The 54,794-nt window shown below is 66.2% G+C and carries 58 protein-coding genes and 1 pseudogene (1 of these 59 only partly in view); 26 read left to right on the top strand and 33 right to left on the bottom strand.

All coding sequences use genetic code 11. The annotated features are described in order from the left end of the window. The 13 genes and pseudogenes from scpB to ACEN9H_RS23945 all read left to right on the top strand — a co-directional run. Positions 1-235: pseudogene (gene scpB / locus ACEN9H_RS24005) on the top strand (SMC-Scp complex subunit ScpB) (its annotated part extends 377 nt beyond the left edge of the window); the annotation flags it as partial. A gap of 93 nt (positions 236-328) precedes the next feature. Beyond that, on the top strand, positions 329-2,359 hold the full coding sequence (gene rluB / locus ACEN9H_RS24000; RefSeq protein ID WP_413675627.1) for a 23S rRNA pseudouridine(2605) synthase RluB: 2,031 nt from the start codon (positions 329-331) through the stop codon (positions 2,357-2,359). Positions 2,360-2,640: 281 nt separating this feature from the next. Next, positions 2,641-3,129 carry a ribosome maturation factor RimP gene (gene rimP / locus ACEN9H_RS23995; RefSeq protein WP_413672342.1) on the top strand — a complete coding sequence of 163 codons (489 nt, stop codon included), beginning with the start codon at positions 2,641-2,643 and terminating at the stop codon, positions 3,127-3,129. Next, the gene (nusA, locus tag ACEN9H_RS23990; RefSeq protein WP_056123311.1) at positions 3,126-4,691 is read left to right on the top strand and encodes a transcription termination factor NusA; all 1,566 of its coding nucleotides are present in this window, start codon (positions 3,126-3,128) and stop codon (positions 4,689-4,691) included. Before rimP ends, nusA begins: the two co-directional genes overlap by 4 nt. A 101-nt stretch (positions 4,692-4,792) precedes the next feature. Next, positions 4,793-7,681: a translation initiation factor IF-2 gene (gene infB, locus ACEN9H_RS23985; RefSeq protein WP_056123314.1), complete on the top strand. Its 2,889-nt coding sequence runs from the start codon at positions 4,793-4,795 to the stop codon at positions 7,679-7,681. Positions 7,682-7,934: 253 nt separating this feature from the next. Beyond that, positions 7,935-8,336 (top strand): 30S ribosome-binding factor RbfA, encoded by a 402-nt coding sequence (gene rbfA / locus ACEN9H_RS23980; RefSeq protein ID WP_160409569.1) that lies wholly within the window; start codon positions 7,935-7,937, stop codon positions 8,334-8,336. Further along, positions 8,333-9,256, top strand: a complete 924-nt coding sequence (truB, locus tag ACEN9H_RS23975; RefSeq protein ID WP_413672341.1) for a tRNA pseudouridine(55) synthase TruB — start codon at positions 8,333-8,335, stop codon at positions 9,254-9,256. Before rbfA ends, truB begins: the two co-directional genes overlap by 4 nt. A 39-nt stretch (positions 9,257-9,295) precedes the next feature. Beyond that, entirely contained in the window at positions 9,296-9,844 is a 549-nt protein-coding gene (locus ACEN9H_RS23970) for a hypothetical protein (protein WP_413672340.1), read from the top strand. A gap of 154 nt (positions 9,845-9,998) precedes the next feature. Then, complete coding sequence (gene typA / locus ACEN9H_RS23965) at positions 9,999-11,837, top strand: translational GTPase TypA (protein WP_056123327.1); 1,839 nt, start codon at positions 9,999-10,001, stop codon at positions 11,835-11,837. Between the two features lie 269 nt (positions 11,838-12,106). After that, complete coding sequence (locus ACEN9H_RS23960) at positions 12,107-12,616, top strand: DUF6160 family protein (protein WP_056123329.1); 510 nt, start codon at positions 12,107-12,109, stop codon at positions 12,614-12,616. A gap of 80 nt (positions 12,617-12,696) precedes the next feature. Further along, the gene (locus ACEN9H_RS23955) at positions 12,697-13,470 is read left to right on the top strand and encodes a hypothetical protein (RefSeq protein ID WP_413672339.1); all 774 of its coding nucleotides are present in this window, start codon (positions 12,697-12,699) and stop codon (positions 13,468-13,470) included. Beyond that, positions 13,470-14,312: a hypothetical protein gene (locus ACEN9H_RS23950; protein ID WP_413672338.1), complete on the top strand. Its 843-nt coding sequence runs from the start codon at positions 13,470-13,472 to the stop codon at positions 14,310-14,312. The genes ACEN9H_RS23955 and ACEN9H_RS23950 overlap by 1 nt, the downstream gene beginning before the upstream one ends. Beyond that, positions 14,309-14,767: a hypothetical protein gene (locus ACEN9H_RS23945; protein WP_413672337.1), complete on the top strand. Its 459-nt coding sequence runs from the start codon at positions 14,309-14,311 to the stop codon at positions 14,765-14,767. The genes ACEN9H_RS23950 and ACEN9H_RS23945 overlap by 4 nt, the downstream gene beginning before the upstream one ends. Here the strand turns inward: ACEN9H_RS23945 and ACEN9H_RS23940 are convergent. Then, positions 14,712-15,869, bottom strand: a complete 1,158-nt coding sequence (locus ACEN9H_RS23940) for an AraC family transcriptional regulator (RefSeq protein ID WP_413672336.1) — start codon at positions 15,867-15,869, stop codon at positions 14,712-14,714. The two genes, ACEN9H_RS23945 and ACEN9H_RS23940, sit on opposite strands and share 56 nt — an antisense overlap. Positions 15,870-16,035: 166 nt before the next feature. Beyond that, positions 16,036-16,887 carry a helix-turn-helix domain-containing protein gene (locus ACEN9H_RS23935; protein ID WP_156403644.1) on the bottom strand — a complete coding sequence of 284 codons (852 nt, stop codon included), beginning with the start codon at positions 16,885-16,887 and terminating at the stop codon, positions 16,036-16,038. Between the two features lie 208 nt (positions 16,888-17,095). Between ACEN9H_RS23935 and ACEN9H_RS23930 the strand changes: the two genes are divergently transcribed. The 5 genes from ACEN9H_RS23930 to ACEN9H_RS23910 are packed head-to-tail and all read left to right on the top strand — an operon-like array spanning position 17,096 to position 21,898. Beyond that, positions 17,096-17,857: a C39 family peptidase gene (locus ACEN9H_RS23930; protein ID WP_413672335.1), complete on the top strand. Its 762-nt coding sequence runs from the start codon at positions 17,096-17,098 to the stop codon at positions 17,855-17,857. Between the two features lie 20 nt (positions 17,858-17,877). After that, entirely contained in the window at positions 17,878-18,894 is a 1,017-nt protein-coding gene (locus ACEN9H_RS23925) for a transporter (RefSeq protein ID WP_413672334.1), read from the top strand. Between the two features lie 10 nt (positions 18,895-18,904). Further along, positions 18,905-20,518: an OmpP1/FadL family transporter gene (locus tag ACEN9H_RS23920; protein WP_056123354.1), complete on the top strand. Its 1,614-nt coding sequence runs from the start codon at positions 18,905-18,907 to the stop codon at positions 20,516-20,518. Between the two features lie 12 nt (positions 20,519-20,530). Then, positions 20,531-21,085 (top strand): DUF2059 domain-containing protein, encoded by a 555-nt coding sequence (locus ACEN9H_RS23915; RefSeq protein ID WP_156403643.1) that lies wholly within the window; start codon positions 20,531-20,533, stop codon positions 21,083-21,085. 36 nt (positions 21,086-21,121) lie between these two features. Further along, positions 21,122-21,898, top strand: coding sequence for a hypothetical protein (locus tag ACEN9H_RS23910; RefSeq protein WP_413672333.1), 777 nt, complete (start codon positions 21,122-21,124; stop codon positions 21,896-21,898). Positions 21,899-21,940: 42 nt separating this feature from the next. On the opposite strand, the gene ACEN9H_RS23905 is transcribed toward ACEN9H_RS23910, so the two are convergent. The 12 genes from ACEN9H_RS23905 to flgB are packed head-to-tail and all read right to left on the bottom strand — an operon-like array spanning position 21,941 to position 31,732. Then, entirely contained in the window at positions 21,941-22,981 is a 1,041-nt protein-coding gene (locus tag ACEN9H_RS23905) for a hypothetical protein (RefSeq protein ID WP_413672332.1), read from the bottom strand. Between the two features lie 5 nt (positions 22,982-22,986). Continuing rightward, complete coding sequence (flgL, locus tag ACEN9H_RS23900; protein WP_413672331.1) at positions 22,987-23,898, bottom strand: flagellar hook-associated protein FlgL; 912 nt, start codon at positions 23,896-23,898, stop codon at positions 22,987-22,989. An 11-nt stretch (positions 23,899-23,909) separates the two neighbouring features. Next, positions 23,910-25,280: a flagellar hook-associated protein FlgK gene (gene flgK / locus ACEN9H_RS23895; RefSeq protein ID WP_413672330.1), complete on the bottom strand. Its 1,371-nt coding sequence runs from the start codon at positions 25,278-25,280 to the stop codon at positions 23,910-23,912. Positions 25,281-25,325: 45 nt separating this feature from the next. Continuing rightward, positions 25,326-25,667: a rod-binding protein gene (locus ACEN9H_RS23890; RefSeq protein ID WP_056123371.1), complete on the bottom strand. Its 342-nt coding sequence runs from the start codon at positions 25,665-25,667 to the stop codon at positions 25,326-25,328. Then, on the bottom strand, positions 25,667-26,824 hold the full coding sequence (locus ACEN9H_RS23885) for a flagellar basal body P-ring protein FlgI (RefSeq protein ID WP_413672329.1): 1,158 nt from the start codon (positions 26,822-26,824) through the stop codon (positions 25,667-25,669). The genes ACEN9H_RS23890 and ACEN9H_RS23885 overlap by 1 nt, the downstream gene beginning before the upstream one ends. 7 nt (positions 26,825-26,831) lie before the next feature. After that, positions 26,832-27,500: a flagellar basal body L-ring protein FlgH gene (gene flgH, locus ACEN9H_RS23880; RefSeq protein WP_413672328.1), complete on the bottom strand. Its 669-nt coding sequence runs from the start codon at positions 27,498-27,500 to the stop codon at positions 26,832-26,834. Between the two features lie 2 nt (positions 27,501-27,502). Next, positions 27,503-28,288 (bottom strand): flagellar basal-body rod protein FlgG, encoded by a 786-nt coding sequence (gene flgG, locus ACEN9H_RS23875; RefSeq protein WP_200948751.1) that lies wholly within the window; start codon positions 28,286-28,288, stop codon positions 27,503-27,505. Between the two features lie 37 nt (positions 28,289-28,325). After that, on the bottom strand, positions 28,326-29,051 hold the full coding sequence (locus ACEN9H_RS23870; RefSeq protein ID WP_413672327.1) for a flagellar basal body rod protein FlgF: 726 nt from the start codon (positions 29,049-29,051) through the stop codon (positions 28,326-28,328). Between the two features lie 12 nt (positions 29,052-29,063). Next, positions 29,064-30,248: a flagellar hook protein FlgE gene (locus ACEN9H_RS23865; RefSeq protein WP_413672326.1), complete on the bottom strand. Its 1,185-nt coding sequence runs from the start codon at positions 30,246-30,248 to the stop codon at positions 29,064-29,066. Between the two features lie 41 nt (positions 30,249-30,289). Continuing rightward, a complete protein-coding gene (locus ACEN9H_RS23860; RefSeq protein ID WP_371768559.1) occupies positions 30,290-30,955 on the bottom strand; it encodes a flagellar hook capping FlgD N-terminal domain-containing protein in 666 nt (221 codons plus the stop codon). Between the two features lie 2 nt (positions 30,956-30,957). Continuing rightward, complete coding sequence (flgC, locus tag ACEN9H_RS23855; protein WP_036235094.1) at positions 30,958-31,362, bottom strand: flagellar basal body rod protein FlgC; 405 nt, start codon at positions 31,360-31,362, stop codon at positions 30,958-30,960. Between the two features lie 10 nt (positions 31,363-31,372). Beyond that, the gene (gene flgB, locus ACEN9H_RS23850) at positions 31,373-31,732 is read right to left on the bottom strand and encodes a flagellar basal body rod protein FlgB (RefSeq protein WP_056123393.1); all 360 of its coding nucleotides are present in this window, start codon (positions 31,730-31,732) and stop codon (positions 31,373-31,375) included. 73 nt (positions 31,733-31,805) lie between these two features. Between flgB and flgA the strand changes: the two genes are divergently transcribed. Next, complete coding sequence (flgA, locus tag ACEN9H_RS23845) at positions 31,806-32,519, top strand: flagellar basal body P-ring formation chaperone FlgA (protein WP_413672325.1); 714 nt, start codon at positions 31,806-31,808, stop codon at positions 32,517-32,519. Here flgA and ACEN9H_RS23840 read toward each other — a convergent pair. Genes ACEN9H_RS23840 through ACEN9H_RS23760 form a run of 17 tightly spaced genes read right to left on the bottom strand, consistent with a single transcriptional unit; the run spans position 32,509 to position 46,066 of the window. Then, on the bottom strand, positions 32,509-33,231 hold the full coding sequence (locus tag ACEN9H_RS23840; protein WP_371763702.1) for a glycoside hydrolase family 73 protein: 723 nt from the start codon (positions 33,229-33,231) through the stop codon (positions 32,509-32,511). The genes flgA and ACEN9H_RS23840 overlap by 11 nt on opposite strands. Then, positions 33,218-33,646 carry a flagellar export chaperone FlgN gene (gene flgN, locus ACEN9H_RS23835; protein WP_056123397.1) on the bottom strand — a complete coding sequence of 143 codons (429 nt, stop codon included), beginning with the start codon at positions 33,644-33,646 and terminating at the stop codon, positions 33,218-33,220. The genes ACEN9H_RS23840 and flgN overlap by 14 nt, the downstream gene beginning before the upstream one ends. 4 nt (positions 33,647-33,650) lie before the next feature. After that, on the bottom strand, positions 33,651-33,929 hold the full coding sequence (gene flgM / locus ACEN9H_RS23830; RefSeq protein ID WP_413672324.1) for a flagellar biosynthesis anti-sigma factor FlgM: 279 nt from the start codon (positions 33,927-33,929) through the stop codon (positions 33,651-33,653). Positions 33,930-33,958: 29 nt separating this feature from the next. Next, the gene (locus ACEN9H_RS23825) at positions 33,959-34,927 is read right to left on the bottom strand and encodes a flagellar motor protein MotB (protein ID WP_371768556.1); all 969 of its coding nucleotides are present in this window, start codon (positions 34,925-34,927) and stop codon (positions 33,959-33,961) included. Between the two features lie 13 nt (positions 34,928-34,940). After that, complete coding sequence (gene motA / locus ACEN9H_RS23820; protein WP_413675626.1) at positions 34,941-35,831, bottom strand: flagellar motor stator protein MotA; 891 nt, start codon at positions 35,829-35,831, stop codon at positions 34,941-34,943. A gap of 25 nt (positions 35,832-35,856) precedes the next feature. Further along, positions 35,857-36,588, bottom strand: a complete 732-nt coding sequence (locus ACEN9H_RS23815; protein WP_056123408.1) for a FliA/WhiG family RNA polymerase sigma factor — start codon at positions 36,586-36,588, stop codon at positions 35,857-35,859. 23 nt (positions 36,589-36,611) lie between these two features. Further along, positions 36,612-37,073, bottom strand: a complete 462-nt coding sequence (fliL, locus tag ACEN9H_RS23810; RefSeq protein ID WP_371763705.1) for a flagellar basal body-associated protein FliL — start codon at positions 37,071-37,073, stop codon at positions 36,612-36,614. Between the two features lie 51 nt (positions 37,074-37,124). Continuing rightward, positions 37,125-38,291: a flagellar hook-length control protein FliK gene (locus ACEN9H_RS23805; protein WP_413672323.1), complete on the bottom strand. Its 1,167-nt coding sequence runs from the start codon at positions 38,289-38,291 to the stop codon at positions 37,125-37,127. A gap of 2 nt (positions 38,292-38,293) precedes the next feature. Further along, entirely contained in the window at positions 38,294-38,623 is a 330-nt protein-coding gene (locus tag ACEN9H_RS23800) for a hypothetical protein (protein WP_413672322.1), read from the bottom strand. Beyond that, on the bottom strand, positions 38,616-39,005 hold the full coding sequence (fliS, locus tag ACEN9H_RS23795; protein ID WP_056123420.1) for a flagellar export chaperone FliS: 390 nt from the start codon (positions 39,003-39,005) through the stop codon (positions 38,616-38,618). The genes ACEN9H_RS23800 and fliS overlap by 8 nt, the downstream gene beginning before the upstream one ends. Positions 39,006-39,015: 10 nt before the next feature. Next, complete coding sequence (fliD, locus tag ACEN9H_RS23790) at positions 39,016-40,473, bottom strand: flagellar filament capping protein FliD (protein WP_413672321.1); 1,458 nt, start codon at positions 40,471-40,473, stop codon at positions 39,016-39,018. Positions 40,474-40,487: 14 nt separating this feature from the next. Then, positions 40,488-40,940, bottom strand: coding sequence for a flagellar export protein FliJ (locus ACEN9H_RS23785; protein WP_056123425.1), 453 nt, complete (start codon positions 40,938-40,940; stop codon positions 40,488-40,490). After that, positions 40,937-42,253 carry a flagellar protein export ATPase FliI gene (fliI, locus tag ACEN9H_RS23780; RefSeq protein WP_056123428.1) on the bottom strand — a complete coding sequence of 439 codons (1,317 nt, stop codon included), beginning with the start codon at positions 42,251-42,253 and terminating at the stop codon, positions 40,937-40,939. The genes ACEN9H_RS23785 and fliI overlap by 4 nt, the downstream gene beginning before the upstream one ends. Beyond that, positions 42,250-42,942, bottom strand: a complete 693-nt coding sequence (fliH, locus tag ACEN9H_RS23775; RefSeq protein ID WP_056123431.1) for a flagellar assembly protein FliH — start codon at positions 42,940-42,942, stop codon at positions 42,250-42,252. The genes fliI and fliH overlap by 4 nt, the downstream gene beginning before the upstream one ends. After that, on the bottom strand, positions 42,939-43,961 hold the full coding sequence (locus ACEN9H_RS23770; protein ID WP_056123433.1) for a flagellar motor switch protein FliG: 1,023 nt from the start codon (positions 43,959-43,961) through the stop codon (positions 42,939-42,941). The genes fliH and ACEN9H_RS23770 overlap by 4 nt, the downstream gene beginning before the upstream one ends. Then, positions 43,942-45,702, bottom strand: coding sequence for a flagellar basal-body MS-ring/collar protein FliF (gene fliF / locus ACEN9H_RS23765; RefSeq protein WP_413672320.1), 1,761 nt, complete (start codon positions 45,700-45,702; stop codon positions 43,942-43,944). Before fliF ends, ACEN9H_RS23770 begins: the two co-directional genes overlap by 20 nt. A gap of 16 nt (positions 45,703-45,718) precedes the next feature. Continuing rightward, positions 45,719-46,066 (bottom strand): flagellar hook-basal body complex protein FliE, encoded by a 348-nt coding sequence (locus ACEN9H_RS23760; RefSeq protein ID WP_056123639.1) that lies wholly within the window; start codon positions 46,064-46,066, stop codon positions 45,719-45,721. A 350-nt stretch (positions 46,067-46,416) separates the two neighbouring features. On the opposite strand from ACEN9H_RS23760, the gene ACEN9H_RS23755 reads away from it, so the two are divergent. Genes ACEN9H_RS23755 through ACEN9H_RS23725 form a run of 7 tightly spaced genes read left to right on the top strand, consistent with a single transcriptional unit; the run spans position 46,417 to position 52,703 of the window. Further along, entirely contained in the window at positions 46,417-47,271 is an 855-nt protein-coding gene (locus tag ACEN9H_RS23755) for a FliM/FliN family flagellar motor switch protein (RefSeq protein ID WP_160409558.1), read from the top strand. A 5-nt stretch (positions 47,272-47,276) separates the two neighbouring features. Beyond that, positions 47,277-47,642 (top strand): FliM/FliN family flagellar motor switch protein, encoded by a 366-nt coding sequence (locus ACEN9H_RS23750; RefSeq protein ID WP_371763713.1) that lies wholly within the window; start codon positions 47,277-47,279, stop codon positions 47,640-47,642. Further along, positions 47,639-48,418: a flagellar type III secretion system pore protein FliP gene (fliP, locus tag ACEN9H_RS23745; protein WP_056123445.1), complete on the top strand. Its 780-nt coding sequence runs from the start codon at positions 47,639-47,641 to the stop codon at positions 48,416-48,418. The genes ACEN9H_RS23750 and fliP overlap by 4 nt, the downstream gene beginning before the upstream one ends. Positions 48,419-48,429: 11 nt before the next feature. After that, on the top strand, positions 48,430-48,699 hold the full coding sequence (fliQ, locus tag ACEN9H_RS23740; protein ID WP_036235061.1) for a flagellar biosynthesis protein FliQ: 270 nt from the start codon (positions 48,430-48,432) through the stop codon (positions 48,697-48,699). After that, positions 48,699-49,478, top strand: a complete 780-nt coding sequence (gene fliR / locus ACEN9H_RS23735) for a flagellar biosynthetic protein FliR (protein ID WP_056123448.1) — start codon at positions 48,699-48,701, stop codon at positions 49,476-49,478. The genes fliQ and fliR overlap by 1 nt, the downstream gene beginning before the upstream one ends. Further along, the gene (gene flhB / locus ACEN9H_RS23730) at positions 49,471-50,610 is read left to right on the top strand and encodes a flagellar type III secretion system protein FlhB (RefSeq protein ID WP_413672319.1); all 1,140 of its coding nucleotides are present in this window, start codon (positions 49,471-49,473) and stop codon (positions 50,608-50,610) included. Before fliR ends, flhB begins: the two co-directional genes overlap by 8 nt. After that, positions 50,607-52,703, top strand: a complete 2,097-nt coding sequence (locus ACEN9H_RS23725; RefSeq protein ID WP_413672318.1) for a flagellar biosynthesis protein FlhA — start codon at positions 50,607-50,609, stop codon at positions 52,701-52,703. The genes flhB and ACEN9H_RS23725 overlap by 4 nt, the downstream gene beginning before the upstream one ends. On the opposite strand, the gene ACEN9H_RS23720 is transcribed toward ACEN9H_RS23725, so the two are convergent. Together ACEN9H_RS23720 and ACEN9H_RS23715 are read right to left on the bottom strand one after the other, a co-directional pair. Next, positions 52,704-53,564, bottom strand: a complete 861-nt coding sequence (locus ACEN9H_RS23720) for a hypothetical protein (protein WP_056123456.1) — start codon at positions 53,562-53,564, stop codon at positions 52,704-52,706. A gap of 95 nt (positions 53,565-53,659) precedes the next feature. Beyond that, positions 53,660-54,559, bottom strand: coding sequence for a flagellin (locus ACEN9H_RS23715; RefSeq protein ID WP_413672317.1), 900 nt, complete (start codon positions 54,557-54,559; stop codon positions 53,660-53,662). Positions 54,560-54,794: the final 235 nt, after the last annotated feature.

The raw sequence follows: 54,794 nt of genomic DNA, 5'->3' as shown, positions 1-54,794 counted from the left end.
CCGCGGCGTGGCGGTGAATTCGCAGACGATCAAGATGCTGGAAGACCGCGGCTGGATCGACGTGGTGGGCCACCGCGAAGTGCCCGGGCGCCCCGCGCTGCTGGGAACGACGAAGCAGTTTCTCGACGATCTGGGGCTCGCCGCGCTGTCCCAGTTGCCGCCGCTGCAGCAGGTGGCCGACGTCGGCGCCGGGCGCAGCCTGGAAGCACTGGAAGCGGCCCTGCAACAATTTGACGACACTTCACCCGTTGAAGTCCCGATACACGACCAAGCGCTCGCGTCCAACGACTGATCGTCGCGCCAGGTCAGCAAAACCAAGAAACGAATGATGAATCCAACTGACATGAACGAGACGACCCCTGCCGAGGCAGGACAGGAGACGGCCGCCAAGCCGAAGCGTCGCACCAAGCCGAAGGCGGAGGCCGCACCCGCGCCCGCACCCGCACCGGAAGGCGCGCAGCCGGACGCCGTGGAAAAACCGAAACGCACGCGCAAGACCGCGGCCCAGAAGGCGGCCGAGGCAGCGGAAGGTGCGGCGCCGGCCGCCGCCGCACCGGCCGCCGAACCGGCGCCGCGCAAGCCGCGTACCCGTAAGGTGGTCGAGGCTGCGCCCGCCGTGGCCGAGCCCGCGCCTGTTGCTGCTGCACCCGCACCCGCACCCGCACCTGCCGTAGCCGCTCCGGCGGACGAGGCTGCAAGCCAGCGCAAGCCGCGCGGCCCGCGCCAGATGCGCGAGCAGCGCCAGCAGCGCGAACCGCGCGAACCGCGCCAGCCGCGCGTCGAGTCGGAAGCGCCCGCGGTGGAAGCCGTTGCCGCCGAGGCAGCGCCGGTCGAAGCCGGTCGCAGCGAGCAGCGCCGCGACCAGCGCGGCGGCAAGCAGCAGAAGAAAGGCCAGCAAGGCCAGCAGCGCGGCCAGCAGGCGCAGAACGCCCAGGGCGCCCAGGGCGGCCAGAACGCTCAACCGCAGGGCCAGAACCAGAAACAGCAGGGCAAGGGCAAGAACGCCAGGCCGGGCAACAAGCCGGCCAAGGGCGGCAAGGGCAACGATGCCGACGCCGTGTTCTCGTTCGTCACGTCGGACGCGTTCGACGCCAACGAGGGCGGCCGCGGCCAGTCGCAGCCGACCAAGGCGCGCCGCGACCTGACGGCCGAGGACGACGCACCGAAGCTGCATAAGGTGCTGGCGGAAGCAGGCCTCGGTTCGCGCCGCGACATGGAAGAACTGATCATCGCCGGCCGCGTGTCGGTGAATGGCGAGCCGGCCCACATCGGCCAGCGCATCCTGCCGACGGACGCCGTGCGCATCAACGGCAAGCTGCTGCAGCGCCGCGTGAACAACAACAAGCCGCCGCGCGTGCTGGTGTACCACAAGCCGGCCGGCGAAATCGTCAGTGCGGACGATCCGGAAGGCCGTCCGTCCGTGTTCGACCGCCTGCCGACCATGAAGAGCGGCAAATGGCTGGCCGTGGGCCGCCTCGACTTCAACACCGAGGGCCTGCTGCTGTTCACGAATTCCGGCGATCTGGCGAACCGCCTGATGCACCCGCGCTACAACATCGACCGCGAATATGCCGTGCGTACGCTGGGCGAGCTGGAAGAGGGCATGCGCCAGAAACTGCTGGCCGGCGTCGAGCTCGACGACGGCACGGCCTCGTTCACCAAGATCGCCGATGGCGGCGGCGAAGGCGTCAACCGCTGGTACCGCGTGGTGATCGGCGAAGGTCGCAACCGCGAGGTGCGCCGCATGTTCGAGGCGGTTGGCCTGACCGTCTCGCGCCTGATCCGTACGCGCTACGGCGCCATGACCCTGCCGTCGGGCCTCAAGCGCGGCCGCTGGGAAGAGCTGGAAGAAAACGACGTCCGCAACTTCCTCGACGCCTTCGGCATCGAGAAGAAGGGCGGCGGACAGAACAACAAGGGCGCTGCCGGCGGCAAGGGGCTGGGCAAGGGGCAGGGTGGTCCCAAGGGCCGCGGCAACGACGATCACCGCTCGAACGGCAACCGCATCGACCGCGCCGACGCCAACCGCAACGTGGATCCGTTCGGCCCGCCGGTGGCGCGTGTCGGCTCGGGGCGCGAAGAGGGCGGCATCCTGGGCGGCCGCGGCGGTCAGGGTCAGGGTCAGGGCCAGGGTGGACGCGGCTTCGGCGGTGGCCAGGCACGCGGCAGCAACCAGCCGCGTGGCAACAACCAGCCGCGTGGTAGTGGCGGCGGCGGCGGTGGCGGTGGCGGCAAGGGCCCGCGCCAGCCGGATCCGCTGCAGACGACGTTCGGTTTTGCCGGCGCTGGCCAGAACCGCCGCAGCCAGGGTCCGCGCGTGAGCGACCACGGCATGCCGCGCCGCGGTCGCCGCGGTTAATTCGTCAAATCGCGCGGGCATGATTTGGGTCATGCCGCGCGAAAATGAATCGCTTGCAGCGCCGTATTCTTCAAACGTGTAAACTGTTGCACAGCTGTTCATTTTGCAGTGCGGCGATTGCGGCCGACCCTGTATCGGGTTATAATGCGTGTCTAACCCGAGTGCTTCCCAATATTGTTTTGGCGAACAAGCTCCAGTTGGGAATACAAAAGATGGGCAGTTGCCCATTTTTTTTTTGTTGAATCGTTTTAAGGGTCCGGCACCGGACCGTGGAGAAACCTGTGCAGTTGTTTGATTTGATTGCCACGACAGTCAGTGGACTGGGCTACGACCTCGTCGATATCGAACGGGGCGAGCGAGGCATCCTGCGCGTGTTTATCGACTTCCCGGCGGCAGTGGCGGACGAAAAGGGACCGATCTCGGTCGAGGATTGCGCCACGGTGAGCCACCAGCTGTCGCACGTGCTGATGGTCGAAAACGTCGACTACGAGCGCCTGGAAGTGTCGTCGCCCGGACTGGACCGTCCGGTGCGCACCCTGGCCGACTTCGAACGCTTTGCCGGCAGCGAATGCACCGTCAAGCTGCGCGTCGCGATGCCCGGCACCGCGAACCGCAAGACCTGGACGGGCATCCTGCATGCGCCGGAGGGCGACAAGATCGGGTTGGAATTTGAAAGCAAGGATGGGCCGGCGTTGCTCGAATTTACGCTGGCCGAACTGGACAAGGCACGCCTGGTGCCGAAGGTGGATTTTAGGAGTCGCAAAGCATGAGTCGCGAAATTTTGTTACTGGTTGATGCGCTCGCGCGCGAAAAGAACGTCGATAAGGAAGTGGTCTTCGGGGCGCTCGAGTTCGCCCTGGCGCAAGCTACCAAAAAGCGCTATGAAGGCGAGGTCGACATTCGCGTGTCCATCGACCGCGACACGGGCGAATTCGAAACCTTCCGCCGCTGGCACGTCGTGCCCGACGAGGCCGGCCTGCAGCTGCCTGACCAGGAAATCCTGCACTTCGAAGCCAAGGAACAGATTCCGGACATCGAAGTCGACGAATACATCGAAGAGCCGATCGAGTCGGTCGAGTTCGGCCGCCGCTTCGCCCAGGACACGAAACAGGTCGTGCTGCAGCGCGTCCGCGACGCCGAGCGCGAGCAGATCCTGCAGGACTTCCTGGAGCGCGGCGACGCGCTGGTCACCGGCACCATCAAGCGCATGGAGCGCGGCGATGCGATCGTCGAATCGGGCAAGATCGAGGCGCGCTTGCCGCGCGATCAGATGATCCCGAAGGAAAACCTGCGCATCGGCGACCGCGTGCGTGCCTACATCCTGCGCGTGGACCGCAACATGCGCGGCCCGCAGGTGATCCTGTCGCGCACGGCACCGGAATTCATCATGAAACTGTTCGAACTCGAAGTGCCCGAGATCGAGCAGGGTCTGCTGCAGATCAAGTCGGCCGCCCGCGACCCGGGCGTCCGTGCGAAGATCGCTGTCTTTACCGCGGACAAGCGCATCGACCCGATCGGTACCTGCGTCGGCATGCGCGGTTCGCGCGTGCAGGCCGTGACCGGCGAACTGGGCGGCGAGCGCGTGGACATCGTGCTGTGGTCGGAAGATCCGGCCCAGTTCGTGATCGGCGCGCTGGCTCCGGCCAACGTGTCGTCGATCATGGTGGATGAAGAGAAGCACGCGATGGACGTCGTCGTCGACGAGGAAAACCTCGCAATCGCGATCGGCCGTTCGGGCCAGAACGTACGCCTGGCGTCCGAGCTGACCGGCTGGAAGATCAACATCATGACCGCCGAAGAGTCGGCCAACAAGGCTGCCCAGGAAACCGCTGCCGTGCGTACGCTGTTCATGGCAAAGCTGGACGTGGACGAGGAAGTGGCGAACATCCTGGTCGAGGAAGGCTTCTCGAGCCTTGAAGAAGTCGCATACGTGCCCATCTCCGAAATGCTGGAGATCGAATCGTTCGACGAGGACACCGTCAACGAACTGCGCACCCGCGCACGCGACGCGCTGGTGACCGAGGCGATTGCTTCGGAAGAAGGTCTCGAGGGTATGGAAGAGGCGCTGGCCAACCTGGAAGGGATGGACCGCACCACCGCCGGCAAGCTGGGTCTGGCCGGTATCAAGACCCTGGAGCAATTCGCGGGTCTGGCCTACGACGAGTTCAGCGCCATCCTGGCGCTCCCGACCGATCGTGCCCGTGAACTGATCAAGAATGAATTTAATGATGTGACCGACGATGAGATGAAACTGGTCGACGCCAAGTACGACGACCGGGCCAAGGCCCTCCAGGCAAAAGCCTGGAGCCAGGTCGAAACGGCCAAGGCATAAATGAGACGCGACAGACCGGAGCACATTGCTTTCCGGTCTTCGCGCTTTATTAAGCTAGCAAATTTCTTTATCATCTCGCGACACATAGAAAAGAGGACTGAATGGCGAGTAACAACGTAGCCCAATTTGCCACCGAACTGAAGATGCCTGCAGATTTGCTGCTGACGCAGCTGCGTTCTGCCGGCGTCGAGAAAAGTTCGACGTCAGATCCCTTGTCCAAGGATGATAAGGATAAGCTGCTGAACCATCTGCGCCGTACCCACGGTGCCGCCGAATCCGGCGAAAAGAAGAAGATCACGGTGACCCGCAAGGAAACCTCCGAGATCAAGCAGGCTGACGCGAGCGGCAAGTCGCGCACGATCCAGGTCGAAGTGCGCAAGAAACGCACCTTCGTGCAACGTGACGATCTCGTCACGCCGAAAGCGGCTGCCCAGCAGTCGCCGGTCGTCGACGCCGCCGAGCAGGCGCGTCGCGATGAAGAAGCGCGCCGTCAGGCAGAGCTGATCGCGCGTCAGGAAGCGGAACTGCGCGAGAAGCAGGAACGCCTGGCCAAGCTCGAATCCGAAAAGGCCGAGCAGGCCAAGGCGGCCGAAGAGCAGGCCAAGCGCGACGCGGAAGAGCGCGCCAAGCGCGAAGCCGCGGAAGCCGAGGCAGCTCGTGCCAACGAGGCGCAGAAAGCATCCCAGGCGTCGGCAGGTGCTGCGAACGCCGCCGAGGAAGCGAAGCGCGCCGCCGCCGAGGAAGCCAAGAAAGCGGCTGCCGAGGAAGCCAAGCGCAAGGCCGAAGAGGCCGCGAAGGAAGCCGCCGAGCGCGCTGCCGCCACCGAGCGTGCACGCAAGGCCGTGGCCGATGAAGTCGCCCAGATCAAGGCGATGATGGCCCAGCCGCGCCGCGTGATCAAGGCGCCGGAAGTGGTGCCGGCTGCGAAACCGAAGGCGGCCGAACCGAGCACCCTGCACAAGCCGGCGACGGCTGCGAAACCGGCCGAAGCCAAGCCGGCCGACGGTGCGGGCGCCCGTGCCAAGCCGGGCGACAAGAAATCGATCAAGTCGGCCAACGTGGCCTCGACCTGGTCGGACGACAAGAAGCGCGGCGGTCCGAGCAGCGGTACGAAGGGTCGCGGCAACGCGGCGCCGACCGGCCGTGACGGCTGGCGCGCAGGTGGTGGCCGCGGCGGCCGTCGTGGCGGCCACGACGATCGCGAATCGAACTTCCAGGCCCCGACCGAAGCCATCGTCAAGGATGTCTACGTGCCGGAGACCATCACCGTCGCCGAACTGGCGCACAAGATGGCCGTCAAGGCATCGGAAGTCATCAAGCAGCTGATGAAGCTGGGCCAGATGTGCACCATCAACCAGGTGCTGGACCAGGAAACCGCGATGATTGTGGTGGAAGAGATGGGCCACAAGGCCTTCGCCGCCGCCGAGGACGATCCGGAAGCGCTGCTGGCCGACCACGGCGAGCATGCCGATTTCGAGTTGAAGCCGCGTGCGCCGGTGGTGACCGTCATGGGCCACGTCGACCACGGCAAGACCTCGCTGCTGGACTACATCCGCCGCGCCAAGGTGGCGGCGGGCGAAGCCGGCGGCATTACCCAGCACATCGGTGCTTACCACGTGGACACCCCGCGCGGCATGGTCACCTTCCTGGATACCCCGGGCCACGAGGCGTTCACCGCCATGCGTGCCCGTGGTGCCAAGGCGACCGACATCGTCATCCTCGTGGTGGCGGCCGACGACGGCGTGATGCCGCAGACCAAGGAAGCAATCGCTCACGCGAAAGCGGCCGGCGTTCCCCTCGTCGTGGCGATCAACAAGATCGACAAGCAGGGCGCGAATCCAGACCGCGTGACCCAGGAACTGGTGGCTGAAGGCGTCGTGCCGGAAGAATACGGTGGCGAATCGCCGTTCGTCCAGGTGTCGGCGAAAACCGGCCAGGGCATCGACGACCTGCTGGAAAACGTGCTCCTGCAGGCTGAAGTGCTGGAACTGAAGGCGCCGGTGGAATCGCTGGCCCGTGGCCTGGTGGTCGAAGCCCGCCTGGACAAGGGCCGCGGCCCGGTCGCCACCATTCTGGTGCAGTCGGGTACGCTGAAGCGCGGCGACGTCGTGCTGGCGGGATCGTCCTTCGGCCGCGTCCGTGCGATGCTGGACGAAAATGGCAAGTCGGTGACCGAAGCCGGTCCGTCGTTCCCGGTCGAGATCCAGGGCCTGACGGAAGTCCCGAGCGCGGGCGAGGAAGTCATGGTCATGGCCGATGAACGCAAGGCGCGCGAAATCGCACTGTTCCGTCAAGGTAAATTCCGCGACGTGAAACTGGCCAAGCAGCAGGCAGCGAAGCTGGAGAACATTCTCGACCAGATGGGCGAAGGCGAAGTCAAGAACCTGCCGCTCATCGTCAAGACCGACGTCCAGGGTTCGCAGGAAGCGCTGGTCGGCTCGCTGCAGAAGCTGTCGACGTCGGAAGTGCGCGTGCAGATCGTGCACGCGGCCGTCGGCGGCATTACCGAGTCGGACGTCAACCTGGCAACGGCGTCGAAGGCAGTCATCATCGGCTTCAACGCCCGTGCCGACGCCCAGGCGCGCAAGCTGGCGGAAACGAACGGCGTCGACATCCGTTACTACAGCATCATTTACGATGCGATCGACGAGATCAAGACGGCACTGTCGGGCATGCTGGCACCGGAGAAGCGCGAGCACGTCACTGGCCAGGTGGAAATCCGCCAGGTCATCCTCGTGTCGAAAGTCGGCGCGATCGCGGGCTGCCTGGTCACGGACGGCGTCGTCAAGCGTACCTCGTCGGTCCGCCTGCTGCGCAACAACATCGTCGTGTGGACCGGCGAGATCGAGTCGCTCAAGCGCTTCAAGGACGACGTCAAGGAAGTGCGCGCCGGTCTGGAGTGCGGTCTGTCGCTGAAGAACTACAACGACATCCAGGTGGGCGATACCCTGGAAGTGTTCGAAGTTCAGGAAGTGGCGCGTACGCTGTAATCACGGCCTTTGCCGATCGGAGTACCATTTGGGGCCAGGAGCTCGCGCCTTGCGGCGCGGGGCGACTGGCCCCAAATCATTTTTCGTCGTTCCCGCGCACGCGGGAATCCATGCTGAGCATATCGGGTCGCGCTGATGGCTCGATCGATACGGTGATCGAAGTCGATTGTTTTTCGATTTCTGAACGTCAGCATGGGTTCCCGCTTTCGCGGGAATGACGGGTGATAACAAGAATACACGGCAGTAAACGAACATGGCAAAACACAGCAAAAGCATTCCCCAGCGCGGCTTGCGCGTGGCCGACCAGATCCAGAAGGACCTGTCGGAACTGATCGCCTTCGAACTGAAGGATCCGCGCGTCGGCATGGTTACCATCAGCGAGGTCAAGCTGACCCCGGACTACGCGCACGCGAAGATCTATTTCACGCTGCTCAAGGACAGCCCGGAAGAGATCAAGCAGACGCTCGAAGGCCTGACCAAGGCGTCCGGCTACCTGCGCAACCTGCTCGGCAAGCGCCTGCACATCCATACGCTGCCGCAGCTCCACTTCGTGCACGACACGTCGACGAGCCGCGGACTCGCGATGTCGGCGCTGATCGACCAGGCGAACGCGACGAGAGCAAAAGACGACGACGAAGATTCGGATTCCGAGTGAACGCACGTCCCCCGAAAAAGCCCCGCGACCTCGTCGACGGGGTGCTCCTCATCGACAAGCCGGTCGGCCTGTCGTCCAACGATGCGCTGATCAAGGCGAAGCGCGTCGTCAACGCGAAGAAGGCCGGCCACACCGGCACGCTGGACCCGTTCGCCACCGGCCTGCTGCCGCTGTGCTTCGGCGAGGCGACCAAGTTCTCGCAAGACCTGCTGGAAGCGGACAAGACGTATGACGCCGTCGTCCACCTGGGCATCACGACGACCACGGGCGATACCGAAGGCGAGGCCGTCGAGACCCGTCCCGTGAACGTCACGGTCGAGCAGATCGACGCGGCGCTGGCGAAGTTCCGCGGCCCCATCCTGCAGGTCCCGCCGATGTATTCGGCCCTGAAGCGCGACGGCAAGGCGTTGTACGAGTACGCGCGCGAAGGGATCACGCTGGAACGCGACGCCCGTCCCGTCACGATCCACAAGCTCGAGATGCTGGCGTACGACGCCCCGATGCTGACGATCCGCGTCACGTGCAGCAAGGGCACGTACGTGCGCGTGCTGGGCGAGGACATCGGTGCCGAACTCGGCTGCGGCGCGCACCTGAACGCGCTGCGCCGCATCCAGGTGGGCAGCCTGACGGTCGACGGCATGGTCACGCTGGAGCAGTTGCAGGCGCACGACAATCCGCTGTCGCTGCTGGCCCCCGTCGATGCGCTGCTGTCGAGCTTCCCGCGCGTCGAGCTCACGCCGGAACTGGCCGCGCGCTTCCTCAACGGCCAGCGTCTCGCGCTGAACCGCGAGCCGGTGACGCTGCCGGAGACGCCCGGCAGGGTGCGCGTCTACCACGACGATAAACTGCTGGGCACCGCGATCCTGCAGGACTGGGGCGTGCTGGCGCCGGAACGGCTGATCGCGCGGCCGCAGGGTTAACCGCTTGCTCTGGCGTCAACATTGCGCCAGAATCAAGTGATGCAAGCGACCGACTCCCTCCGCACCGAAGCGCAACTGGCCGGCCGGGCCACCGGCGCCATGTTCTTTTTCGTGTTCGGCGCCGTCTGGCTGGAAGGCTGGGCGACGCAGGCTCACGAGGGCGCCGCGGCATGTGCCGGCATCGCGCTGGTGGCGCTGGCCCTGCTGGCCGTCGCGTGGCGCCGTTACCGCCGCTACGCGCCCGCGCTGGCGCACGGGCAGGACACGCCGGAGCGGCGCCGCATGAAGCGCGTCTTCAACATCGTGAACGCGGCACAATGGACCGCCATCTTCGTCCTCGCGCAGGTGCTGGTCAATCTCGGCAAGGGCGCGTGGATCATCCCGATGGCCATCGCCATCATCGGCCTGCACTTCCTGCCGCTGGCCCATGTGTTCAAGAATCCACCGCACTACGTGACGGGCCTGGCGATGGTCGCGTTCGCCGCGCTGTATCCGCTGCTGGCCAGCGGCGGCCCGACGGCGCCGGTGGGCTTCCTCGGTGCCGGACTCATCCTGTGGCTCAGCGCCGCCTGGGCACTGCGCGCCTGACGTCATCGTCGTTCAACATTTCGGCGTTATTCTGGCGATGCAGGCCGTTGCGGCGCAGCAGAGGCCTGTAAGCATGCTATACTAGTGGGTTCCGGAAGTCGAAAGTCTCGAGCTCTTCCGCCCATCACGCAACATTTCACTGTTGAAAACGCATATGTCAGACACCAAACGCGCGATTCGTAATATCGCAATCATCGCCCACGTTGACCACGGCAAGACCACCCTGGTGGACCAGCTGCTGCGCCAATCCGGCACTTTCCGTGAAAACCAGGCGGTCGACACCCGCGTGATGGACTCGAACGACCTCGAGAAAGAACGCGGCATTACGATTCTGTCGAAGAACTGCGCGGTCGAGTACGAAGGTACCCACATCAACATCGTCGACACCCCGGGCCACGCCGACTTCGGCGGCGAGGTCGAGCGCGTGCTGTCGATGGTTGACTCGGTGCTGCTGCTGGTCGACGCCCAGGAAGGCCCGATGCCGCAGACCCGCTTCGTGACCCGCAAGGCACTGGCGCTGGGCCTGAAGCCGATCGTCGTCGTCAACAAGATCGACCGTCCGGGCGCGCGCGCCGACTGGGCGATCAACCAGACGTTCGAACTGTTCGACAAGCTGGGCGCCAACGACGAGCAGCTGGACTTCCCGATCGTCTACGCCTCGGGCCTGAACGGCTACGCCGGCATGGACGAAAGCGTGCGCGGCGGCGACATGAAGCCGCTGTTCGACGCCATCCTGAAATACGTGCCGGTGCGTGACGACAATCCGGACGGTCCGCTGCAGATGCAGATCACGTCGCTCGACTACTCGTCGTACGTCGGCAAGATCGGTATCGGCCGCGTCAACCGCGGTCGCGTCAAGCCGGGCATGGACGTGCTGGTCGTGAACGGCCAGGACGACAAGAATCCGATCAAGGGCCGCATCAACCAGGTGCTGAACTTCAAGGGCCTGGAGCGCGTGCTGGTCGATGAAGCCGTCGCCGGCGACATCGTGCTGATCAACGGTATCGAAGACATCGGCATCGGCGTGACCGTGACCGCGGTGGATACGCCGGAAGCGCTGCCGATGCTGACCGTCGACGAGCCTACCCTGACGATGAACTTCATGGTCAACAACTCGCCGCTGGCCGGCCGCGAAGGCAAGTTCGTCACCAGCCGCCAGCTGCGCGACCGCCTGGACCGCGAACTGAAGTCGAACGTGGCGCTGCGCGTGCTGCCGACCCCGGACGACACCGTGTTCGAAGTGTCGGGCCGCGGCGAGCTGCACCTGACCATCCTGCTGGAAAACATGCGCCGTGAAGGCTTCGAGCTGGCCGTGTCGCGTCCGCGCGTCGTCTTCAAGGAGATCGACGGCGTCAAGTGCGAGCCGTACGAAAACCTGACCGTCGACGTCGAAGAAGTCAACCAGGGCGGCGTGATGGAAGAACTGGGCCGCCGTCGTGGCGACCTGCAGAACATGGAATCGGACGGCAAAGGCCGCGTCCGTCTGGAATACCGCATCCCGGCCCGTGGCCTGATCGGCTTCCAGGGCGACTTCATGACCCTGACCCGCGGCACCGGCCTGATGAGCCACGTGTTCGACGCGTACTCCCCGGTCGACAACGGCAAGGGCGAACTGGCCGGCCGCCGCAACGGCGTGCTGATCTCGCAGGATGACGGCCAGGCCGTCGCCTACGCACTGTGGAAGCTGCAGGACCGCGGCCGCATGTTCGTCGAGCACAACACCCCGGTGTACGAAGGCATGATCATCGGCATCCACTCGCGCGACAACGACCTGGTCGTCAACCCGATCAAGGGCAAGCAGCTGACCAACGTGCGCGCGTCGGGTACCGACGAAGCCGTCCGCCTGGTGCCGCCGATCCAGATGTCGCTGGAATACGCCGTCGAGTTCATCGAGGACGACGAACTGGTCGAGATCACGCCGAAGAGCATCCGCCTGCGCAAGCGCCACCTGAAAGAGCACGAGCGCAAGAAGGCCAGCCGCGAAGCCGCATAAGCTTCACCGGTTCCAACGAAAAACCCGCTGTTCGCAGCGGGTTTTTTTATGGCTCGGGAATCCATCGATTTGGCTTCCCGGGCAAGGACAAAACGATGTGGTTATTGCATTGGAAGGAATAACATTATTTTCACTTAATTGACTTCCAATTAAGGCAAAAGCGGTCCCGACGCAGCCGTCCCGATTGGCCACAAGCCGCAGAGGAACCGATGCGGACGCGCGGGTAAGCCCGAAGAGATTCCGTCGATCACAATAACACTGGAGATACCATGAAACTGCTGAAACAACTGACCGTCGTTGCCGCCCTGTCCTCGATCGCTTCGTACGCATCGGCTCTGACCCCGATCGCCGATGCCGAACTGTCCAAGGTCTCGGGCCGTGACGGTGTGTCGATCGCCGCTGACCTGCATGTGAACATCGGTTCGTTCGTCTACACGGATACCGATACCGCAGGCGGCTCGGTGAGCTTCAACAACATCAAGATCGCCGGTGCCATCGCTGCAACCATCGACATCATCAACAACGCCACGTTCCAGGCCGACGCCAGCGCGGCATCGGGCGCATCGAGCGTCCTGGGCGTGACCGGCGGTGCCGGCCTGGCCGCCTTCATGCCGGCTGGCGACGTCGTCAAGATCGCCATCCCGCTGATCGACACCAACAAGAACCTGAGCATGTCGGTCGACTCGATCAAGATGGGCAACTCGACCGCTTCCTACGGTTCGTTCGCCGCCAACGACATCAAGCTGCAAGGCACCACCGTCTACATCTGGGCGCACTGAGCGGCCCGGGTTGGGTGATGGACGGCCCGCGGGCTTGCCCCGGGCCGTTTTTTCGAGCTCGTTTTCCCTCTGGTTCGACCATGCGCACCTTGCTCACCGCATCCATCGTCGCACTCTTGCTGTTGCCTTACGCGGCATGGGCCCAGATGCGCCCGATGTCCGACACCGAACTGTCCACAGTCAGCGGCCAGGGCCTGTTCGCGGTCAGTAACTCCAGCTACAGCGGTTTCGATTTCACGCGCATCAGCCTCGACGCCGACGTCACGCTGAACGCCAACCTCGCCAACATGCGCCTGGGTGAGTACACGTACGCGCCGCGCAACGGGTCCGGCGCCGACCTCGACATCGGCGCGCTGCAATTCGGCCGCACCGACGCGTCGGCGGCACAGCGGCTCGTGCAGATCACGAATCCCTATTTCGAATTCGTCTACAAAAACACCGCCGCGGGCAGCGGCAGCCAGCGCGAGATCGTCGGCATGCGCCTCGGCTTCGACGGCATCTCCGGCGACATCGGCATGAAGATCGCCACGCTGTCCGGCGCCATGCGCATCGACGCGGGCGCCGCCGGCATCGTCGACAGCATGAACGACGCCGGCGGCGGCAAGCGCTGGGACGGCACGTGCGCGGGCTGCACACCGCTCGCCAACGTGGGCGGCGTCACGGCGGGCGATGCGAACGGTCCGAGCCGCGATTTCTGGATCGCGATCCTCAAGCAGCCCGTGACATTCCAGGCCGCGGCCGGCATGCCCGCGCTGACCGAGGCGCAGGCCGGCATCTGGTTGAACTGGCGCGACAAGCTGACCGCGCTGAACCTCACCGGCACCGTGCCGGTCAATAACGCGGCGGGGCATTGATGCGCGCCGTCGCCGCCGCCATCCTGTTGTCCGCGCCGGCGCTGGCCGCCGCGCTCGAACCGCTGCCGGACAGCGCGCTCGCCAAGGTGGCGGGGCGCGACGGCATGAGTTTCAACCTCTCGAATTTCGCCATGAGCGGCAACGCCGAGCTGCGCTACTACGCGCCCGGCGGCGGCAGCCTCGGCGTCGGCAACCTGGCCGCATCGCGTTCCGACAACACGGACGCGCCGTTCGCCGATCCGTACCGCCTCGACATCAGCGCGGCCGGCCAGGGCCGCGCCGACATCATCAACATCGCCTTTCCCGAGAACGCGGCCGGCCGCGAAGTCTGGCAGGTCGCCTACGACTTCGGCGTGAACGCCGGCGGCTTCGACGTCAGGAACGGCAGCGTGATCCTCAAGGATCTCGTGTTCTACGGCGGCGGCCTGCAGTGGTCGACGCCGGCCGTGGGCGACGGCCTCGCGTTCGGCCTCGCCACGCGCATCGAGCTCGGGAGCCTGACGCTCGCGCCGAATGGCCGCGCGGCGACGGGCGAGGCGATGGTGCTGTCGAACGTGAAGATCGGCGCGGCGACGGCGGACGGCTCCGCGCCCACGTCGCCGTGGCGCATCGCCGACGTGACGAGCCAGGCCGGCATCTTCAACGCGCGCACGGATGCGGCAGGTAATTCGAGCCTGCACATCGGCGTCAACTGGCCCGATGCGGGGCAGGCGGCACCGAGCGGCACGCTGCAGATCGGGAACATCGGCTTCCGCAGCGACGCGGGGGCGAACATGGACCTGGGCAGCTCGCGCATCGGCGCGATCCAGTTGCAGTACCTCGACGTCAAGTTCCGCCAGTGAGCGCGCGCCTTCTCGCCCTCCTGTTGCTCCTTGTGGCGCGGTGTGCGCTGGCAGGGCCGCAGCCGCTGGCGGATGAAGAATTGGCGCAGGTACGCGGCGCCGACGGCGTCAGCTTCGCGGTGCGTTTGCAACTGAACCGACCGGGCGACGGTACGACGGGCGACAGCCGTCTCACCATCGGCCAGACGGTCGACGGCCGCACGACGTACACGGTCCTGAAAAACATCGGCGGCGTGATCCAGATGGTGGGGCTGAACATCAGCCCGCAGGCGGCCGCGGACGGCACGAACTACCTGGCAATCACGCTGCCGGCGTGGACGAAGTTCACGGACACCGGCTTCGATTCGCTCAGCGTGCAGGCCGACCCGCGCGGGCCCGTCACGCAGAGCCTGGGGCAGGTCACCCTGAACGGCGAACTGCAGATGCAGGGCCAGCTGCGCCTGTGGTCCCATTGACGGCCGCTTGTCCGTGGGCGTTCAGCCGGTCCTGCTGGAACTCGCCGGGCGCCTTGCCGAACCAGCGCAGGCAGGCGCGGTGGAAGGCGCTGGGGTCGGCGAAGCCCAGCTTGTAGCTGAGGTTCTTGACGCTGATGCGGTCGCTGCCCAGGTATTGTTGCGCGATCGTGCGGCGCACCTCGTCGACGAGCGTGGAAAAGTCGGTGCCTTCGTCCGCAAGACGGCGCTGCAGGGTGCGCTCGCTGATCGCGAGGCGCCGCGCGACGGCATCGCGCAATGCGCCGCCCTGGTCGATCATCGCCGGCAGCAACTCGCGCACGCGCGCGGACACGCTCGTGCGCTCGGCCTGCGCGAGGCGTTCGTCGAGCAGGCGGAACAGGCCTTCCGCCGCGAGCGGGTTCGCGGTCGGAATGGGCGCCGTGATGTCGGCATTGGCGAATTCGAGCGCGTTGGCGGGCGCGCCGAAACGCACGGGGCAGCCGAACTGGCGCATGTATGGCGCCGTGTCGAGCGGGGCCGGATACGCGTATTCGACGAGGGCCGGCTTCAGGTCCGGCCGTGCACCGACGAAGCGCAACGTCGCCAGCAGCAGGTTCCAGGTGAAGTCGTAGCGCGCCTGCGGCACGGCGCGCGCGCCGCCGACGAGGTTCAGGCCCACGCGCACGCGGTCCGCCTTCGGCTCGATGGTGGCGCGCACGACGGGCGACACGAGCGGCATGTAGCGCGTCAGGCTGTCCGCGGCCTGGCGCAGGGTGGGCGAGGCGAGCATTAAATGGCCCAGTACGCCGAGCCAGCTGAGCGGGTCGGGGGCGAACACGCGAAAGCCGACGAGGGCATCGCCGCTGGCCGCCGCGAGGCTTTCCCACAGAATGCTGAACTGGTCGGACAACGCGAGCAGGTCGGCCGCGCGCTGTCCCTGCGCGCCGTGCTCGAACCATTCGAGGCCGGCCCTGGCGAACAGGGCGTCGACGTCGATGCCCTCGGCGCCGAGGCAGGCCTTGATGCGTTGTACCACGTCCGTGGCGGACAGGTACTTCACGCTGGCGACCGCGTACGTGCGGACGCGTCCTGCGCTGGTCTCATGCTTGGTCTCCTGACTCATTGATTGAGTGGCCACGGGTTCTTGTGCCCGGGTGTGTTTTTTATTATGTGTGCATGCGAAATCGCAACGCTTCGGAAAATGATCCCGTCTTTATCAAAAAACGATCATTTTCGACAGGCAAGATTTTCAATTTGATGCAACGCAAACCTGGCGTTGCCGGCGCGGGTCAGGACCGTGCCTGCTGGCGTGCCCGAGCGGGCGTGATGCCATACGCGGCCGCGAAACAGGCCGTCATGTGACTCTGGCTGTTGAACCCGCATTGCGCCGCAACACGGGCGATCGAGAAGCTGGTCCGGGTCAGTAATTCATGCACCCGTTCGAGGCGTAAACGCAACACATAGCGGTGCGGCGTCATCCCCATCGCTTCCTGGAAGATGCGGCGGAAGTGCGATTCCGACACACCCGCGCGCTCGGCCAGTTCGGCATTGGACAGCTCGCTCGACAGGTTCTGGCCGATCCATTCCAGCACGCCCTGCAGGCGGCCCAGCTGGAGGGCGTCCGGGGGAAGGTGGCGGCCCGTCTTGCCTTCCAGCACGCGGCACGCCTGCTCGATCATCAGGGAACAGGCCCGCTCCACGAAGCCCGTGTTCGGCGTGCTGGTGCGGGACACTTCCGCCAGCAGCTGCTGGGCGGCCGCATGCACGAGCGGGTCGGAGAACATGGGCGACTTGGCGCGCGCGGCGAGCAGGCGCTGCAGGTGGCGCACCATCTCGTGCTCCGGGTCGAGGAAGTGGAACATCGCCATGTCGATCGCGCCGAAGAACGACCAGCGGCTCGCGAAGCCGGGCTGGAACACGGTCGCGGCGCCGGCCAGGAAATCGAACGAGCGGCCCGGACTGCGCCCGGCCGTGGCGCGCGCGCCGCCGAGGTGGCAGGCCAGCACCATCGAATCGAGCGGCGGGACTTCGCAGCCGCCCAGCTGGAAGATGTAGCGCTCCGCGCGCAGCGGCACGCCGCCGATCTCCACGCTGGTGACCGGCTCGCCCAATGCATTGCTGATCCTGTCCCAAGTGTGCACGGTGCCTCAATGAATGAGCGGTTTTTTATAAAAACGATAGCGTTTTATAACATCCGTCAGCCGTGGCTGCATCCAAAATATAGAAAAAGTGCAATAAACGTGGCCAAAACACCACGTTGGGATGCATGAAAAATCCGCCATCCGGGCGCCATGAACGCGCACGGAGCCGGGCCACAAGGGGCCGCATGAAGCGCCCCAGGGAGACATCATGTACACATTCCTGCTGGGGATCCTCGCGGTCCTCGTGGGCGGCGGCGGCGTGCTTGCCAGGCACGACGTGCAGGACCGTCCGCTCGACCATTTCGACCTGCCGACGACCATGTCCGTGGCCGCGGCCGGCATTCCGAACGTGGCGATGGAGCCGTTCTCCGAGCTCAAGTACAAGAACATCGTCCACCAGGCCTACGACTACAGCTGCGGCTCCGCGGCGCTCGTCACGATCCTCAAGTACCACCTGGGCATCGACGTCACCGAACAGCAGTCGATGGAAGGGATGATGGCCTTCGGCGAGAAGGACAAGATCATCGAGCGGCGCGGCTTTTCCCTGCTCGACATGAAGCGCTATCTCGCCTCGATCGACGTGCAGAGCGCGGGCTTCCACGCCGAGATGGCGGACCTGCTCACGCTCGATGCGCCGGGCATCGTGCCGATCGACTACGCCGGCTTCAAGCACTTCGTCGTGCTGCGCGGCGTGCGCGGGGGCCTCGTGTTCCTGGCCGACCCGTCGGCCGGCAACATCACGTTCTCGGTCGAGGAATTCGCCACGCTGTGGGACCGCAACACGCTGTTCATCGCCTACCCGCCGAAGAACCATCCGCCCGCGTTGAAGCTCGCGCTGGCCGACGACGAACTGGGCGTGGTCGACATGGACCGCATCCGCGACCGCGGCCTGCAGCGCCCCATCGACACGCAGGTGGCGAACGAGCGCCTGCTGAACGGTTTCGGCGGCATCTCGATCCGCAAACACTAGACCCACCACGAAGGACCACCATGAAGATTTCCACCATTTTGGCGTCGGCGTCGGCGCCGGCGCTGGCTTGCACCCTCCTGCTCGCCCAGGTGCCGGCGCAGGCCCAGGACACGGCGACCTCGGAAGCCGTGCGCGACGCGCTGGCGAAGAAGGAGGGCGATGCCGACAACACGACGCTGCTGAAGGAAACGCTGACCGCGGTGGACAAGCAGTACTCGCTGATCCGCAAGGGCAAGGTGCAGCTGAACTACGAGCTGGGCTACACCTACATCGGCCAGGAAAAGATCAACACCGACCTGTCGTCCGGCACCGCCACGCTGTTCTCGATCGAGAACACGAACTCGCACACGATCACCAACACGATCATGGCGGACTACGGCGTGCGCAACAACCTGACCGCCAACGCCACGCTGCCCCTGATCAGCCGCTATTCGGATTCCGGCGGTTTCTCGGGCGTCTCGCACACGATCGGCGACGTGGGCCTGGGCGTGCGCTGGCAGCCGCAGGAGGTCAAGCGCGACGAGGTCGCGTACACGCTCACGGGCAACGTGCGCCTCGCCACGGGCACCAGCCCGTACAAGGTCGACGTGCAGAAGGGCGTGGCCACCGGCTCCGGCGTCAACACCTTCAACATCGGCGCCAACATGACGCGCATCGTCGATCCGGTCGCGCTGTTCGGCTCCTTCAACGTGGGCTACAGCCTCGCCGCGAAACACCTGAGCCAGCAGATGTACGGTGCCACGCTGCGCGAAGTGAAGCCGGGTGCCAGCTTCGGCTTCGGCCTCGGTTTCGCGTACGCGCTGTCGTACAAGATCACGACGTCGTTCTCGTTCCAGGAATCGATCCAGGCCCGCTCCACGCTCACCTTCGACAATGGCAACAAGGCACAGACGCAGACGCAGAGCGCGGGCATCCTGGCGATCGGCGCGGGCTATCGCATGTCGCCCAAGACCACCGTCAACGTGACGGTCGGCGCGGGACTCACGGCGGCCGCGCCGAACCTGTCGCTCACCATGAGCCTGCCGTTGTCGCTGTGAGGCCGTGCCCATGAACGCCGCGCCGTCACCGATCGTTCTGCTCGCCGCGGCCGGCCTGGCCATGGCGCTGGCGCCGGTCGCCCATGCCGGCGTCACCGACAACCTCGTTACGAGCCCCACCGCGATGGCGATGGGGAATGCGGTGACGGCCGATCCGCCCGGGATCGAGTCGATCCACTTCAACCCGGCCGGCCTCGCGCGCCTGGAAGGCACGCATCACATCGATTCCGTGTTCGTGGCGACGATCCGCAACCCGAACCGGTTCGTGTCCGCGCCTGACCTCGACATCGGCGGCTTCAAGGACGATCCGATCAACGGCAAGTCGAGCGGCCCGGTGCGCCAGGCCCTCTACATTCCGTTCTACGGCGTCCCCAAGGCGCGCCTGCCGGGCGTGCTGGTGCCGAGCATGGGCATGTCGTACAACGCGCCCGGTTCGCGCTGGACGTTCGGCACGAACGTCTACCTGGCGGCCGCGATGAGTATCGACCGCACCAAGGACCCGGACGATCCCGCCCGCTTCGACGGCCGTCTCGTGCAGCTGCAGCGGCTCGTGTACCTGTCGCCGGCGGCCGCGTACAAGGTGTCGGACACGCTGAAGATCGGCATCTCGGTGCCGATCGCGTATTCCGCGTTCGCCATCAACACCGACTTCCGCGCGCCCAACAAGCTGCTCGGCACCGTCGGCCAGCTGCAGAAGGCCGTCTGCCCGGACGGCAACGGCACCGTGATCGACACGCTGACGTTCGGCCTGTGCGGCGGCGGTCCGGAAGGCATGGTCAACCCGTTCAAGCGCGCCGCGAACATCGACTTCGACCTGCGTGCGTCGTTCGACCCGACGGTCAACATCGGCGTGCTGTGGGAACCGAAAAAATGGTTCGCGCTGGGCCTCGTGTACCAGGGCGGCGCGCGCACGACCTACACCGGTTCGTACACGTTCCACAGCGACCCGATGCTGCGCAGCTTCGTGCGCGGCCTGAATTCGAGCCTGCTCGGACCGATCGTCGGCGCCGTCACCGGCATGCCGCAGGACATCCCCGAATACCAGTCGGGGAACATGACGGCGCAGATCCCGTTCCCGTGGCGCGTACAGGCCGGCATGAAGCTGATGCTGACGGATTACGTGCAGGTGAACGCGGACGTCAGCTACGCCGACTGGTCCCAGTGGAACGAGCTGACGTTCCAGTTCGACCGCAGCGTCAAGCTGCTCGAGATGGCGCGCCTGTTCGGCTATGCGAATTCGAGCCAGGCCACGTTCAAGATGGGTTTCAGGAGCGTCGTCAACTACAGCTTCGGTACGCAGCTGAACCTGACGAAGAAGCTCGCGCTGCGCTTCGGCTACGAGCCGCGCAAGAGCTCCATCCCGGGCAACCAGATGAGTCTTCTCGCGCCGCTGCCGGACACGAAGCTCAGGAGCGTCGGCCTGCGCTACCGCTTCGACGACGGCGGGGAACTCAACCTGACGGGCAGCTACATGAAGGGGACGTACGACATCCCCGCGCGCAGCGACTGCAATCTGAATTGCGACAATTTCTTCAACCTGATCTACAACCCTTACGCGGCCACCAACGTGTCCGGCAGCCTGATCGTGAAATACGCGGGCGCCTCGTACACGCGGCCGTTCTGACTGGAGACGACGATGTTGCGAACGATGTGGATGACGATGGCGCTCGGCGCGGGCGTGGGCCTGGCCGCGGGCGCGCACGCGGAGGGCATGACCGGCGTGTCCCCCGCCAAGCAGGCGCTCGTGCAGCGCGTGCTGGACAAGATGGGACTGGAATCCGTCGGCCTGCAGATGCTGCAGGCGCCGGTGGCCGACATGCTGCGGCAGTCGCGCGTGGTGGTGCAGAGCCGCGTCCCGGCCGACAAGCAGGACGCGACGATGAAGGACATCACGGCGGAGGCGACGACGTTCGTCGAACAGGAATCCGCAGGCCTGCGCACGAGCACGCGCGCGATCGTGCAGTCCAGCGTGGCGCCGCTGCTCGCGCAGAAGTTCAGCGAGGAGGAGCTGAAACAGCTGGCGGGCATCCTCGAATCGCCCGTGCTGGCGAAGTTCGAGAGCGTCGTGCCGGAGATGAAGAAGGCCGTCGGCGACAACGTGGCCAAGGCCAACGCGGCGCAGATCCAGCCGAAGATGACGGCGCTGCAGAACCGCGTGGGCCTGAAGCTGCGCGCGGCCGTCGGGCAGTGATGACCACACCATGAGGAGGCGGGGATGAGCGACTGGATGACACGCAGTACCAACAGGTCCCGGCTGGGCCAGATCCTGATCGAGAAGAAGCTGATCTCGCAGGACCAGCTGGACGCGGCAATCCGCGCGCAGGAACAGAGCGGACGCCGGCTGGGCGAGATCCTGGCCGACATGAAGCTGATCACGCAGGCGCAGGTGCGCGGCGCCGTGCGGCGCCAGCGCAGCCTGCGCATGGCGGCGGCGCTGGCGACTGCATTGCTCGGGCCTTTGCACGCCTACGCGGCGGTGGCGGCGCCGGCGGCCGTCTCCACGCGCCAGGGCGGCGAAAGCGGGCGCGAATTCGGCCGCGGCTTGCGTGCGCTGTCGGATGAGGAACTGGGCGAGGTGACGGCCCAGGGACGCAAGGAGGATCCACTGAGTGATGCGCTGCGCGACCAGGCCCGCCAGGCGGAACTGCGCCTGATCGCCATGGCGGCGCAGGGCGGCCAGCATGGGGTGCAGACCGCCGTGCAGCACGCGCTGCCGAACGACGGCGTGCGCGTGCTGGGCGAACTGGCGACGGTGTTCAATCCGCTCGCGCTGATGCTGTCGGCCGACACGACGGTGCGCGACGTCAGCTACGACCCGGGCAATTCGCACGCGACCGTGAACAAGGACGGCTCCATCACCTTGCGCCTGCCCAGCACGATCGGCGAGATCAGCTTCCGCAACATCCGCGTGGGCAGCCATCCGGGGCCGACGTTCGGCAGCATCGAGATCCACGACATCGATTTGCGGGGGACGACGATCAGCGTGAAGCCGCTGGGTCATTGACGTGCAAACGTCGCCCCCGCGCAGGCGGGGCGACGGTGGTTGTTAGCGGAGCCCGAGCAGCGCGAGCACGCGATCCCGGCTGACGCCGACGAGCGCCGACGTCAGGGCGATCAGCGACTCGTAGTCCGTGCTGGCGGCGACCTTGCCGAAGTCGTCGACCGCGATCGTCATGTCGGGCGGCGGCGTCGCGGCATCCGACACCTGGGCGCTGGCAGCCTGCAGGGCGGCGCTGGCGGCGGCCTGCGAACGGTGCACGCGTTCCAGCGCCTGCACGACTTCGCGCAGGCTCTGGCGCAGCGCGTCGGCATTGCCGGTCTCCGTGCCCACGTTCCACAGCTGGGGTGCCAGGTTCGCCGGCAGTTCTTCGGTGGTCACGCGGCCGCGGCCGCTCACGGCGATGCTGTCCTTGACGGACGACCAGTTCGATTCCGGCGTCGAGAACACGAGTTCCCCGTTCTCGTCCAGGCTCGCGTGCACGCCCATCGGGGCGAGGGCGCGGTCGAGGGCGCGGGCGACTTCCTGGTTCGACTGGTCCGGCTCGATGTTGACGCCCATCTGCGGGCCGCCGGCGCTGCCGACCGAGAACGAGATGTTCAGCGGCGCGCTCTGTTTGATGCTGGCGATGTCGAGACCGCGGATACGGAAGCGCTGCGTGGCCGGCTTCGTTGAATAATTCAGATTGTTGTCGACGCTGCCGCCGCCGGTCTTCTTGCGCTCGGCCAGCGTTTGCGCAAGCTGGCGCGCGTGGACTTCGAGCTGCAGGCGCGAACCGTTGCGGGTGCCGGCCAGCTTGGCCGTCAGCTCGCCCTTCAGCGTCTCGAGCTGGTTCGACACGCGTTCGAGGTAGTCGAGCGCCTGCTGGGCGCCCGCCACCTGGTCCTGCAGGCCGCTGGCGATCTTCGCCGCGCTGCCGTTGGCGCGCAGCGGCGCCGCGGATGCGCCGGAGGCCGCCGTCGTGGCGGCCGCCGTGTCGTCGACGGACCCGCTCGAGCGGGTCGGAACGAGGCGGGACGAGGCATTCGCCCGGGTGCCGAGTGTGCCGCCGGTTCCGCCGGCGGTCGTGGGTCGTAATGTGGTATCCATCGCCGTCAGAGCACCGAGAACAGGGACAGGGTGCCGATCTTGCTGTAGGCCTTGTAGCTGGCCTGGAGTGCCGTCTGGTAGCCGTTCAGCTCGATGGCCGCGGTACCGACGTCGAGCTGGCCGATGTCGAGGATCGCCGTCTGGTTCGACAGGCTGACGTTCTCGTGGTTGGCGTCGATCGTCTTGAGGACGTTCTGCTGGCCGCCGATGACGGCGACCTTGCCGGTAACGAGATTCAGCGCATCGTCGAAGCCGTCCAGGTTGGCCTTCAGGATGGTGCGCACGGCGGGGTCGTTGGCGTTGACCGTGCTGCCCGACAGCGTGCTGATCGTCTGGTCGAGCTGGTTCAGCAGTTTTTCCAGCCCGTTGACGTTCTGGTTCGCCACCTGGGTGATGCCATTGCCCACCACCACCAGCTGGTCATTCGTGTTACCCGTATAGCTGTAGCGCGAACCGAGCGGGGCGGATGCGTTGTAGGTGATCGGGGCCGTGCCGGTCTCGGTGCCGGAAAATACGTAGCGGCCTTCCTGGTCGACCGTGTTGGCCGAGTACATCAGGCTGTCGCGCAACGAGGTCAGCGGGCTGACCATGGCGTTCAAGTCCTGCGGGGTGTTCGAACCGTTCAGTGCCCACACGAGCAGGTCGCGGCCCGGGCCCATGTCGTTGACCATGTTCTGCAGGTAGCCTTCGTTCTTCGTGAGCCGTTCGTTGATCGCGGCGATGTTGTTGCGGTACTGCTTGATGCCGGCTTCTTCGCGCTTGAGGCGCGACAGGCGCACGCTGTCGACCGGATCGTCCGACGGCAGCTGGATGCGGTTGCCGTTGGCCATCTGCTGCGTCACGTAGGTGATGCTCTCCTGGTTCAGCTCGAGCGACTGGGTCATCATCGCCTGGTATTGACTGGTGGCGATACGCATGCTTTTCTCCTTTAGCCCATCATCTGCAAGGTGGCGTCGAACAGCGCGTTCGCGACGGACATCACCTTCATGTTGGCCTGGTACATGTTCTGGTATTCGACGAGATGCACGGCTTCCTCGTCCTGGTTCACGCCGCTCGTCGACTGCCAGTCCGCGACGGCCTGGTCGCGCATCGTCTGCGCGGTCTTGAGAGCACCCTTGTTCTGCTGGCTGTCGACGGCGAGGCGGCCGACGAGCTGGGTGTCGGCGTCGCTGATGAGCACCGTGCCGATCTTCGTCATCGTGATCGTCTGGCTCTTGATGGCGACCAGTTGTTGCAGGTTGCCGGTGTCGCCCGGCTTGCCGTCGCCGGAAAATGCGAGGTCGGACGTCTGGTAGCCGTCCGCCACCTCCAGCATGTTCGACGTGCTGCCCGGGTTGTACACGAACAGCGGCTTGCCGGCCGAGCCGTCCATCGCGTACCCGGCCTTGAGCTGGGTATTGACCTTGTCGGCGATCTGCTGCGCCATCTCGGCCACCCCTTGCTGCAGCGGCAGCAGCGTGTCCTGCTCATAGACCGACAGGCCGCCCAGCTGGCCGCCGGCCTTCGTCGTGTCGAGGTCGAACGTGGTGCCGGCGAACGTCAGGGTGAAGGTCTGCGCGGCGCCGCCGCTGACCGACAGCTTGCCGGCGACGCCGCCCAGGACCAGGGACTGGCCGGTCTTGAGCGACACGTTGCGGGTGCCGTCCGGCTGGTCGCTGACTTCCAGGCCCATCTGGCCCGCCAGGCTGTCGATGGCCTGGTCGCGCGCGTCGATCAGTGCCGACGGATTGCTGCCGGTGGCGTTGGCGTTCGCGATCTGGGCGTTCAGCGACGCGATCGACGCGATCGTCGTGTTGGCCGAGTCGACCAGCGCGCTGCGCTGCTGGCGCACCGATTGCAACTGGGCGTTGTAGACGTTGTTCATGCTGTTGAAGCGCTGGGCCAGCAGGCCGGCGGCGGTCACCACCTGCTGGCGCAGCGGGGTCGACGTCGGGTCGACGCCGGCCACCGAGTTCAATGCCGCGAAGAAGCCGTCGACGCCGCTCGACAGGCTGGCGGTGTCGTCGCCCATCACCTTTTCCAGCTGGGTCAGATAGGGCTGGGTCTGCGAATGCGCGCCCAGGTCCGACGCGCTGCGCCACATCTGCTGCGTCTTGTAGCTGTCGGAGAACCGCATCAGCTCGGTTACGCGCACGCCGTTGCCGGCCTGGCTCGAACCGGCCGCCGGCGCGACCGCGCTCAGCAGGGCCGACTGGCGGGTGTAACCCTTGGTCTGCAGGTTGGCGATGTTCTGGCTGCTGGCGGACAGGGCCAGTTGCGAAGCGACTGCTCCGGACAGGGCGTTGTTCAGGATGCTCATGGGGCGTAGCCTTCTTGTGCGTGATCAGTAATGACAGGCGACCGTTCAGCTCGTTTTATTAAGCGGCGCGGGCAAGATCTGCCGCAAAATCGCATCGGCGACGCCGAAGGCACGCTGTTGCGCCATGTTACCGGCCAACATGTTGTCCACCATGTCAGTCATGTCCTGGTTGACTTTGTCCTTCGTCGGGCTGTCGTCCGGCGCGATGGCGCGCGTGCTTTCGCGCATCTGGTGCAGCATGTGCGAGATGAAGAAGCTCTCGAATTCGACGGCGGCCTTGGTCGCCTTGGCAACGTAGGCCTTGTCCAGCGCGGCGGGCGCCACCTTCTCTTCGCCCGTGGCCTGGTCCGGCTGTTCCGGACCGATTGCGTTGACGTTGTTCAGCATCAGATCACCACCAGTTCGCCTTCGATCGCGCCGGCCTGGTCGAGGGCTTGCAGGATCGCCATGATGTCGTCGGGAGACGCGCCGAGGCTGTTGACCGTGTCGATGATGGTCTGCAGGCGGGCGCCGGCCGGCCAGTGGAACATCTGGCCCGAGCCCTGGTCGACGGACACCTTCGATTGCGGCGTGACCTGCGTCTGGCCTTTCGAGAACGGTCCCGGCTGGCTGACCGCCGAGCTTTCCGAGATCACGACCTTGAGCGAGCCGTGGGTCACGGCGGCCGATTTCACGCGCAGGCCGTCGGAAATCACGACGGTGCCCGTGCGCGAGTTGAACACGACGCGCGGCACTTCCTCGCCGGCTTCCACCGCCATGTTTTCCAGCTTGGCGACGAAGGCGACGCGTTCGGTCGGATTCGTCGGCGCCACGACCTCGACGCTGGTGCCGTCGGCGGTGGTCGCGACCTGGCCGAAGCGGCGGTTGATCGCGTTCACGACATTGGTCGCGGTGTCGAAGTTCGGGTGCCGCAGGCGCAGCAGCACGGCCGGGCGGGTGGCGAAATCGGTCGCGATCTCGCGCTCGATCATCGCGCCGTTCGGGATGCGGCCGCTGGTCGGCGTGTTGACCGTCACCGACGAGCCGCTCTTGCCGGCCGCCGACAGGCCGCCGACGACGAGGTTGCCCTGGGCCAGCGCATAGACGTCGTTGTCGGCCGCGCGCAGCTGGGTCAGCAGCAGGGTCCCGCCGCGCAGGCTTTTCGCGTCGCCCAGCGACGAGACGGTCACGTCGATCTGCTGCCCGCGGCGGTAGCCGGGCGGGAACACGGCCGAGACCATGACGGCGGCGACGTTCTTGTTCTTCGCTTCCTCGCCTTCCGGCAGTTTGACGCCGAACTGCTTGAGCATGTTGACGACCGACTGGCTCGAGTACTTCACCTGGGTGGAGTCGCCGCTGCCGTTCAGGCCGACGACGAGGCCGTAGCCCACGAGCGGGTTTTCGCGCACGCCTTCCACGCTGGCGAGGTTGCGCAGCGGCTGGGTGCGCGCGAGGATGGCCATGTCGGGACCGACGGACGCGGTCTTCACGGCGGGGGCGGCCAGGGCCGGCAGCGCCAGCACCGCGGCCAGGACCAGGGAAGCGAAACGTAAGGTGCGGGTCATGACGTCCTCAGAATGGCATGAACGGACCGGTGAAGAACCGGGTCAGCCAGCCGGGGGTATTGGCGTCGGCCAGGGAGCCCTGGCCGGAATAGGCGATGCGGGCATTGGCCACGCGCAGCGACGACACCTGGTTCTCGTTGTCGATGTCGGCGGCGCGCAGGTAACCCTTGATGCGCACGTATTCCTCGCCCTGGTTCAGCTGCAGGCGCTTTTCGCCGGCCACGCGCAGCAGGCCGTTCGGCAGCACTTCCTGCACGAGCACGGTGATCGCGCCGGTCAGGGCGTTCTGCTGGGTGCTGGTGGCGTCGCCGTTGAAGCTGCGGTCGCCGGCGATCTCGAGGCCGGTGCGGCCGAAGGTCTTGCCGAGCGCGCTGATCGGCGTCACGGAGGCGGAGGAACCCTTGCTGAAGCTGGTCCCGGCCTTCTTGCTGGCCTGGGTCGTTTCCTGCAGCAGGACGGTGACGACGTCGCCCACGCGGAACGCGCGCGCGTCCGAGGTCAGCGAGACGGTATCGGCGCTGAACACGCCGCCCCCGACGCCGGCGCGCGCCGCCTGCGCATTCGGCAGGGCGAGGGCGTCGTCCACGGGGGCAGGGTTGTTCAGGGGGACGCGCGAGGCGCATCCGGTCAGCACGAGGCTGGCCGCCATCCCGGCGGCGAGGGCGAAGCGTTTCATGGTCAGCGGGACGCCTGGGACAGGTATTGCAGCATGTTGTCGGCGGCCGACAACACCTTGGTGTTCATTTCATAGGTGCGCTGGGCGGCGATCATGTCGACCATCTCTTCGACGACCTGCACGTTCGACCCTTCCAGTGCGCCCTGCTTGATCTTGCCGAAGGCGCCGTCGCCGGCGCGGCCTTCGTTCGGCGTGCCGCTGGCGGTCGTTTCCTGGAACAGGTTGTCGCCCAGGGCCAGCAGGCCGGCCGGGTTGACGAAGGTCGTCAGCGTGAGCTGGCCCAGTTCCGTCGGGGCGATGTTGCCCGGAACGGTCGCGCTGACCATGCCGTTCTCGCCGATCGTGATCGCGGTCGCGTTGTTCGGGACCGTGATCTGCGGCACCAGGGGCAGGCCCTGGGCGTTGACCAGCACGCCGTTCGAATCGACCTGCAGCTGGCCCGCGCGGGTGAAGGCCGGCTGGCCGTCCGGGCGGCGCACCTGCAGGAAGCCGTTGCCGTTGATGGCCACGTCGAGCGGCTGGCTCGTCGTCTGGATGCTGCCGTTGGTGAACACCTTCTGCGTGCCGACGATGTTCACGCCGTTGCCGAGCTGGACGCCGTTGCTGACCGTGTTGTCCGCCGTCTGGGCGCCCGGCTGCTTGTCGACCTGGTAGAACAGGTCTTCGAACACGACGCGGTCGCGCTTGAAGCCGACCGTGTTCACGTTGGCCAGGTTGTTGGCGATGGCTTGCAGTTTCGCATCCTGCGCCTGCACACCGGTCTTGCTGATCCACATTGCTGGATTCATGGTTTCTCTCTCTTCTGATTCGGTTGGGGACGCGCGTTCAGCCTGCGATCAATTTGTTGCCGACTTCGTTCATGCTGTCGCCGGCCTTGAACAGGCGCATCTGCACCTCGAAGCTGCGGTTCAGGCTCATGGTGGCGACCATTTCCTCGACGGCCGAGACATTGCTGCCTTCGAGCGCGCCCGGGCGGACCTTGACGTCCGGATCGGCCGGCAGCTGGGCGCCGTCGCGCGTCACGATCAGGCCCGCCTCGTTCTTCGTCAATTCGGCGCCGGTGGCGTTCACGAGGCGCAGCTTGTCGACGACCTGCATCTGCGTGGCGCCTTCGGTCAGCACGGAAATCGTGCCGTCCTTGCCGATTTCGACCGCGGTGTGCGGGGGCAGGACGATGGGGCCGCCTTCGCCCATCAGCGCATGGCCGTGGACCGACAGCGCGCCGTCGGGACCGATGTCGATCTCGCCGGAGCGGGTATAGGCTTCATTGTCGCCATACTGCACGGCGAGATAGCCCTGGCCGCCGATCGCGACGTCGAGCGGACGGCCCGTTTCGCGGACCGTGCCGGCCCGGGTCGAGACCATGTCGGCCTGCATCGACGACATATGCCGGTCGTCGTAGCCGAAACCGCCCAGCTGCTGGTTGGTCGCCACTTCCATGCTGGCCCGGAAGCCCGCGGTGTCCAGGTTCGCCAGGTTGTTGGCGTGGACCTGTTGGGCGCGCATCAGGCGCTCGGCGCCGGAAACGGCGGTGAAGATCAGTTTATCCATGGGGCGTCAGTCTTACAGGGCCTGCATCAGGGCCTGCATCATCTGGTTCTCGGTGGTCAGGACCTTCGAGTTGGCCTGGTAGTTGCGCTGCGACGTCATCAGGCCGACGAGTTCCGACGTGATGTCGACGTTCGAGCCTTCCAGCGCACCGGTCGCCAGCTTGCCGGCCAGGCCCACGCCGGGGGAGCTGTACAGGGCGGCGCCCGACGCGGAGTTGGCCACCCAGCTGGTATCGCTGATGGACGACAGCGCGCCTTCGTTGGCGAAGGTGGCGACGGCGACGGTGCCGACCACCTGCGACTGGTCGTTGCTGTACTTGGCCACGAGCGAGCCGTCGGCCGCCATTTCCACGCCCACGAACGTACCCGACGCGTAGCCGTTGCTGCGGTTGGTGGTCGTGGTGGCTTCGCCGGCGAAACGGGTCGTGCCCGTGTAGTCGATGGTGACGTTGCCGGCCGCGGCGCCGCCTGCCGCCGTGATGGCGACCGAGTTGCCGGTCGTGGTCTTCAGCGCGCCGGTGGCGTCGAACGTCAGCACGGCGGGCGTCGTGCCCGGCGTGGCGCCGTCCAGCGAATAGAACGCGTTGACGGTGTTGGCGTCCTTCTTGACGAAGTATTGCGACAGGGTGTGCTGCGTGCCCAGCGAGTCGTACACGATCGACTGCTTGACCATGTTGTACGAGGTGTTCTTGGCCGGGTCGAACGGGGTGACGGTCGGTACGGTCCAGTCGGCCGACAGGTTGCCGGTGTAGGCGATGCCGGTCGTCGCGACGGCCGGGATCTGGCCGGTCGGGATCTGCACGTCGCCCATCGCGCCCAGCGTGCCGTTCTTGGACGGACCGTAGCCCTGTACCTTGTTGCCGTTGCTGTCGATCAGCATGCCGGTCGAGTCGGTCGAGAAGATGCCCACGCGCGAATACTGCGTCGTGCCCTGGGCGTTGACGCTGACGAAGAAGCCGCGGCCGTCGATGGCGGCGTCGAGGCCGCGGCCGGTGGTCTGGGTGCTGCCGTTCTGGCTGATGTTCTGCGTGACCGAACCGATCTCCACGCCGTTGGGGCGGCTGCCGGCCATGACGGACGCGAAGTTGGCGCGGCTGCCCTTGAAGCCGTAGGTGGCCGCGTTGGCGATGTTGTTCGAAACGGTGTTCAGTTGCTCGTTGATGGCCTGGATGCCGGACAGTGCGATGTCGAAGCTCATGTCGATTCCTTAAATGCGTTGCGGTAGAGGGTGGGCGCCGTTCAGGAGCCCGTCTTGCCGTTGAAACCCGTGACGGCCGAGGGATCCACCTCGCCGATGTTGGCCACCTGGAGCACGACGCTGGTGCCGTTCACGCGCACGCTGTTCAGGCGCGCCGCCACTTCGATCGTCGGGGCGCTGCCGTCCGATGGCTTGGCCTGGATCTTGTACGTGCCGGGCGCCAGGCCAAGGGCGTCCGGATCGATCGTGAACGACTGGGCGCCGGAACCCGGGCCCAGGTCGATCGCATGCTGCTGGCCGTCGCCACCGGTCAGGACCAGGCTCGTGCCGGCCGAGAGACCGTTCAGTTGTACGGTGCCGTTCACCTTGCTGCCGTCGAGCCTGACGGTGTCCGTCGCGACCGTGACCTCGGAACCCACCTGGCCGCCCATCGCGAGCGTCTGCAGGCTTTGCAGGACGGATGCGCTGGCGGTCGTCGTCTGCGACAGGTTCTGCAATGCCTCGGTCTGCGACAGCTGCGACAGCTGGTTGACGTACTGGGTCGGATCCTGCGGCGACAGCGGGTCCTGGTTCTGGATCTGCGCCACCAGCAGCTTGGTGAACATGTCCTTGTTGGCGTCGGTCGGCGCCTGCGTCGCGATCTTGTTGCTGCCCGTATTCGACGTGCTGCCGAACTGGGTGTTGGTGGCGTGATTGGTGGTCACCATGTTCAGGATTCTCCCAGCTTGAGCAGCGACTGCTGCATGGATTTGATGCGTCCGAGGACTTCGACGTTGGTTTCGAAGGCGCGGCTGGCGGACATCATGTCGGCCATCTCGGACACTTCGTTGACATTCGTGTAATAGACCATGCCGTCGGCATCGGCCTTCGGGTTGCCCGGTTCGTGCACGCGGCGCAGCGGCTCGGCGCTCTCGACCACGTCGAGCACCTGCACGCCCGCGCTGGCGTTGTTACCCATGACGGCCGCGAAGACCGGCTTGCGGGCGCGGTACGCTTCCGCTTCGGAGCCGGCCGCGACGTCGGCGTTGGCCAGGTTGCTGGCAATCGTGTTCAGGCGCACCGACTGCGCCGCCATCGCCGAACCGGCGATCTGGGAAATGTCCTTGAAGCCCATTGTTGACCTGTTATTGACCGTTGATGGCTTTTGCCAGACCGCGCAACTGCATGTTGATGAAGGTGAGGCTGGTATTGAAATCGGAAGAGTTCTGGCCGAACGCGGCCTGCTCGACGCCGATCTCGACGGTGTTGCCGTCGGCGCTCGGGTGGTAGGGCACGCGGTACAGGGGCTGGTCGTCGCTCAGGCTGAGTTCGCCGTTCTCGGTGTCGATACGATCCTGCAACATGGCGCCAAAGTCGATGTCACGGGCGGTGTAGCCGGGCGTGCTCTCGTTGGCAATGTTCGCCGCCAGCACCTTGGTGCGCTCGGCGCGCAGTTCCAGCGCGTCGGCATGCACACCCAGTGCATCTTTGAAATTAATCGTCATGTCGGGAACTCCTGTCGGTTGAACTTCGGATGATTGGTTAGAATCAGATTTTTTCCGCAGCCACTATTCTCTAATGATTGCTTTCTGTAAGGCAACCCTTGCCGCTTCATCACTGATGCTGTTTTCTGCGTTCGCGCAAGCGGCGACGCCGTCGATTCCTATGCAAATCGAGCAATCGGCCCGTGCCGAACTGGAAAGACAGATGGCCGCGTCCGGCCTGACCGAACCGCAATTCGAGATTGCCGTCGTGACCGCGCGGCCGGCGCCGCCGTGCAGCCAGCAAGTGGCCGTGGAACCGCTCGATACCCGCTTTCCCCAGAGGATGCGCTTCGTGGCGCGCTGTCCGGACACGCCCGGATGGCGGTACGAGTACGTCGTCCGCGCGCGCGTGACGGCCATGGTCGCGATCGCGGCAGCGCCGGTGGCGGCCAACGAAGCGTTGACGGACACACAAGTTACGATCGAGCGGCGTGATATTTCCAACATTGCCGATCCGATCAGTAATCCAGCCGATGCGGTCGGACAAATGTCTCGTCGCATGTTGCGTCCAGGAGACATTTTGCGCAGCGGCCAGCTCAGCAGCCCCGTCCTGGTGAAGCGCGGGGATGCCGTCATGATGATCGCGCGGCGCGAAGGCATCGAAGTCAGCATGGCCGGAGAAGCACTGGATGCGGGCGGAAAGGGTGCCGTCGTGCGCGTACGCAACGCCGGCAGCGGGCAGGTCGTGCGCATGCGCGTCGCCGGACCCGGCACGGTTGAGCCGATCGACATGGCGATCAGCCGCTGATGTTCTGCAATTTGCCGGCCAGGCGCGACAGCTTGGCCGCATAGGCGGGATCGGTGGCATAGCCGCCCTTGGCAAGGCCGGCGGCAAAGGCCCGGGCGTCGGTGCCGGCGCCGAGTGCGCCGTGGAAGCGCGGGTTGTCGATCAGCATCTGCGCATAATCGCGGAAGGCGCTGGCCTGGTCCGGGTAGGCGCGGAACTTCGCGTTCGTCTTGATGGCGGCCCCGCCGACGTATTCGGTGGTGGCGGACTGCGCGACATCGCCTTTCCAGCTGGCGCCGGCCTTGATGCCGAACAGGTTATAGGATGAACTGCCGTCCGTATTGCGCAGCGGACGCTGGCCCCAGCCGGATTCCAGTGCGGCGTGCGCGGAGACGAGCTCCGGCGCCACGCCCAGCTTGTCGGCCGCTTCTTTCGCCCACGGCGCGATGCTTTCCAGGAAAGCCTGCTGGTCGGGCGACGCGTCGGTATCGCCGCCCATCAGGGCCGCCGTTGCGCCCTGGCTGCGTGCGGCCCACATGCGGCCCTCCGCGCTGAGCTGTGCGCTCGGCGCGAAATCGCCGCCGCCGTTCTGGATGAAGTCGGTGACTTCGCCCTGTACCTCGTTGAAGATGCCGCCGAATTTGCCGCCGCCGTTGCCGATGGGCGCGGTGGGCGCGGTGGCCGCGGTCGGGGTCAACGAGGGGATCGACGTCGTGAATTCAGCGTGGCGCATAGGTATCGTCTTCGCCGTGCAGCAGGCGTTGCATGATCGTAAATTGTTCAGCCATCAGGTTGCCGTTGCGCGTCGTCGCCTGCTTGCAGTCGCGCACGAGCGTCTCGAGCTGTTCCCAGTCGGCCTGGCCGCGCGTGCGCTGCGGCGCCGGCAGGCTGCCGAACAGGTCGTCCATCGTCGCTTGCTGGCCCAGCAGGGCGCGCACGAGCTGCACGCGCTGCTGGCGGCGCTGTTCCATCGCGTCCAGCTCCGGCGTGAGGGCTTCGGCCAGCAGCGCCAGCTCGGTGGCGCGGTGGCGCATGGCGGCCTGGAATTGACGTTCCAGCAGGTCACGGATCGTGCCGCAGGCGGTCATGTCGGCCTGGACACCGTCCAGCAGGCGCGCGACGGCCTGGTCGCGGGTCATGCGGCTCATGGGGTCAAGCCTTGCTGCCGTGGAAGCGCTGGATCAGGCCGGCCAGGCGGCCCGCGTCGAACGGCAGTTCGCCCTTGGCCAGCGCGTCGCGCAGCTCGGCCACGCGGGCGGCGTCGAAGTCGGGCAGGGCGCCAAGCGCTTTCTGGGCCGGCTGCAGCACGGCGGATTCGAGGGCGTCGTTGCCCGCCGGGGCGGCAACCGGGGCGGCCGCCGGCGCGGCGGCGGCGCCGCCCGCCTGCGGGGTGATCGACACGGAAGGTGAAGAGGCGCTGGAAATCTTCATGCGTGGTCCTCGGGTTTTCGATTGAATCGTCATGGTTTCTTTACCATCTGGCTGCGCAGGTCCTTCAGCGCCGGATCGTCCGTTTTGGACGTGGACGCGTCGGAGGTCAGGGCTTCGGTATCCGCCGGGGTGCCGAACATGGTCTTGATGGCAGCCGCTTGCTTGCTGGTCAGGATTAACAATTCGATACGGCGGTTGGTCGAGGCATCCGGATGGGCCGCGTCGATCGGGGCGCGGTCGGCCATGCCGACCAGTTGCAGGATGCTGTCGCTGCGCATGCCGCCGATGAGCAGTTCGGACCGCGCAGCCAGAGCGCGGTTGACCGACAGGCTCCAGTTGGAATAGCTGGTCGGTCCGGCCTTAGTGTACTGCAAGGAGTCCGTGTGGCCTACGATCAACATCTGATTTTCCATCTTTTCGAACAGCGGTGCCATCGCACGCAACAGTTTTGCGAATTTGGCGGTCGGCAGCGGGCTGCCGCGCACGAACATGCCCTGGCGGTCGGTGTCGTGCAACATCACGCGCAGGCCGTCCGGCGTGATCACGGCGGCAAGGTTCGATGCGAGGCCGGCGTCCACGCTCATCTGCTCGAGCCGGTGCGCCAGCGCGGCCAGTTCGGACGGCGATTCGTACTTCGTGCGGACCGTATCGGTATTCGCCTTGGCGCCCGCGGCCGGGCCTTCGGCGCCGCCGTTGCTCTTCGGGAGCTGGAAGCGTTCGATCAGGCTGCCGGCGGGGCTCGACTTGACTTCCGGCTTGCCGCCCGTGCCTTCGAGCAGGCCGCTGGCCGTGTTGTCGCGCACGATGTTCTTGGTTTGCTGGGCTTCGCGCGCGGCGATCAGCCACAGCACGAGGAACAGCGCCATCAGCGCCATGCAGAAGTCGGCGAACGCGACCTTCCACGCGCCGCCGTGTTCGTCGTCGTGATGCTTGCCGCCGCCACGCTTGACGATGGTCGCTTCGTGCTTGTCGGCGGCGGCTTTCTTGGTAGCTTGCACTTATCGCTCCAGATCAGGCCTTGCGCCTGGCGCCGGCGTCCTCGCCGTCGGCCATCGCGTTGATCCACGCTTCGAGCGTGGCGAAGCTGGGCTTGGTGTTCAGCTGGATCAGGCGGCGGCCCGCGTCGATCGCCAGCAGGGGCGGCTTGCCGGCGACGTGGGTGCACAGCACGACCTTCACGGTTTCCATGGTCGACGCTTCGGAATTGACCAGCTGTTTCATCATGCCGGAGATCGGATCGAGCACGCCATAGCAGAAGAAGATGCCGATGAACGTGCCGACCATCGCGGCGCCGACGTGTTCGGCGATCTCGGCGGTGTCGGCCCCTTCGCCGACCGAGTTCATCGTGATCACGATGCCCAGCACGGCGGCCAGGATGCCGAAGCCCGGCATGGCCTCGGCGATCTTGTGCAGCGATTTCGACGGCTGGGTCAGTTCGTCGTGGATGGCCTCGAGTTCCTGTTCGAGCACGCCTTCCAGTTCATGGGCGTTGATCTTGCCCATTGCCATCAGGCGGAAGTTGTCGACGATGAACGCCAGCAGCTTCGGTTCTTCGAGGATCCGCGGATAGCGCTGGAACATCGGGCTGTCCTTCGGCGCCTCGACGTGAGCGTCGAGCGCCTTCAGGCCGCCCGCGGCCGTCTGCAGCAGTTCGTACATCAGCAGCAGGAGCTGGCGCTGGAATTCGGAGTCGTGCTTGTGCTTGCTCGCGACCTTCTTGATCTGGGAAAACAGTTCGGCCAGCACGTGCTTGGGGTTGCCCAGCACGAGTGCGCCGACGGCGGCGCCACAGATGACGAGCATCTCGGTCGGTTGCCAGATGGCGAGGGCGCTGCCGCCCATCATGAGGTAGCCGCCGAACACGGCACCGAGCACGATGAGAATGCCAAGGATTTGCATGATTGTTATACCTTTCTTGTCTGGTCGTTCAGGCCTGGGCCAGCGCCGCTTTCATCTTGGCCAGCGCACTCTTGTTGAGCTGGCAGACGCGGGCGTCGGACAGGTCGAGCACGGCCGCGATTTCCTTGTAGCTGAGCTCGAATTCATAAATCATCTGGATCACACGCTGCTCGCGTTCGTTCAGGGCGCCCAGTGCCTGCTCCAGGCTGCGGCGCACCATGAACTGTTCTTCCGGACCGGGGGCGTTGTGGGCGCGCTCGGTCGCTTCCTGCAGCACGTCGTCGAAGCTGAGCAGCTCCTCGGCAACGTCATCCAGCAGGAACTGGCGCCAGTCTTCCTGGCTGACGCCGAGCGCGTCCGCCGCTTCCTTGTCGTTCGGCTCGCGGCCGAGCTTGCGGGTGAGGGCGCGCACGGCGTCGCGCATCTTGTGGCTGTCCTGGCGTACGGCGCGCGGGCGCCAGTCCTGGCGGCGCAGTTCGTCGAGGATCGCGCCGCGCACGCGCAGCGACGCGTAGCTGGCGAAGCCGGTGTCCGGGGTGCCGTAGCGGCGCAGCGCTTCGAGCAGGCCCATCAGCCCGATCTGCTCCATGTCTTCGCGTCCCATCGCGCCCGACACCTGCGACGTGAGCTGGCGCGCGATGCGCTTGACGAGCGGCGCATAGGCGACGAGATGTTTCTGCTCTTCGGCCGCGCTCATGGCCGCATGGATGGCGGCGTCGGCATATTCGCTGCTGGCGTAGCTGTCGGCGTAGTCGGTCATGTAACCCACGTTGTCCCCGATGGTTATTCGATGATCAGCTTGCCGATCATGACTTGCACGAACGGTTTTTCCGTGTGCTCGTGCTCATAATTGGCGTCGAAGGATTTGTTTAGTTCTTCCGCGTACTGTTCCACCGTCATGCCGGCCGCTTCCTTCATCGTGTAGGCCGACAGGGTACGCACCGCCAGGCTGCGCAGCAGCGGCAGGTTTTCCTTCGTTTCCTTTTCCTTCGCCGCTTCCGTCGACAAGACGAGGTCGGTCGACAGGTAGTGGGTGTCGGCGTCGTCCGGGCCGCGGCGCAGCATCACGATGACCTTGTCCAGCGTCACGTACTTGACCGGCTTGCCTTCCCTGGCCTTTTCCGCTTCCGCTCTTTTCGCCGCGCCGGCGGCTGCCGCGGGCTTGGGCATGAACCACCAGACCGCGCCACCCGCACCGGCCGCGCTCACGATCACGGCGCCGGCGATGGCAATAATCATTTTCATTTTGCTCATGTTGGTACTTGCGCCCGAAAGCGCTCTCGATTCGTCCGTTGCTTACGAGTCGCGGCCGAGATTGAACACGGACGCGGGGTTGCCGGCTTCGGCCAGACCGCGGCCGGGCTCGTTGTCCTGGTCGCGGCCTTGCTGGCGGCCGCGGCCCTGCTGCTGCGGATCGCCGAACGGCGCCGCATTGTTCTTGGGTGCCGGTGTCACCGTCACGGCGACCTCCGTGTACTGGCGCTGCGACAAATCGTTGCGCAGGTTGTCGCTGACGGTCTGCAGCTGGCGCAGCACGTCACCGTTGGTGGCCGAGATGTTCACTTCCAGCGTGCCGGCGCTGTGGCGGATCGCGATGTCGATGCGGCCCAGTTGGGGCGGCTCGATGCTGATCGTGGCCTGCTGCACGTTGCCCGCGACGTGGACGTTCAGGCGGTCGCCCAGCGTTTCCTGCAGAGTCTGGCGCCATGCCGTCGGCGGACCGGCCAGCTTGACGGTGTCGGCGGCCGGCTGGGCAGCCGGCAAGGTCACGGCGCCCGCAACCGGCGCGGCCGTGGCGGTGCCCGGCTGGACGCCCTGAGCACCGGACCCGTCCGTCGCAGCGTCCTGGCCGCCGGTACCGGCGTTGCCATTGGCGGGATTGCCCTGGACGGCCAGGCGCACGGTGGCGGCGGTCGCATCCTGCTGGGCGGCTTGCGCGAGCACGGCCTGCGGCAGGGCCACCGGTGCGCGGCGGGCATCCTGGCCCGAGACTGCGAGCGGCTGCGCCGGCGTGTCGGCCTTGCCGGCCTCGTCCGTGCCGGCGTGCGCGCCGCCCTGGGCAGCCTGCACGGCCTGGGTGACCTGTTGCGGCGACAGCGGCATCAGCGGCATCGTCATCGCGGCCAGCAGGGGATTGTCCGGCGTGGCGGCAGCGTCGGCCGGCGCGGTGTCGGTCGCGGCGGCGGTCGCGGCATCGGTGGGCGCGCTCGCTTGCGCGGCGGCGGCGTCCGCTGCCGGATCCGCCGCGGCGTCGGTCGGCACCTGTGCGCCCGCGACGTTCTGCAGGCCGAGCCAGCGGGCGAACGTCTTGCCCGGCGCCGGCGCAGGCGCCGGCGCGGCGCCGGCGGCCGTGGATTGCGCGGGTGCCGCCGCGGTCGGTGCGTCCTTGGCGGCAGCCGGGGCATTCGCCTGCTTGGCGGCCGGCAGGGCCGACGTGGACGGGTTTACGGTGTTGAGCATCATGGTCATTCCTGGCTTGCGCCTGATTCTGTTTCGCTGTGCATCGCGTAGGCGATCCAGCCGTCCTTGTTGGCGCGCATCTCTTCCAGGCGCGGTTCGAGCGCGCGCGCGGCGGCGGCCACGTGGCGCGCGGCCGTGTCGTGCTGGGCACGCACGCGTTCCAGCGCGGCGCGTTCCCCGGCGTTCCACGGGCCCTGTGCGGCGAGGGCGCGCAAGGCCGGGAAGAGGGCACGGGCCTGTTCGCCCAGCCGGTCCCAGTCCTGGCGCGCGGCGGCGTCCTGCAGGGTATTGCCCAACAGCGCCAGCCGTGCCTGCCGGTCGGTCGCGTCAGCCATTACGCGCCTGTACGCCGGCCCAGCCCTGGCGGATGGTGGTCAGGATGCGCACGACCTCGTCGATCATCGCCGGGTCCTGCTTGATGCCGGCGCCATGCAGGTGCGTGACGCAGAAGTCGTACAGGTTGGCGAGGTTGGCGACGACCTGGCCGCCGGTCTCGAAATCGAGCGAGCTGGACAGTCCGTTGATGATGTCGACGCATTTGTTGATGCTGTTGGCGCGCTGTTCGTAGCGCTTGGCCACGATGTGGGCGCGGGCGCGCGCCAGTTCGTCGAGCAGGCCGTCGGTCAGCACCAGGACGAGTTCGATCGGCGAGGCGCGCGACGTTTGCGCGTCCAGGCTGGTGGCGTGATAGCTGCTGTAGGCTTCGGTATAAGACATCTCGAATCTCTCAGTTGGATGAGTTGCTGTTGAACAGCGCGCTGAACATCGAAGAATTGTTTTGCATGGTCGACTGCAGGGCCTGCAGGGCCGTGTACTGTTTCAGGTAGCGCTGATAGGCCGCGTTGTACTTGTCATCGAGATCCGTCTGGCGCTCGGTCAGGCGCGACTGCAGACTGCTGTTGGCGTCGGTACGCTCCTGGATCTGGCCGGTGGTCGCATTGCTCCACATGTTCAGGTAGGTGTTCAGCGAGCCCGCGATGCCTGTCGGCGCCGACGTGCTGGCGGTGCCGATCAGCGTGTCGAGGCCGCTCGGATTGACGGCCAGCTGCTTTTGCAGGCGCGTCGAATCCAGGCTGAGGGTGCCGTCGTGCGCGGCCGTGATGCCGTAGCTGGCCAGCGACAGCACGCCGCTCGGCCGCAGCAGGTCGACGACGCGGTTGCGCAGCGCGGTCACGCCCGCGTCGTGAGCAAACGCGCCGGCCGCGACGTTGTTCTTGGGGTCGCCCGCCGAGAGGAGACCGTCGAGTGCGCTCTTGAGTTTGTTGTAGGCGTCGACGAACGCCTGCACGTTCGCCGTCGTGCCGGAGGCGTTGCCGCCCACCGTCAAGGTGATCGGCGTGGCGCCCGGGGCCTGGGCCTTGGTCGCCGTGAACGATACGCCGTCGATGTTCGTGAAGGTGTTCGATGCCTGCTTGACTTCCGTCGTGGGGTCGGTGGGATCGCCGAAGTTGACGATGGCGTCCTGGGCTGTACTCATGACCGTGGGCGCGGCGTTCAGGGCGGCCTGCAGGTTGGCGTCGAGCACGCCGGTCGTATCGAGCGAGATGGTGTTCGCCGCGCCGGTGCCCGTCGACGACAGCACGAGACGCGACGTCGCGCTGGCGCCGGTGCCGATCGTGACAATGCCGGCCGTGACCTTGCCGCCATTGTCGGCGGACTGGTTGATGGCCACCGCAAGCTCGCGCGCGGTGAGCGTGCCGTTCTTGTCCGCATCGGCGGCGGCGAGGTCGACGTTGATGGTGACGGGGGTCGCGGCGAGGTCGGCCGGGTCGGCCAGGTTCAGCTTCAATACGCCGGGCTGGTAGGTGCCATCGGGCTGCTGTTCCGCGCTCAGGTCGAAGTCGCCCAGGTTGTAGGCGATCTGGCTCGGCGTGGCCACCTGCTTGACGAAGACGCTGTAGGTGCCGGGCGTCGCGGTTGAGCTGGCGGTGGCCGTACCAAGCGTCGTGTCGGACAACGTGGCGCTCTGGGCGAGCATCGACTTGCCGATGCCGGCCAGGCTGGCGAGGGACGTCTGGTAAGCCGAGATCGCGGAGCTCAGCGTCGTCAGGGCCTTGGCCGTGGCGTTCGCCGTATTGGTCTGCGTGGTCAGCTGGGTCTGTGCACCTTCGATGTACTTGTCGGCCAGGGCCTTGGCGGTGCTGGTCGGGTCGTAGGTGGGGGCGGTGATCGCGCTCGTTGCCATATCGGTTCTCCTGCTTATGCGTTCTTTGCCAGCCACGACTGCGTGGCGATCTCGTCTTCGCGTTTGCGCTGCGTGCGTTCCTGCGCACGCGCATACGCGACCTCGTGCTGCTCCAGCACCTTGCCCAGCAGCTCGCGCCGCGTCCAGGCCTGGGCCAGATGCTTCTGCGCGACGGCCATGTCGGCCTCGTGCAACTGCAGGTCGGTCCGGTGCGTATCCGCCAGCGCGAACACGGCCTGCTTGTAATTGCCGCAATTGATGGCCAGCGCCGGCGACAGCGCGCGCGCGCCGGCCGGCTGCCCCGACGGGCCGCTGCCTTCCGCCAGCGCCGTCAGGCGCTCCACGCTGGCCTGGAAGCGCACGCGCGTCGCCTCCTTCTTCGCCAGCGCCGTCTGCATGCGTTCCACTTCGGTGCTGCGCACGCGTACGAGCGTGTCCAGGCTGGTGATCGTCTCGCGCTTGCTCATGCCATCATCGCTTTCAGTTGGTCGACGCAGGCCGCGAACGGCGCGTCTTCGCGCGTGCCCTGGCACAGGAACGCCTCGATGTGCGGGTTCAGCTTCACGGCGCGGTCGGTTTCCGGATCGGCGCCCGGCTGGTAGGCGCCGAGCGGGATCAGGTCGCGCACGCGCGCATGCTTCGCCAGCGCGGCCTTCAGCTTGCGCGCCGCCTGGGCGTGTTCCGGCGTCACCACCTGCGCCATGCAGCGGCTGATGGATTGCGCCACGTCGATCGCCGGGTAGTGTCCGCGTTCGGCCAGTTCGCGCGTCAGCACGATGTGGCCGTCGAGGATCGCGCGGGCGCTGTCGACGACCGGGTCCTGCTGGTCGTCGCCTTCCGCCAGCACGGTGTAGATGGCGCTCATGCTGCCCTGTTCGTTTTCGCCGTTGCCGGCCGATTCGACGAGCTGCGGCAGGTTCGAGAACACCGACGGCGGGTAGCCGCGCGTGGCCGGCGGCTCGCCCAGCGACAGCGCCACTTCGCGCAGCGCCATCGCGTAGCGCGTCAGCGAATCGCACAGCAGCAGCACGTTCTGGCCGCGGTCGCGGAAATGCGCCGCGATCGAGTGGCACAGTTCCGTCGCCATCACGCGCATCAGCGGGCTTTCGTCGGCCGGCGCCACCACGACCACGGCTCGACGCAAACCCTCTGCGCCGAGCGACTTCTCGATGAACTCGCGCACCTCGCGGTTACGCTCGCCGATCAGGCCCACGACGATCACGTCGGCCACGGTCTGGCGCGTGATCAGGCCGAGCAGCACGGATTTGCCCACGCCCGAACCGGCCATCAGGCCGACGCGCTGGCCCTTGCCGATCGTGAGCATCGAATTGATCGCGCGCACGCCGACGTCCAGCGGTTCTTCCACCGGGGCCTTGCGCAGCGGGTTGACCTTCGGCGGCGTCGTCGACAGGGTTTCCTCTCCACCCAGCTTGCCGCGGCCGTCGATCGGTTCGCCCAGGCCGTTCACCATGCGGCCCATCCACGAGGGGCCGATCTGGATGCTGGACGGGCCCGTGGCCGGCAGCACGCGCGCGCCGGTCACGAGGCCGTCGGCCTGCTTGAACGGCATCAGGTACGTGACCTTGTCGCGGAAGCCCACGACCTGCGCGTCGAGCCACGAGCCGTCGACGGTCTCGACGCGGCAGCGCTGGCCGGTGTGCAGGCGGCAGCCCACGCTTTCGAGCAGCAGGCCCTGCACGGCGACGAGGCGCCCGGTGGGCGTCGCGACCGGCGGGGCCTTGATCTCGAGCGCGCGCAGGGTTTCGGCCAGTGCGCTCACTCGGCGTCCTCCTTCGCGGTCGCGTCCAGGCTTTCGCGGACTTGCGTCATGCAGGCGGCGAGGCGGTTCTGGCAGCCGGCGTCCACTTCATGGTCGCCCGCACGCACGCGGCACTCGCCCAGGTCCAGGGCAGGATCGGACATCAGGTTCCACTTCTTGGCGCGCTTCGGATCGAGTTCCTGGATGCGCTTGAGTTCTTCCGGATTCATGAACACTTCCACCTCGTCGCGCGTGGGCGGCATCGCGGCCAGCGCCTCGTCGACGAGGTTCAGCATCTGCACGGGTTGCAGCGCCAGCTCGGCGCGGATCACCTGGCGGGCGATCTTGCCGACCAGGTCCACCACTTCCTTGCGCTGGGCGTTGCGGAATTCGGTCTTCATCTTCTTCAGGCTGCGCAGCATGGCGTCGACCGGCTTGGCCATCTGCTCCAGTTCGGCCAGCGCCTGCTGGCGGCCTTCGGCGATGCCGCGTTCCACGCCTTCGGCATGGCCCGCGTCATAGCCGTCGGCACGGCCTTCGTCCAGGCCGACTTCATAGCCTTCGCGCTGGCCCTGGCGATAGCCGTCGGCCACCGCGCTCTGCCAGTCCTCGGTCGGCGTGGCGGAGGAGGACGATTGCGCGCCCTTGGCCGCGCCGGCGGCGATGAACTGCGCCAGCGGCGGGAAGTGATAAGGCCGGAACTGCTTCATTCGGCAGTCGCCTCGGCAAACAGCTGGACCTCGATCTCACCGTTGTCGACGAGCTCCTTGACCTGCGCCATGATCTCCTGGCGCGTCTGCACGATGCGCGACATCGGCACCGGGCCGGAACGCTTCATGAGGTCCTCGAAGCTCTGTGCCTGGCGCTTCGGCATCGCGCCGAGCAGCGCGTCGCGCAGCGCGGGTTCGGCACCCTTGAGCGCGATCGCCCACTGCTCCAGCGGGATCTCGTCGAGCAGGCGGGTGATGGTCTGTTCGGTCTGTTTCGACAGGATGAAGAAGTCGTACATCGACATCTCGATCTTCGACACGACATCCGGATCGTGCGCGCGCAGCAGCTCGACCATCGTGGCGCGGTTGTTCGGCAGGCGGTTCAGGATGTCCGCCGCCTGGCGCACGCCTTCCACGGTGGCGCTCTGCGTGTCCAGTGCGGACAGGCAGCGCTGCACCAGCTCTTCCAGCTCGGTGAGCAGGTCGCGGTCGATCTCTTCCAGGCGCGCCAGGTTCAGCAGGACCATCTCGCGGCTGCCTTCGGGCAGCGCATCGATGATCTGGCCGGCCAGCGCGGGCGGCAGGAAGGCGAGGAACACGGCCTGCATCTGCACGTGTTCGGCGGCGATATAGTCGGCCAGCCACTTCGGCGATGCGTACTGCAGGCGCGCCATCATCGGGCGGATCGCGTCGCCGTAGATCGTGTTGAGCACGGAATTGGCGATCTCGCTGCCCAGGGCCAGGTCGAGCGAACGCTTCAGGTAGCTGCGCGACGCGCCGTGCAGGCCGCTCTGCTGTCGGTAGTCGTCGAAGAACTTCTGGATCGAGTTCTTCACGGCGTCGACCTTGATGCCGCTCATGCGGCTCATCACCTGGGTCAGCTCGATCAATTCCTCGCGTTCGAGGCAGCGCAGAACGGCCGCAGCCGGTTCTTCACCGATGGACAGCAATACGATTGCGGCCTGTTCGACCGGGCTCAGCACTGCTTCCTGCACGTCGTTATTGTTCAGATCCGCCATTTTTCTTTTGCACCCATTGTTTGACCACTTCCGCCACCCGCTCCGGCTCCTTGCCCGCCAGTACTTTCAGGTGGTCGACCATCACATCCACGGCCGAGCCGGCCGGGGGCAAATCGTATTCTTCGAGCAGCGCCTGGACCGGCAGCGTGCCGCCGGTCGATGCCGCCGTCGTTTCGCCCGGCAGGGCCGCCGCCGCGGTGGCGCCCGGGGCCGGCAGCGCGCCGGCGCTGTGCACGGCGCCCGGCAGGGCGTTGCTGGCGCCGGCCTGGACGGTCGCCAGGGTCGGTGCGGCGGCTGCCGCTGCCGCTGCCGGCTTCGGGGCGACGCGCTGGTTCAGCATGCGCATCAGCGGACGCAGGACCAGCAGCCAGCCGAGCAGAGCGCCCAGCGCATACATGCCGTAGCGGACCATGTCGACGATGTTGTCGCGCTCCTGGTACCACGGCTCGACCGCGACCGGGGCCGGGAACGACAGCGCGGACACCGTCAGCACGTCGCCACGGGTGGCGTCGATGCCGAGGCCGCCGCGCAGGATCTTGTCGATGTTGGCGATCTCGGCCGGGGTCCAGCCCGTCTTCGGCGTCGCGGCCTTGGCGTTGTTCAGCACCACCGCCACCGACAGCTTCTTCAGGCGGCCGCGCGAGCGCTTGATCTGCGTGATGGCGCGGTCGTAGGCGTACTGGCGCGTCGTCGCGTTCTTGCGTGCGCTGCCGTCGTCCGCCTTGGCGTTCGGGTCGGCGGCGGCGCCGTTGGCGGCGGCGTTCGGATCGGCCGGCGGATTGGCGGCGACCGGCGGACGGTTCGACAGCGTGCCCGGCACGCCCAGCGCCATGCGGCTCTTTTCCATCTCCTCGCGCATCGCTTCGCTGGTGACTTTTGGCGCTTCGCCGTATTTCTCCTGCGTTTCCTCGATCTTGTCGTTGTCGACGTCGGCCGTCACGCTGACCTTGAAGTTGTCGGCGCCGAGCACGGGGCCGAGCAGGCCGGCCACGTTGGCGCGCGCTTCATCCTGGTAGCGCTTGGCGGCGGCATCGCCCTGGGCGGCGCCGTCGAAGCCTTCGGTCAGGTCCACGCGCGACGACAGGTAGTTGCCGTTCTGGTCGACGAGCGACACGCGCGCCGGCGCCAGGCCCGCGACGCTGCCCGAGACCATGTTGACGATCGCGGCGATCTGTTCGTTCGACAGCGTGTGGCCCGGCTTGACCGCCACCACGACGGAGGCGGACGACTTGTCGCCGTCGCTGGCGACGAACGACGAGGACTTGGCGATGGCCAGGTGCACGCGCGCCGAGGCGATGGCGTCCAGGGTCAGGATCGACTGCGCCAGCTCGCCTTCCAGGCCGCGGCGGAAGCGCACGTCCTGCACGAACTGCGACACGCCCAGCGGGTCGTTCTTGTCCATCAGCTCCAGGCCGGCCGGCAGCTGCGCGGTGACGCCCTTGGCGGCCAGTAGCATGCGGACCTTGCCCAGCTGGCCGGTCGGCACCATGACCTGGCCCGAATCCGGGTGGATGCGGTAGGGCACGTGTTCGGCGTCGAGCACGCTCATCATGTCGCTGGCGACGACTTTCTCGTGGGCGCCGAACACCGGTTTATAGCCGGCCTGGTCGTTCCACATGTACAGCATGACGGCCGCGGTGATGCCGATGGCCAGCACCAGCATCGGGGTCAGGTTCTTGGTCAGCGCGGGCGGCAGGGCCAGGCGCTTGCCGCCGATGGCGGACTTGAGAGTAGCAATCACGATCGGTTCGTTCCCGTTACACCGGCAGCTTCATCAGCTCGTCGACGGCGCCCATCACCTTGTTGCGGACCTGCATCAGCATGGAGAAGGACAGGTTGGCCTGCTGCGACGACAGCATGGCGCCGACCAGGTCGTCGCTCTTGCCGCTGTCCACGTCGGCCATCTTCTGGTTGGCCACCTGCTGGTCCTGGTCCACGCTGACCAGGGCATTCTTCATGCTCTGCGCGAAGGAGAAGCCGCCGTTGCCATCGCCCAGGGTGGGGTGGCCGCCATCGACCGCAGGCGCCACGACGGCGAGGCGGTTGGCATCGTTGGTGAGGGCTGCCAGGTCGGCCCGGATCAGGCCGGCAAGTTCAGTTCCCATCGTGTTCATCGCTCCCATGCTTAAGTTTGCGGTTGTAACTTTTAGTCAATCTTGCTTCGCCTGCGGCCGTTGCATTTTCTGCAAGAACCGTTGACATTTAGAAAATTGTTAAATTCTTAGTGTCATACTGTGGCTTGGTTTCTCTCGCGGAACCGAGGAGAATAGCAGCGGTTTCGTCCGATACCCAGAGTGAATTTTTGATTTCCCCAGCGCAGTGACAGCATCTTACCGTAGGGCAATGGCGAATTCAAAGGGGAAAATCAAATGGCGTGACACAATTTCCCGGGTATAATTGTTGCCCAGAGGAATGAAAAGAAAGCATCTCTGCTTATCATTTTTTTAACTTGACCATGCCGATTGCAAACCCCGACACCACCCTGCAGCACCAAGTGCTCGACCCCTGTCTTCTAGGGCGTCCGGTACATCTGCTGCCCCAGTTTGCGGCGCGTCTCCAGGAAGACCTGGACACTGCCATGCAGGGCAGCGCACGCCGTTACTGGGCCGGATGGCGTCTCGAAACCGTGGAATTCGGCCGCGTGCCGCAAGAAACGAGCCTGCGCTGGATGGCCGTATTGGGTGCGCTGGGCACCGTCGCAGTGACGTTCGAGCGTGGTTTATTACTGACACTGTTGGAGCGACGCTACGGTGGACGTAGCGCCGGCGCAACTCAGCGGGACCCGCAAACCGAGCGCGTGACGGCCACCGAAGAAAGATTAGGCGTCGTACTGACGCAACAAATGGTGGATCTGTTGTATGCACGCGTCGCTGTCAATGTGGCAATGGAGGTGGCGCCGCGGCCCATCCAGGCCAATGCCGTGGTGCCTTCGGCAATGCCCGGCGAAAGCAACTGGGCCCTGCGCCTGCAGGTCCGTGACAACAACGACAACACCGGCCAGTTCTGGATCGCGCCCGACCAGCAGCTGATGGCCATGATCCTGGGCACGCTGCGCCCGGAAACTGGCCGTCCGGCCGCCGCGCGCGGTCCGGCCGAGCCCCTTGCGACCAAGCTCCAGGTCAAACTGGACGGCCGCCTGGTCAGCAAGGAAATCACCCTGGGCGCACTGTTCGACCTGAAGGTGGGCGACGTGATTCCGGTGAACGTGGGCCGGGCCGACGTCCTGCTCGACGAGGCGCGGTTGTTTACCGCCGCCGTCGCCGAGCACAAAGGCAAGCTGTGTTTAACCTCTTTTGAAGACGCCGAGTAATCAATATGAACCTGAACGATCAATTCGCCGGTGACGACATCCTCATCGACGACGAGCTGGCGGAAGAAGCCGCAGAAGGTAAGCAAAGCGCGGCAGCGGCACCGAAGGCCGCGCCGCGCCTGCCGCAGATGATGCGCCGCATCCCGGTGACGCTGACGCTGGAAGTGGGTTCGGCCCGCATCTCGCTGCAGGAACTGATGGCGATCGGCCCGGACAGCGTGCTGCCGCTCGACGCCATGGCGGGCGAGCCGCTCGTCATCAAGGTCAACGGCGCCGCCATCGGGCGCGCCGAAGTGGTCGTCGCGGGCGAGCAGTACGGCCTGAAGGTGATCGATCTGGACGGCCTCAACCTGGACCTGATCGCGTCATGACGTTGCAACGCCGCGGTGCCGGGGTGGCTCACACCTTGCACCGTTTTGCGCCCGCCATCGCGGGCGCCGTTCTTTTGCTGGCCAGCGCAGGCGCATGGGCCGCACCGGACGTGCTGCCCGGCGTGATCCCCGGCTCGTCCAGCGGCCTCACAGTGAAGTCGCAGATCCTGGTCCTGATGACCATCCTCGGGCTGTTGCCCGTGATGGTCATGATGATGACCAGCTTCACCCGCTTCGTGATCGTGCTGTCGCTGCTGCGCCAGGCCCTGGGCCTGCAGCAGGGCCTGCCCAACCGGATCATCACCGGCGTCGCCCTGATCCTGACCCTGCTCGTCATGCGTCCCATCGGCGAGCAGGTGTGGAACGAGGCATTCGTCCCGTACGACAAGGACAAGATCTCGCTCGAGCAGGCGCTCAAGATCGCCGAGGTACCGCTGTCGCGCTTCATGCTGGCCCAGACGAGCAAGACCGCGCTGGCCCAGATCGCGCACCTGGCGGGCGAGCCGGCCGAGATGAAGCCGATGGACCGCGGCTTCACCGTGAAGCTGGCCGCTTTCGTGCTGTCCGAGTTGAAAAGTGCGTTCCAGATCGGCTGCATGCTGTTCATTCCGTTCCTGATCATCGACCTCGTGGTGTCGTCGGTGCTGATGGCGATGGGCATGATGATGCTCTCGCCGCTCGTCATCTCGCTGCCGTTCAAGCTCCTGTTGTTCGTGCTCGTCGATGGCTGGACCCTGACCGTGAATACGCTGGTCGGCAGCATCCACGGCATCTAGCATTCATTCACATGACTCCTGATATCGCCGTCGACTTCGTCGTCGAAGCCCTGCAGCTGGTGATGCTGCTCGTGATGGTGCTGGTGGTGCCGGGCCTCGTGGCCGGCGTCATCGTCGCCCTCGTGCAGGCCGCCACCCAGATCAACGAGCAGACGCTGAGCTTCCTGCCGCGTCTCCTCGTGACGCTGGTGGCCCTGATCCTCGCCGGTCACTGGATGACCGGCAAACTGATGGACTATTGCGTGAGCGTGTTCCAGCGCGCCGCGACCCTGGTCGGCTGATGCTGGAAGTGTCTCACCTGCTGCTGCCGTTCATCAGCGCGCTGTGGTGGCCGTTCTGCCGCGTGATGGCGCTGCTGTCGACGGCTCCCGTCATCGGCGACGCGCTGGTGCCGGTACCGGTGCGCGCGCTGCTGTCCGTGGTGCTCGCGTTCCTGATGCTGCCGCTGACGAAAGGCGCCGTCATGCCGGATCCGTTCTCGCTGGCCGGCGTCGTCGTGATGATCGAGCAGGCCGTGATCGGCGGCGTGATCGGCCTCGCCCTGCAGCTGACGATGGCCGTCGTGAACATGCTCGGCTTCCTCGTCTCGAGCCAGGTGGGCTTCTCGATGGCGCAGATGAACGACCCCATGAACGGCCAGCAGTCGGACGTGATCTCGGGCCTGCTGGGCATCGTCGCGATCCTCGTGTTCTTCGCCGTCGACGGCCATCTCGTGCTCGCGGGCGTGCTGGGCCAGAGCTTCAAGGCGTGGCCGGTCGGCGGCGGCTACAACAGTCTTCTGCTGGAGACGGTGGCGCTGAACGTGGGCTGGGTGTTCTCGGCCGCGATCCTGCTCGCGCTCCCGATCGTGTTTTCGACGATGGTCGTGCAGATCGGCTTCGGCTTCCTGAACCGGGTCGCGCCGTCGCTGAACCTGTTCTCGCTGGGCTTTTCGCTCGTGACCTTGTTCGGCCTGATGATGCTCGTGCAGGTCGTGCGCTTCATCCCGGAACACTATGTGCAGATGACGAACCAGGTGCTGGAGATGCTGCAGCAGCAGATGGGGGCGGCGCATGGCTGACAATACCGGCGGCGACAAGTCGGAAAAGGCGTCAGCCCAGAAGCTCAAGAAGGCGCGCGAGCAGGGCCACGTCGTCCGCTCGAAGGACCTGGCCACGGCCGTCGGGATCCTGGTGAGCCTGAAGCTGTTCGCGTTCCTGCTCCCGAACTACCTGGAGTCGTTCCGGTCGCTGTTCCGGCTCGTGTACGCGCCGCTGGGCGCGGCCGGTTCGATGGAAAACGCGATGACCGTCGTATGGAGCGGCGCCGCCGTGCTGCTCGTGAAGATGGTGCTGCCGCTCGCCGCCGTGCCGCTCGCGATCGTCGCCGCGAGCCTGGTGCCGGGCGGCTGGGCCGTCTCGACCAGCAACCTGGTGCCGAAGTTCGACCGCTTCTCGCCGGTGAAGAACCTCGGCAACCTGGCCTCCGGCAAGCACTGGACGACGTTCGCGACGTCGGTGGCCAAGGCCGCGCTGCTCGCCGTGGTGCTGGTGCACGTCGTGCGCTCGGCGCTGTCGGCGTGGGTCAACCTGCAGCGCATGCCGCTGTCGGACGCGCTGCTGCACGGCGCCAGCATGATGTTCGACGGCCTGATGGCGCTCGTCACCGTGTTCGTGCTGTTCGCGCTGATCGACGTGCCGCTGCAGGCCTTCCTGTTCGCGCGCAGCCAGCGCATGAGCAAGCAGGAAGTGAAGGAAGAATACAAGAGCACCGAGGGCAAGCCGGAGATCCGTGCGCGCATCCGCCAGCTGCAGCAGCAGATGGCACGCCGCAACGTGAACAAGACGGTGCCGACCGCCGACGTGGTGATCGTGAATCCCGAGCACTACGCGGTCGCGCTGAAGTACGACACCAAGCGTGCGGAAGCGCCGTTCGTGGTGGCGAAGGGCATCGACGAGATGGCCCTGTACATCCGCTCCGTCGCGGCGAAGCACCAGATCGAGACGATCGCCTTGCCGCCGCTGGCACGTGCCATCTACAACACCAGCCAGGTGCAGCAGCAGATTCCCGCCGCGCTGTACCAGGCGGTGTCGCAGGTGCTGAACTACGTGCTGCAATTGAATGCGTTCCGTGCGGGCCGGCGCCAGGCCGCCCCGCGGTTCCCGAGTGACGTGGCCGTGCCGGCCGCTTTGAGTGAGGTATCCCCGACATGAATTTCCTGAACAGCTTGATGCTCGAGCTGCGCCGCCAGAAGATCGCCACGCCGGCGTTCCTGCTGACGCTCCTGGCGATGATCATGCTGCCGCTGCCGCCCGCGGTGCTGGACGTGCTGTTCACGTTCAACATCGTGCTGGCGCTGATCGTGATCCTGACGTCCGTCTCGACCAGGCGGCCGCTGGACTTCTCGGTCTTCCCGACCGTCATCCTCGGCACCACCTTGCTGCGCCTGGCGCTGAACGTGGCGTCCACGCGGGTCGTGCTGCTGCACGGCCACGAGGGTACGGGCGCGGCGGGTCACGTGATCGAAGCCTTCGGCAACGTCGTCATCGGCGGTAACTTCGTCGTCGGTATCGTCGTCTTCGTGATCCTCATGATCATCAACTTCGTCGTCGTGACGAAGGGTTCGGAACGTATCTCCGAAGTGTCCGCGCGCTTCACGCTGGACGCGCTGCCCGGCAAGCAGATGGCGATCGACGCCGACCTGAACGCGGGCCTCGTCAACCAGGAACAGGCGCAGTTGCGCCGCAAGGAAGTGGCGGCGGAAGCGGACTTCTACGGCGCGATGGACGGCGCCTCCAAGTTCGTGCGCGGCGATGCGATCGCGTCGATCCTCATCCTGCTCATCAACATGATCGGCGGCGTCGCGATCGGCGCGGTGATGCACGACCTGTCGTTCGGCGACGCCTTCCGCCAGTATGCGCTGCTGACCATCGGCGACGGCCTCGTGGCCCAGGTGCCGGCGCTGCTGCTGTCGGCCGCGGCGGCGATCCTCGTCACCCGCATCAGCGACTCGGGCGACTTCGAGCAGCAGGTCGGCGGCCAGCTGCTGGCCAACCCCTCGGTCCTGTACTCGGCCGCCGGCGTGATGCTGATCCTGGCGATGGTGCCGGGCATGCCGTCGCTGTTCTTCATGGCGTTCGCCGCGGCCATCGGCTACGTCGCCTGGAAGCTGGCGCGCGAAGACGTGAAGCCGCCGGACGAATCGGGCGTGGCCGCCATCGAGGCCGCGCTGCGCGACGACCGCGTGCCGGAACTCGACTGGCAGCAGCTGCCCGTCGTGCAGCCGATCTCGATCACCGTCGGCTACAAGCTCGTGCACCTGGTCGACAAGGCCCAGGGCGAGGTGCTGACCAAACGGATCAAGGGCGTGCGCCAGAGCCTGTCCGAGCAGATGGGCCTGCTGCTGCCGCCCATCGGCGTGCGCGACGACCTGACGCTGCGCCCGAACCAGTACGCGATCGCGATCAACGGCACCGTCGTGGCCGAGGGCGAGGTCGTGGCGGAATGCCTGATGGCGATCCCGTCGCCGAACGTGTACGGCGACATCGACGGCATCCCCGGCATCGAACCGGCGTTCGGCATGGCCGTCACGTGGATCGATCCGGAGCAGAAGGCACACGCGCTGGGGCAGGGCTACCAGGTCGTCGAGGTGCCGAGCGCGATCGCCACGCACACGTCCAAGGTCGCGCGCGACTACATGGCGGAGCTGTTCCGCCACGAGGACGTGCCGGCGCTGATGGAGCGCCTCACCGCGCTGTCGCCGAAGCTGGCCGGTGCGCTGGACAAGGCGCTCACGCACACGCAGCTCCTGCGCGTGTTCCGTGTGCTGCTGGCCGAGAACGTGTCGCTGAAGGACATCGTCGTGATCGCGACCACCTTGCTGGACAGCTCGGAAACGACGAAGGATCCGATCCTGCTCGCGGCCGAGGTGCGCTGCGCGCTGCGCCGCCAGATCGTGTCCGGCCTGTACGGCAAGAAGAAGGACATGCCCGCGTTTAACCTGTCGGGCGAGCTGGAAAACATGCTGCTCGGTTCCCTGAACCAGGCGCGCCAGAGCAACGGCGGCAAGGTCGTGCTGGACAACTATCCGATCGATCCTCAGCTGCTGCAGCAATTGCAGCTGAACATGCCGGTGGCGCGCGAGCAGATGAAGCAGCATCAGACGCCGCCGCTGCTCCTGGTGCTGCCGCAGATCCGCCCGCTGCTGGCCCGCTACGCGCGCCTGTTCGCGCCGGGGCTGCACGTGCTGTCGTATAACGAGATTCCCGAGAACCGGGAAGTCTCGATCATCGGCACGGTCGGCTGATTACGCCGCCGGCAGCAGCAGCGCCAGTTCCGCCATCGCGCGGAACACGGGCAGGCTGAGGGCGGCGGCCGCCTCGGTCGACGGCAGGCGCGCGTGCACCCGGCCTTCCGGCAGGGTGTCGTTCCAGGTCCAGCCGAGTACGCGCAGGCCCGAGCGGCGCACGGCGTCTTCCAGCTGCGGCTGCAGGGCGCGCAGGTGCAGCAGGGTGCCCGGGTCGAGCGTGCACAGTTCGAGCATGACCCCATCGGCCAGCGGCTCCGCCTGCACCGTGACGACGGTGCCGTCGGCCAGCACCAGTTCCAGGCGCAGCGCGGCACGGCGCCGGCGGCGCTGCGGTTTTTGCGATTGTTCCTCTTCCCCGATCACGCGCAGGTGCTGTGCCTGCGGTCCGCCCGCATGCACGGTGAACCGCCAGGCGTCGGGCGGCAGGGTCGCGAGATCGGCCTGGCGCAGCACGCGCGCATCCAGCCCGCTCTGCAGCAGCGCGCCCGGCAGCGACTGGCCCGACTGTTGCCGGGACGCCTGCACCGCGCGCGTGACGAGCTGGGTGCCATAGTTGCGCACCATGCCGCGCCACGACGTGGCGAGCGCACCGCCGTCCGGACGCGGCCAGGTGAGCTGGCGCGCCATCACGACCTGGTCGGGACGCATCGCCGCGGCATCGGGCAGGGCATCGCCGGCGGGCAGCGCGGGCGCCGGCTGCGCGGCAGGCAGCGGCAGCGGGATTGCCTCGAGCTCGGCCTGCAGCAAGGCGACCGGGACGGCGGCCGCGACCGCGCCGACCGGCGTGGCCGGCAGGGTGCCGGGCGCGCTCGCCGGGATGACGGGTGGCGGAAGGGCGGGGATGGATAGACTGGCCATGATCTCGGCAGTGTAAAGTGAAAAGGCCAGCTTGTGGCTGGCCTCTTGCGGATTCCGGCTGGACTAGCCCGGGGTGGCCATTACTGGCCCTGCGATTACTGCAGCAGGGACATGACCATCGACGACATGCTGTTGGTCTGCTTCAGCATGGCGGTACCAGCTTGCATCAGCATCTGGTTCGAGGTCATGCTCGACGACTCGGTCGCGAAGTCGACGTCCATGATGCGGCCGGTAGCGGCTTGCGTGTTGCTCGAGATGTTCGACAGGTTGTTGTAGACGTGGTCGAGGCGGTTCGACACGGCGCCCAGCTTCGAACGCAGGGTCGAGACGGCGTCGATGGCCGTGTTCAGGCTGCCGATCGCAGTGTTGGCGTCGGTGAACAGGATCGAACCGGTCGAGGCGGCGATCGGCGCACCGCCGGCGTTCGAGACGAAACCGGTGGTCGCCGTCGTGATCGAGTCGGTCACGCCGCCGGCCGCGGAGAGTTCGGTGTCGAAGTTCGCCGTCATTTTTTCCGAGCTGTCGGCACCGATCTGGAAGGTGATGCCGGCGGCGGCGTTCAGCTTGCCGTTCGCGCTGGTCGACAGCAGCTCGGTGCCGCCGAATTTGGTGTTCGAGAAAATGTTCGACAGTTCGTCGGTCAGCGAGTTGTATTCCTTGTCCATCGCTTTCTTGTCGTCGTCGGACGAGGAACCGTCGGCGGCCTGGGTTGCCAGGTCCTTCATGCGGGTCAGGATGTTGGTGACTTCGTTCAGCGCGCCGTCGGCGGTCTGCAGCATCGAGATCGAGTTCTGGGTGTTACGCATGGCGACGGCCATGCCGCTGCTCTGGGATTTCAGGCGGGTGGCGATCTGCAGGCCGGCTGCGTCGTCCATTGCCGAGTTGATGCGGTAACCGGTCGACAGGCGGGTCATCGAGGTCGACAGCGAGCTCTGGGTGCGGCTCAGCGAATTTTGTGCGGAAAGCGATGCGACGTTGGTGTGAAGGCTCAGCATGATATGGCTCCTAATGGCTTGGATACTGTTGGGAGGTTGCGCATCTCGCGCTCTCACAAGTACAGGACGACCATTTCACGTCCGTCATTAAATGCCGAGCGGAAATTTTTTAAATTTTTTTTTGCGGGTTTCATGTTGTCATTTTGACTGTTGTACGTATGGCAGGGCTGTCATGCGTAAACCGGATATACAAGACCGAAAGTATTCGTTCTTCTTTCGAGGGGGTGTGCTTAAC

It is taken from the genome of Massilia cellulosiltytica (assembly GCF_047325105.1).
GTDB lineage: Bacteria > Pseudomonadota > Gammaproteobacteria > Burkholderiales > Burkholderiaceae_D > Telluria > Telluria orientalis.
This window is presented reverse-complemented; position numbering and strand designations above follow the sequence as displayed.

What these genes read in the sequence shown, in the direction of transcription:
- ACEN9H_RS23920 (WP_056123354.1), top strand. Translation starts at nt 18,905, where the DNA reads ATGAACGCCGCGCCGTCACCGATCGTTCTGCTCGCCGCGGCCGGCCTG.
- ACEN9H_RS23815 (WP_056123408.1), bottom strand. Translation starts at nt 36,588, where the DNA reads ATGACCGACTACGCCGACAGCTACGCCAGCAGCGAATATGCCGACGCC.
- rluB (WP_413675627.1), top strand. Translation starts at nt 329, where the DNA reads ATGAATCCAACTGACATGAACGAGACGACCCCTGCCGAGGCAGGACAG.
- ACEN9H_RS23910 (WP_413672333.1), top strand. Translation starts at nt 21,122, where the DNA reads ATGACACGCAGTACCAACAGGTCCCGGCTGGGCCAGATCCTGATCGAG.
- rbfA (WP_160409569.1), top strand. Translation starts at nt 7,935, where the DNA reads ATGGCAAAACACAGCAAAAGCATTCCCCAGCGCGGCTTGCGCGTGGCC.
- ACEN9H_RS23755 (WP_160409558.1), top strand. Translation starts at nt 46,417, where the DNA reads ATGCCGATTGCAAACCCCGACACCACCCTGCAGCACCAAGTGCTCGAC.
- flgM (WP_413672324.1), bottom strand. Translation starts at nt 33,929, where the DNA reads ATGAAGATTTCCAGCGCCTCTTCACCTTCCGTGTCGATCACCCCGCAG.
- fliQ (WP_036235061.1), top strand. Translation starts at nt 48,430, where the DNA reads ATGACTCCTGATATCGCCGTCGACTTCGTCGTCGAAGCCCTGCAGCTG.
- fliS (WP_056123420.1), bottom strand. Translation starts at nt 39,005, where the DNA reads ATGTCTTATACCGAAGCCTACAGCAGCTATCACGCCACCAGCCTGGAC.
- ACEN9H_RS23865 (WP_413672326.1), bottom strand. Translation starts at nt 30,248, where the DNA reads ATGAGCTTCGACATCGCACTGTCCGGCATCCAGGCCATCAACGAGCAA.
- ACEN9H_RS23750 (WP_371763713.1), top strand. Translation starts at nt 47,277, where the DNA reads ATGAACCTGAACGATCAATTCGCCGGTGACGACATCCTCATCGACGAC.
- flgK (WP_413672330.1), bottom strand. Translation starts at nt 25,280, where the DNA reads ATGAGCATCCTGAACAACGCCCTGTCCGGAGCAGTCGCTTCGCAACTG.
- ACEN9H_RS23770 (WP_056123433.1), bottom strand. Translation starts at nt 43,961, where the DNA reads ATGGCGGATCTGAACAATAACGACGTGCAGGAAGCAGTGCTGAGCCCG.
- flgH (WP_413672328.1), bottom strand. Translation starts at nt 27,500, where the DNA reads ATGAAACGCTTCGCCCTCGCCGCCGGGATGGCGGCCAGCCTCGTGCTG.
- ACEN9H_RS23760 (WP_056123639.1), bottom strand. Translation starts at nt 46,066, where the DNA reads ATGGGAACTGAACTTGCCGGCCTGATCCGGGCCGACCTGGCAGCCCTC.
- nusA (WP_056123311.1), top strand. Translation starts at nt 3,126, where the DNA reads ATGAGTCGCGAAATTTTGTTACTGGTTGATGCGCTCGCGCGCGAAAAG.
- ACEN9H_RS23940 (WP_413672336.1), bottom strand. Translation starts at nt 15,869, where the DNA reads ATGAGTCAGGAGACCAAGCATGAGACCAGCGCAGGACGCGTCCGCACG.
- infB (WP_056123314.1), top strand. Translation starts at nt 4,793, where the DNA reads ATGGCGAGTAACAACGTAGCCCAATTTGCCACCGAACTGAAGATGCCT.
- ACEN9H_RS23950 (WP_413672338.1), top strand. Translation starts at nt 13,470, where the DNA reads ATGCGCGCCGTCGCCGCCGCCATCCTGTTGTCCGCGCCGGCGCTGGCC.
- flgL (WP_413672331.1), bottom strand. Translation starts at nt 23,898, where the DNA reads ATGCGTATCGCCACCAGTCAATACCAGGCGATGATGACCCAGTCGCTC.
- ACEN9H_RS23890 (WP_056123371.1), bottom strand. Translation starts at nt 25,667, where the DNA reads ATGCTGAACAACGTCAACGCAATCGGTCCGGAACAGCCGGACCAGGCC.
- flgG (WP_200948751.1), bottom strand. Translation starts at nt 28,288, where the DNA reads ATGAATCCAGCAATGTGGATCAGCAAGACCGGTGTGCAGGCGCAGGAT.
- flgC (WP_036235094.1), bottom strand. Translation starts at nt 31,362, where the DNA reads ATGGGCTTCAAGGACATTTCCCAGATCGCCGGTTCGGCGATGGCGGCG.
- ACEN9H_RS23955 (WP_413672339.1), top strand. Translation starts at nt 12,697, where the DNA reads ATGCGCACCTTGCTCACCGCATCCATCGTCGCACTCTTGCTGTTGCCT.
- ACEN9H_RS23785 (WP_056123425.1), bottom strand. Translation starts at nt 40,940, where the DNA reads ATGAGCAAGCGCGAGACGATCACCAGCCTGGACACGCTCGTACGCGTG.
- ACEN9H_RS23860 (WP_371768559.1), bottom strand. Translation starts at nt 30,955, where the DNA reads ATGGTGACCACCAATCACGCCACCAACACCCAGTTCGGCAGCACGTCG.
- fliR (WP_056123448.1), top strand. Translation starts at nt 48,699, where the DNA reads ATGCTGGAAGTGTCTCACCTGCTGCTGCCGTTCATCAGCGCGCTGTGG.
- ACEN9H_RS23840 (WP_371763702.1), bottom strand. Translation starts at nt 33,231, where the DNA reads ATGCGCCACGCTGAATTCACGACGTCGATCCCCTCGTTGACCCCGACC.
- fliL (WP_371763705.1), bottom strand. Translation starts at nt 37,073, where the DNA reads ATGAAAATGATTATTGCCATCGCCGGCGCCGTGATCGTGAGCGCGGCC.
- fliH (WP_056123431.1), bottom strand. Translation starts at nt 42,942, where the DNA reads ATGAAGCAGTTCCGGCCTTATCACTTCCCGCCGCTGGCGCAGTTCATC.
- ACEN9H_RS23970 (WP_413672340.1), top strand. Translation starts at nt 9,296, where the DNA reads ATGCAAGCGACCGACTCCCTCCGCACCGAAGCGCAACTGGCCGGCCGG.
- ACEN9H_RS23805 (WP_413672323.1), bottom strand. Translation starts at nt 38,291, where the DNA reads ATGATGCTCAACACCGTAAACCCGTCCACGTCGGCCCTGCCGGCCGCC.
- typA (WP_056123327.1), top strand. Translation starts at nt 9,999, where the DNA reads ATGTCAGACACCAAACGCGCGATTCGTAATATCGCAATCATCGCCCAC.
- ACEN9H_RS23725 (WP_413672318.1), top strand. Translation starts at nt 50,607, where the DNA reads ATGAATTTCCTGAACAGCTTGATGCTCGAGCTGCGCCGCCAGAAGATC.
- ACEN9H_RS23960 (WP_056123329.1), top strand. Translation starts at nt 12,107, where the DNA reads ATGAAACTGCTGAAACAACTGACCGTCGTTGCCGCCCTGTCCTCGATC.
- fliD (WP_413672321.1), bottom strand. Translation starts at nt 40,473, where the DNA reads ATGGCAACGAGCGCGATCACCGCCCCCACCTACGACCCGACCAGCACC.
- ACEN9H_RS23870 (WP_413672327.1), bottom strand. Translation starts at nt 29,051, where the DNA reads ATGGATAAACTGATCTTCACCGCCGTTTCCGGCGCCGAGCGCCTGATG.
- ACEN9H_RS23885 (WP_413672329.1), bottom strand. Translation starts at nt 26,824, where the DNA reads ATGACCCGCACCTTACGTTTCGCTTCCCTGGTCCTGGCCGCGGTGCTG.
- ACEN9H_RS23905 (WP_413672332.1), bottom strand. Translation starts at nt 22,981, where the DNA reads ATGGATACCACATTACGACCCACGACCGCCGGCGGAACCGGCGGCACA.
- ACEN9H_RS23715 (WP_413672317.1), bottom strand. Translation starts at nt 54,559, where the DNA reads ATGCTGAGCCTTCACACCAACGTCGCATCGCTTTCCGCACAAAATTCG.
- flgB (WP_056123393.1), bottom strand. Translation starts at nt 31,732, where the DNA reads ATGACGATTAATTTCAAAGATGCACTGGGTGTGCATGCCGACGCGCTG.
- ACEN9H_RS23930 (WP_413672335.1), top strand. Translation starts at nt 17,096, where the DNA reads ATGTACACATTCCTGCTGGGGATCCTCGCGGTCCTCGTGGGCGGCGGC.
- flgA (WP_413672325.1), top strand. Translation starts at nt 31,806, where the DNA reads ATGATTGCTTTCTGTAAGGCAACCCTTGCCGCTTCATCACTGATGCTG.
- ACEN9H_RS23800 (WP_413672322.1), bottom strand. Translation starts at nt 38,623, where the DNA reads ATGGCTGACGCGACCGACCGGCAGGCACGGCTGGCGCTGTTGGGCAAT.
- ACEN9H_RS23915 (WP_156403643.1), top strand. Translation starts at nt 20,531, where the DNA reads ATGTTGCGAACGATGTGGATGACGATGGCGCTCGGCGCGGGCGTGGGC.
- ACEN9H_RS23720 (WP_056123456.1), bottom strand. Translation starts at nt 53,564, where the DNA reads ATGGCCAGTCTATCCATCCCCGCCCTTCCGCCACCCGTCATCCCGGCG.
- flgN (WP_056123397.1), bottom strand. Translation starts at nt 33,646, where the DNA reads ATGAGCCGCATGACCCGCGACCAGGCCGTCGCGCGCCTGCTGGACGGT.
- fliP (WP_056123445.1), top strand. Translation starts at nt 47,639, where the DNA reads ATGACGTTGCAACGCCGCGGTGCCGGGGTGGCTCACACCTTGCACCGT.
- ACEN9H_RS23925 (WP_413672334.1), top strand. Translation starts at nt 17,878, where the DNA reads ATGAAGATTTCCACCATTTTGGCGTCGGCGTCGGCGCCGGCGCTGGCT.
- flhB (WP_413672319.1), top strand. Translation starts at nt 49,471, where the DNA reads ATGGCTGACAATACCGGCGGCGACAAGTCGGAAAAGGCGTCAGCCCAG.